The sequence below is a fragment of the Sphingopyxis sp. NFH-91 genome (genome assembly GCF_021401285.1).
GTDB lineage: Bacteria > Pseudomonadota > Alphaproteobacteria > Sphingomonadales > Sphingomonadaceae > Sphingopyxis > Sphingopyxis terrae_A.
The window spans coordinates 108,916-164,843 of record NZ_JACBGA010000007.1 but is presented as its reverse complement, the minus strand read 5'-3'; the positions used below and the strand labels follow the sequence as shown (position 1 = coordinate 164,843).

Sequence of the window (55,928 nt, the reverse complement as noted above, 5' to 3'; positions counted from 1 at the left end):
CCTATGGCGTTCCGATGCTGTCGACCGGCCACATCGCCGCGCCGGGTCAGGCCATCGCCTGGCGCGGCCCGATGGCGGGCCGCGCGCTCGAACAGCTGATCGACGCAAGTTGGGGCGATATCGATACGCTCGTCGTCGACCTGCCCCCCGGCACCGGCGACGTCCAGCTCACGATGATCCAGAAGCACAAGCCCACCGGCGCGGTCGTCGTCTCGACGCCGCAGGATCTGGCGCTGATGGACGCAGCGCGCGCCGTGTCGCTGTTCGAGCAGGCCGAAGTGCCGATCATCGGCGTCGTCGAGAATATGGCCGGCTATGCCTGCCCGCATTGCGGTGAGGTCAGCGACCCGTTCGGAAGCGGCGGTGCCGAGACCGCGGCGAAGGAAATGGAGCTCGATTTTCTCGGCCGCGTGCCGCTGTCGATGGGCATCCGCCTCGCGAGCGACGGCGGCGTCCCGCCCGCGGCCGGAACCGATCCGCTGGGCGAGCCGTTCCACGCGATAGCCGCAAAGGTCGCGGCGTGGCTCGCGGCGCGAAAGGGCATATGATGGCGATCAACGACGAGGCTGAAATTCGCGCCCTGCTCGCAAGGCCGCGCCGCATCGCCATCGTCGGCGCCTCGCCTAATCCCGCACGCCCCTCGAACGGCGTGCTCGCCTTCCTGGCCGCGCAGGGCCACGATGTGATCGCGGTCAATCCCGGCCATGCCGGCAAGACGATCCACGGCGCGCCGGTGGTCGCGACGCTCGCCGATGTCGAGCCGGCGGCGGAGATCGTCGATATCTTCCGCAACAGCGCCGACGCGGGCGCTGCCGTCGACGATGCGATCGTCCACGGGGCGAAAGCGGTGTGGATGCAACTCGGCGTCATCGACGAAGCCGCCGCGCGGCGCGCCGACAAGGCCGGCCTGGTCGTCGTCATGGACCGCTGCCCCAAGATCGAGATTCCGCGGCTGGGCTTGCTGCGCTAGCCCCTACGAAAGGCTTTGCGTCGCCGACTCGCCGCGATTATCAGCAGCGGGGATGACCGGCATTCGGGACAAAGTGGGGACAAAGAAATCGCGCCTGCCGCATGTCAGCCGCCGGTCGCTGCTCGTCGGCGCCACCGCTGCGGGCGGCCTTGCGCTGGCCTGGTCACTCTGGCCGCGTCATTATGCGCCCAATCTGACCGCTGCGCCCGACGAACATATCTTCAACGCCTTTCTGAAGATCGGCGACGACGGGCATATCGCCGTCGTCGTGCCGCAATGCGAAATGGGGCAGGGCGTCACCACGCTGCTGCCGCAGATCATTGCCGACGAGCTCGGCGCCGACTGGCGCACCATCGCCGTCGAAACCGCGCCGATCAACCCGCTCTATACCAACACACTGCTCGTCGACGAGGATAGCGCCACCTTCATGCCGCGCGCGCTGGTGCCCGATGTCGTCGCCGATGTGCGCAGCTGGGTCCGACGCGAATGGGCGGTGCGCCATGCGGTGATGCTGACCGCCAACAGCTCGTCGATCCGCATGTTCGAGGGGCCGTGTCGCGACGCCGCGGCGCAGGCCCGCACGCTGCTGATGATGGCGGCAGCGAAGCGGTGGGACGCCGACTGGCAGGATTGCGACACGCAGGATGGCTTCGTCACCTGGAAGAACCGCAAGCTGCGCTTCGGCGACGTCGCGGCGGTGGCCGCAACGCTCGATCCTCCGGCCGAACCCGTCTATCGCGCCAACAACAATGACCCGCTCTACGGCAAGGAACTGACGCGGCTCGACCTGCCGGCAAAGGTTGACGGGTCGGCCAATTTCGCCGGCGACATCCGCCTTCCCGACATGGTTTTCGCCGCGATCCGCCAGGGACCGTTCGGCGCCACCCGGCTCAAGAGCATCAACCGCAAGGCGGGGATGGCGTCGCCCGGCCTGCTCGACATCGTGCTCCACGACCGCTGGATTGCAACCGTCGCGCGCAACTGGTGGGCCGCGAATCGCGCGCTCGACCGCTTCGCACCGCAGTTCGAAACCACCGGGCCGCCGATTTCGAGCGCCGGCATCGACCAGGCGCTGAAGGCCGCGCTCAAGGCTGATGGCTATCGCATCGCCAAAAAAGGCGACGTCGCCGAGGCGATGGAGGGACGCACCAAGGTTGCGGCGCATTACGCCGTCGCGCCCGCGCTTCATGCACCGATCGAGACGCGCACCGCAACCGCCGCTCCCGACGGCGACCGGCTGCGCCTGTGGGTTGCGACACAGGCGCCCGCCCAGTGCCGCGACGCGGTCGCGCGGGCAGTCGGATTGCCGCCGGGCAAGGTGACACTGTTCCCGATGATGGCGGGCGGATCGTTCGACGCCTGTCTCGATCACAGCGTCGCGGTGCAGGCGGCGATCATCGCGACGCAGATCAAGCGCCCGGTGCAGCTCGCCTGGTCGCGCGCCGAAGAAATCATGCGTGACATTCCGCGCGCGCCGGCACGCGCCAAAATCTATGCGACGCTCGACGCCGCTGGCGGGATCGACGCGCTCGTCGCGCGGATCGCGGTGCCATCGACGAACCATGAATTCCGCGCGCGGCTGTTCGACGGAACCCCGGCTGACGTCGCGCAGCGCGAGGCGGCGGGAACGCCCGACGCCGCAGCGGTCGAGGGCGCGGGCGGATCCTATAATTTCCGCCATTTCGCGGTCGATCATTGCCCCGCCGACATAGGCCTGCCGACCGCGCGCTGGCGCGGCAACGCCGACAGCTACACCGCCTTCTTCACCGAATGTTTCATCGACGAAATGGCGGCACGCGCCGGATCGGACGCACTTTCGTACCGGATGGCGATGCTTGGACAGGCGCCGCTCCTCGCCCGCTGCCTGCTCACTGCGACCAGCCTCGCCGGATGGGAAGGCGGGCTTTCGGGCACGGCGCAGGGCCTTGCCTGCCATTCGATGCGCGGCAGCCACATCGCGCTCGTCGCCACCGCCCGGCCCAGCGACCGGGGGCTGCAGGTCGAACAGCTCGTCGCCGTCGTTGACGCCGGGCGGCTCGTCAATCCGGCGATCGCACGCCAGCAGATCGAGGGCGGGCTCGTCTTCGGTCTCGCCGCCGCGGTCGGCGCGACGACCGATTATGACGGCGGCATCGCGACCGCCCGCAAGCTCGGCCAGCTTGGCCTGCCCCGCCTGTCGCAAGTGCCGCAGATCGTCGTCGAATTCATCGACAGCGACCGCGATCCCGGCGGCGTCGGCGAAATCGGCGTGCCCGTCGTCGCGCCGGCGATCGCCAATGCAATGTTCGCCGCAACCGGTCGCCGAATCCGCCGCCTTCCGCTATCGCCCGATCCGCTATGATCGAACGCCCCCTTTCCCATCTCGCGGTACCCGCGCCGCGCATCGGCGTGCTGCTCGTCAACCTCGGCACCCCCGACGCTCCCGAACCAGGTCCGGTACGCCGCTATCTGCGCGAGTTCCTGTCCGACCCGCGCGTCGTCGAAATCCCGCCGCTGCTGTGGCAGCCGATCCTGCGCGGCATCATCCTCAACACGCGCCCGAAAAAGTCGGCCCACGCCTACGCGCAGGTGTGGACCGACGAAGGCTCGCCGCTCGCCGCGATCACCCGGCGCCAGGCCGGAGCGTTACAGGCGGCGCTGGGCGACGATGTCCGCGTATCCTGGGCGATGCGCTATGGCGCTCCGGCAATCGGCGGCGCGATCGACGAACTTGTCGGCGAAGGGTGCCGCCGCATCCTGATTGCCCCGCTCTATCCACAATATTGCGCCGCGACGACGGCGACGGTTGTCGATGCGGTCGGTGCGCATCTTGCGCGCCTGCGCTGGCAACCCACGCTGCGTTTCCTGCCGCCCTATCACGACGATTCCGCCTATATCGCGGCACTTGCCGCGTCGGTCGAGGCGGGGATCGCCGCGCTCGATTTCGCGCCCGATACGCTCGTTGCCAGTTTTCACGGCATGCCCGAACGGACGCTGCATCTGGGCGACCCCTATCATTGCCAGTGCGTGAAGAGCGCGCGGTTGCTGTCCGAAGCGATCGGGCGGCCGGTCGAGATTGCCTTCCAGTCGCGTTTCGGACGCGCCAAGTGGCTCGAACCCGCAACCGACGCGCTGCTCGAACGGCTCGGCCGCGAGGGGCGCCGTGTGGCGATTTTCGCACCGGGTTTTTCGGCCGATTGCCTCGAGACGCTCGAAGAGCTCGCGATCCGCGGCAAGGAGCAGTTCGAGGCGGCGGGCGGGCGCGACTTCGCCTATCTGACCTGCCTCAACGACACCCCGCCAGGAATGGCTATGCTTGAGGTGCTGGTGCGGCGTGAACTCGCCGGATGGCATTGAAATAGCGGGCGCTTACCTCCTGTTTAACTCTGCGTCTTAAGCTGTGTATCCAGCGGCTTCCGGTATATTGCGCCGGCACCCGCGCGGAGACATGCGATGAGCGAACTCGACCGGGCAGCCATGACGCTCGCCGGCCTGACCCTGGCCTTTTTGATCGCGGTCGCCATCGTCTGGTGGATACGCCGCCCCCGCCCGCAGGTTACGCTGCCCAAGGCCCCCAGAATGCCGCGCGAAATCCGCATGCCGCGGCTGCCGCGCCGCGCCGAGCCTGAAATCGAGCCCGTCGAAATCGCGCCCGCGCGCCTCGCGCGGCTGCGCGCCCAACCGGTCTATGACCCGTTGCCCGAAGACGAACCGCCGACCGAGGTCGCTCCAATAGCCGCCGAAACCGACACGCCCTCAGACGCCTTGCCGCCCGAACCGATCGAAGAGATGCTGGCGGCGCAGGTTCAGGCCGTCGAGGCGCAGGCGCACGGCGCATCCGAGCCATTGCCCATCATGGACAGTCCCGCAGCTGGTCACGCCGTGCCTGCCAGCCAGGCGCGACTGGTCGCGCAAATCCCGCCGCGCGACGCGATTCTGACGCACAACTGGGTCGGCGGGCGCCCGCGTCTGCCAGGCGCGATGCCGTGGCCGCGGATCGAGGGCACCGATGCCGACTTTATCGCCCAGATCGCCTGTGCCGATTTGCCTGCCGGACTCTGGGACGGGTTGGGCCCGCGCACCGGCGCACTCGCCTTTTTCGTCCATCCCGAAACGGGCGCGGCGACGGCGCTCCATCTGCCCGAGGTGGGACCGCCACGCGCGGCACCCAAGCCAGTCGGCCGCGCCTATTTCCGTCCCGCCGGGCTCGAAGACGAGGCGCTGCACCGGCTCGCGGTGCGGGCCTTTCCCGAATGGGCGGTCGACGTCCGCGGCGCCGATGCGCCCGGCACGCTGGCCGGGGCGGACGCCGCCGAAGCCTTTTTCGCGGCCACTGGCTATGATCTTGCCGATCCTGCCTTTCATCCGTTCGACTGGCCGACGATGACCGGGCTGGCGGCGCTGCTCGCCGCGCGCCTGCCCACCCTTGAAACCGGCACTGCGCCGCCGCCCGACGCGAGCGACGAGCTGACCGAGGCGCTGGCCGATGCCGCCGCAACCAACCGCGACGCGGCCGAGCGCGCGCGCGAGATATTGGCGATCATCGACGAAAGCGCGGGGCAGGCCGGCTTCTCGGCCTCGGACGCGTCCGCAGTGATGACCGCGCTGCACGCGATCCACTGGTCGCGGGTGGTGATCGAAAGCGATGCCGAAAGCGGCGAGGACCGCACCGAATCGATCACTTTGCCGCTGACGCGCCACCATCCGGATGCCGAGCTGTGGGTCAGCGACTATCGCGCGCTGCTTTTCGATCATGCGCGCCATCGCTGGTGCGCCGACCCCGATTCGCTTTCGGCCCCGGCCCGGGCGCTCTTCGAACCCGTCTGGGCCGCACTCGCCGCCGCCGAGGCGCCTCTCGTAGGCGGGCAGCCGCGCCACTATGCACCCGGCTTCGACGAGGAGCGCGACGCGATGCTCGTCGAATTGCCCGCAAGCGCCTTGACCGGCATCGCGCCCGCGCAGGGCGCCAGCCTGATCCTCGCGATCCGCAAGGCCGATCTTGCCGTCGGAAATTTTGCGGCGCTGAAGGCACTGACCGGAAACTGAAAAACTTTCCCCGCAAAGCCGCGCGATTGACGTTCCGGTCAACTTGCGGCCGCTTCGCGCGCGCCCTAATCAACAACGAAGCAAGATTGTGTGGGAGAGCGAATTCATGACACGCGTAGCAATCGTCACCGGCGGCAGCCGCGGCATCGGCGAGGCCATTTCGCTGGCGCTGAAGGATATGGGCGTGCGCGTCGCCGCCAATTATGCAGGCAATGACGAAAAAGCGCGCGCCTTCACCGAGCGCACCGGCATCCCCGCCTATCGCTGGGACGTCGGCGACCATCAGGCCTGCCTCGACGGCTGCGCGCAGGTTGCCGCCGACCTCGGCCCGATCGACATCGTCGTCAACAACGCCGGGATCACCCGCGACGGCACGCTGGCGCGCATGACCTTCGACGACTGGAACGACGTCATGCGCATCAATCTGGGCGGCTGTTTCAACATGGCCAAGGCGACCTTTGGCGGCATGGTCGAACGCGGCTGGGGCCGCATCGTAAACATCGGGTCGATCAACGGCCAGGCGGGCCAATATGGCCAGGTCAACTATGCCGCCGCCAAATCGGGCATCCACGGCTTTACCAAGGCGCTGGCGCAGGAAGGCGCCAAGAAGGGGGTGACCGTCAACGCGATCGCGCCCGGCTATATCGACACCGATATGGTCGCCGCCGTCCCCGCCCCGGTCCTTGAAAAGATCGTCGCGAAAATTCCTGTGGGGCGTCTCGGCCACGCCGAAGAAATCGCCCGCGGGGTTGCCTTTCTGTGCAGCGAGGACGCAGGCTTCGTCACCGGATCGACGATGTCGATCAACGGCGGACAGCATATGTATTGAGCGCGCGCGCCCTGGCTCAAGACCCTCCCCCCTTTTCATGGGGAGAGGGCCTTGTTCCTCGCTTCAGTCCACCGTTACGCCGACGACCCGCCACGTATCGCCTTCGCGCACCAGCGAAAGCGTTTCGATCACGCCCGCCCTGTTCGTATAATCGGTACGGAATTTGACCATGCGATAGCCTTCGGGCGGCGCGGGGACATATTCGTCGCCAATCAGGACGCGCGATCTTGCGGCCCCGAGCGGCCCCTGCACCTGCCGTCCCGCATTGGCCCAGGCTTCGACGGTGTTGAGCGCCTTGAACGACTGTCCGGTCGCCTCCCAGCTTGCCTTCCAGTCGCCCTTCTCAACCAGCACAAGCCAGGCGCGCGCCGCGTCGGCGGCCGCGCTTTCGGTCGGCGCAGCAGGCGGCGCCGCGGCGGGCGGACCGCCGGTTCCGGTCACCGAGGAAAAGGCGAGTAAAGCAAGGGCAAGCGACATGAGAATAGCTCCAGCTACCAGGCCGAGCAGCCGCACCGAGCGGCGCTTTCCGGCATGTGGAGCACCATCTCTCACGCCGGCCGCTGCTGGGGCTTCCCCCAAAGGCTTGTCCGCAAATTTTTCGGGGGGGCGATGTTCTATCGCGCGCAGCTTGCGCGCCGCCTCGCGGCTGCTCGACACCGCCATCTTGCGGCGGGCATCGCGCAGCCGTTCGTTGATCGTATGCACCGAAAGCCCCAGTTGCCGCGCCATCGATTTTGCATCGTGCCCATCGACAAGCAGGCGCAGCGTCTCCTTTTCCTTTTCGGTGAGCGTCTGAATGGGTGCTGTCATGGGCCTGCCTGCCGTTGCGCCGGAACCGCGCGGCATTTTACGAATGGCCCGCCGGCGATCTACCCCAAATAATTCGTATCCGCATTTGCCGCGCCGGTTGTAAACCAGCGCGATGACCGCCTCCTATCACCCCCCCGTCAAACGCTCGGTTACGATTGCAGGGCACCCGACGTCGATCAGCCTCGAGCCCGTCTTCTGGGACGCGCTGGAAGTCTCGGCGGTGCAGCGCGGCCTGCCGGTCAATGCGCTCGTCGCGCGGATCGACGTCGAACGGATGGAGGCCCCCGATCCGCCGAACCTGACCTCGGCAATCCGCCAATGGCTGTGGCATGCACTCCTTGGCGATCAGACGGCGGCGTAAACCGCCTGCCCGAAGGCCGCGCCCTTGTCGCCGGCATGATGCAGGAACAGCGATGGCTCGATCAGCTCGAGTTCCATGATGTGCAGCACGCCCGCCGCATCGCCGACCATGTCGACGCGCGCATAGACGGGCGGCGCGGGCGCGGCGGCAAGCGCCGCGGCGGCGAGCAGGCGCGCCGCCTCGCTCGCTTCCCATCCCGTCTCGCGCCCGCCGAACTGTTCCTGGACGCGGAAATCGCCCGACGCGGGGCGCTTGACGATGGCATGGCTGAAGGCGCCGCCGAAAAAGAAGAGCGAATACTCCCCGTCGGCGAGGATGCCGGGCATCAGCGGCTGAACAAGGCGGCGGCGTCCCAGCCCATCGGCGGGGATCGGGGCGCCGGGCGCGATACGGTGCGTCCCGTCGGCACCGCCCGAAATCGCGGGCTTCACTACCACCTCTTCCACGCCGAGCGCCGCGCGCGCCTGCGCCAGCGATACGTCGTCCAGCGCCGCGACCTCGACCGTCGGCACCACCGCAACGCCCTTCGCGCCAAGCTCGGCAAGATAGGCCTTGTCGCTGTTCCAGCGCAGCACCGGCACCGGATTGACGACGGGCAATCCCGCGAGCCGGTCGAGCAGCGCATACCAGACGGCAACGTCGCGCTGGTAACCCCAGGCGAACAGCGGCAGGATCAGGTCGAACCTGGTCAGGTCGCCGGGATCGGTCCAGACGCGCTGCTCGACCGCCAACCCGGCCGCCGCCAGCGCCGCCGCCTTGCGCGCGAAGGCGGGCCGCCAATTTTCCTCATAATCGGGTGCCGGGACGAGGATCGCGACGCGCGGTTGGAACGGCATAGAGCCTCCTGAAGCCCTCCCCCTAAGGGGAGGGTCAGACCTGTTACCGGCCGAGCAGCCCGCGCGCCTGCCCCGCAATGTGCGACAGCATCGCGCCATTGGGATTGGGGATGGTGCGCGCGCGGTCGACCGTCGTGCGGAATTGCGCGACGCGCGGTCCGTTCGCTTCCAGCCATTTGCTGACCCCGGCATCGAGATCGCCCTTGGGCAACCCCGCGAGGAAGCTCAGCCGCATCTGCTGGAAATCGCGCGCCAGGCTGTTGACGAGCAGGCGTTCCCACGGGTCGGCAGGACTCATGTGCGCCGCCAGCGTCTGCGCCCAGTCGAGCCCGAGCGCGTCGCCCAGATGGGTGAAGGCCCGCGTCACCCCGACCTCATCGTCGCCGCGCCGTTCGGCAAGGTCGACGATTCCGATCGCGCCGTCGGTCTTGAACAGGCGGACGACCGCCGCGGTCAGCGCCTCGGGCGCGCCGGCGTCGAGCAGCTGCTGCGCCAGCGCGTCCCACTGACGCCGCACCGACGCGCTGAGCAGCGTGTCGACTGTCGCGGTCAGGCGATCGACGCCGGGTTCGAGCCGCGCAACGAGCGCGCCCGGCTGCGCCAGGCCGGGGCTGACGCGCAGCAGGTCGGCCATCTGCGATGCCATCGCCGAGGCGGCCTGGCTGAACAGCGACAAGCGGATGGATTCGTTTATCCCCGCGCTGTCGAGCGACGCCCACAGCCCCTTCATGTCGAGCAAGCGTTCGACGGCGACGAACGCCGCCGCGACCTCACCCAGCGAGCAGCCCTCTTCTTCGACCAGTTCGAGCGGGTGGACGATGCCCATGCGGTTGACGATGCGGTTCGCAAGCTTGGTCGCAATGATCTCGCGGCGCAGCTGGTGATCGGCGATCGCCCCCGCGAAATCGCGCTGCATCTCGGCAGGGAAGGCCGCAGCAAGGTCGCTCGCCAGCGCGGGATCGTCGGGCAAGGCGCTCGCTTCGATCGCGTCTTGCAGCGCCAGCTTCGCAGTCGATAGCAGCACGGCGAGTTCGGGCCGCGTCAGCCCGCTCCCTTCGGCCGAGCGGCGCAGCAGCTCGTCGTTCGCCGCCAGCCCTTCGACCTTGCGGTCGAGCCGGCCCGATGCTTCGAACGTCTCCATGATCCGCACCAGCGACGGCACCGCGGCAGCGCCACCCTTTTCGGCGATCGACAGCGCGAGCGCCTGCAGTCGGTTGTCCTCGAGCACCAGCGCCGCGACATCGTCGGTCATGCGGACGAGCAGCGCGTCGCGATCATCCTGGCTCAGCCGGCCTTCGGCCATCTCGCGGTTGAGCGCGATCTTGATGTTGACCTCATTATCCGAACAGTCGACGCCGGCGCTGTTGTCGATGAAGTCGGTGTTGATACGCCCGCCCTTCGCCGCAAAGGCGATACGCGCGGCCTGCGTGACGCCCAAATTGGCGCCCTCACCCACCGCGCGGACGCGCAGATCCTCGGCATCGACGCGCAGCGCGTCGTTGGCGGGATCGCCGACCTCGGCATTATTCTGGCCCGCCGCCTTCACATAGGTGCCGATGCCGCCGAACCACAGCAGATCGGCGGGCGCGCGCAGAATGGCGGAGATCAGTCCGGCGGGGTCGATTTCAGCAACCGAAAGACCCAGCAGCGCCTGCACCTCGGGGGTCAGCGGGATGCTCTTCTGGCTGCGCGCGAAAACGCCGCCGCCCTTCGAGATCAGCTTCTTGTCATAATCGTCCCAGCTCGACCGGGGCAGTTTGAACATGCGGTCGCGTTCTTTCCAGCTCTTGGCCGGATCAGGATCGGGATCGAGGAAAATGTGACGATGGTCGAAGGCCGCGCACAGCTTGATCGCCTTCGAGAGCAGCATGCCGTTGCCGAACACATCGCCCGACATGTCGCCGCAACCGACGACACGGATCGTGTCGGTCTGCACGTCGATGCCCATTTCGGCGAAGTGACGCTGGACCGAAACCCACGCGCCCTTGGCGGTGATGCCCATCGCCTTGTGGTCATAGCCTTTCGACCCGCCGCTCGCGAACGCATCGCCGAGCCAGAAGTCACGCTCCATCGCAAGTCCGTTGGCGACGTCGGAGAAGGTCGCGGTACCCTTGTCGGCGGCGACGACGAAATAGGGGTCTTCGCCATCGCGGATCACGACGCCCTTGGGGTGCACCACCTTGCCGCCGACGATATTGTCGGTGATCGACAGCAGTGACCGGATGAAGATGCGATAGCATTCGGTGCCTTCGGCGAACCAGGCGTCGCGATCCTCGGCCGGGCTCGGCAACTGCTTGGGATAGAAGCCGCCTTTCGCGCCGGTCGGGACGATGACGGCGTTCTTGACGCGCTGCGCCTTCATCAGCCCCAGAATTTCGGTACGGAAGTCGTCGCGCCGGTCGGACCAACGCAGGCCACCGCGCGCGACCGGGCCGGCGCGCAGATGGATGCCCTCGACGCGCGGGCTGTACACCCACACCTCGCGCCACGGCAGCGGCTTGGGCAGCCCCGGAACCAGGCTCGAATCGATCTTGAACGCCAGCGCCTCGGCCGCCGCGGGCGCAAAGGCGTTGGTGCGCAGCGTCGCGCCGATCACCGCATGGAACAGGCGCAGGATTCGGTCGTCGTCGATCGACTGGATCGCTGCAAAGCCGGTCTGGATTTCGGCGGCGAGCTCTTCGGCGCGCGCCGCATCCTTTGCCTGGGGGTCATGGAGCGCACGGAAGCGATCGACGAGCGCGGCGGTCAGCGCCGGGGCGCCGCGCAGCGCCGCCACCACCGTATCCATGCCATAGCTCGATCCGCCCTGGCGCATGTAGCGGAACCAGGCGCGCAGCCACACGATCGCCTGTGGATCGGTCTGCGTCACCAGCACGAGCTGGTTGAACGCGTCGTTTTCGGCCTTGCCATCGAGCACCGCGGCAATCGCGCCCTCGATCGTCTCCACATGCGGCATCAGGGCGGTTTCGTCGACATTGGCGGGCAAGCGCAGCGAAAAATCGTGGATGAAGGTTGCCTCGGCATCGCCCTCACCGCCGCCATGGACGTGCAATTCGGTCGGGATTTCCTCGAGCACCTCGAACCCGAAATGTTCGAGCGCCGGAACCACGTCCGACAGCGCGAGCGGTCCGGCCGCACTATAGACCTTCAGCCGCAGCCGGTCGTCGCCGTCGAGGCTCTTTTTCGCCAGCCGCACATTGCGCGGGCGGTCGGCATCGAGGTCGCGCAGACGCAGGATGTCGCGCGCCGCCTCTTCGGGATTATAGAGATTGCGGTAATTGGCGGGGAACAGCGGGGCGAAGCGCGCCGCAAGCGCCGCCGCGCGGCCCGGATCGCCGCGGCGCGCCAGCGCGCCTTCGACTTCGGGCTGCCAGCCGCGCACCATCTGTTCGAGCTGAGCGTTCAGCGCTTCGGTATCGGGCACGATGCCGCCGCCGCGCAGGTCGAGCGTGTAGCGCAGCAAGGCAGCGCCGCCATCTTCGAGCGCCATCGTCCAGCCTATGACCCCCGCCTTGGCCTCGCGCACCAGCAGCGACTCGATCGCCAGCCGGCGACCCGTCGACACCTCGTCGCGCGGCAACCAGACAAAGGTGAAGAGATGGCGGCCGAGCGGACTGCGTATCATCACCAACTTCGGGCGCGGGCGATCGGTAATCGACATCGAGGTGAGCACCAACTCTTCGAGCGATTCGGCGTCGAACGCGATCAGCAAGTCGTGGGGCAGCGCGGTCAAAGCGTGCGCGAGCGCCTTGCCCGCGTGGCCGCCGGGGTCGAAGCCGAATTTGGCCATAAGCGCCTCGAGCTGCGCGCGCAGCACGGGCACCTTGGCGGGCGGCGTCGACAGCGCGGCGCTGGTCCAAAGACCCGCATGGATCGACAGGCGCTCGACCGTCTTGCCCTTCATCTCGGGAACGACGACCAGATCGAGCAGCACGCGGCGATGCACCGACGACAGGCGGTTCGACTTGATGAGGAGCGGCGCCGTGCGGCCCTTTTCAAACCAGGCAAAGGCCGCTTCGAGTGCGGTTTCGGACAGGATTTCGCTCGTCCCCGCGGCACAGATGCCCAGCGGGTCGTGGCGCTTGCCGTCGCGCGTGCGCCATTCATGGCCGAGCTGCGTCATCGCGCCGCTTTCGAACCAGCGCAGCAGCTCGGCGCCATCGCCGTCGGCGCGCATCGTCGAATCGGCGAGCATCGCGGCGCGCATCGCCTTCCAGTCGGCGACCGCAGCGCGCACATCGGCGAGCGAGGCTTCGAGCGCATCGAGCAGACGGCGCCGGGCGCGGGCGTCGCCGCGTTCGAGCTCCATATAGATGACCGACTCGCGCGCACCGTCCTTGCCGGCGTCGACCGCGGTCAGATGATTTTTCGCGTCGCGCTCGACCGAAACCACCGGGTGGAGGATGCGGTGCACGGCAAGACCCTGCGCGCCCGCGATCTGCGAGGTCGAATCGACGAGGAAGGGCATGTCGTCGTTGACGACGACCAGGCGCATCCGGCGGTCAGTGCCGTCAGCCGCCACCGGCTCAAGCAGGAACGACGGTTGGCCCGGCGCCCGGTCGAGCGACGCGCGGGCGGCGAATTCGCCCGCTTCAGCCAGCGCCTTGGCATCGAGGTCGTCGCTCTCGCCGGGCAGCGCGCTGCCCTGCAAGGCGGCCTGATAGGCCTTGGCGAATTTCGCAGGAACTTGCGCCGCCGGCGACGTGCTGGCTGCGGTGTCTTCAGTCGATTTTTCAGGCATAGGGTTGCAGCATCCCGGACCAAGTTGAAGCGAGCATCCGCCGGGGGGACGGCGGCGCCTTGCGCTACGGCTCCCTATGCGCCCGCGCCGCGAAAGGCTCAAGACCCCCCGCGCATGCCGCGCAAAATTATTTCAACTTTTGGATTGTCTGTTACGCTACTCGGGTCAATCGGCCGGGCTGATCGCGATTGCCTTCTTCGCCAGCTTCGCAACCAGCGCCGGATCGTCGGCCGCCTTGGCGACGATGCCGATGTGTCCGCCGGGCATCGCGCGCGCAATCAGCACCACGAATTCGGCATCGCCCGCATCATGCTCCAGGATCAGCGCCGGGTGCGCGGTGCGCAGCGCCGCCAGTTGCTCGTCAACCTTCGCCGCTGCATCGCCCGCGGGCTTGCGGCGCGCGCGCGTATCCTTGACCAGACCCTTGAGCCCGCCCGGATAGCGGTCGAGATAGGCGGGAAGCGACCCGCGCTCCAACCCCGCGTCCTTCGCATGGCCGAGCACGCAGGCATATTCGGCGAGGCGCGTCTTGTCGTAGGAGGCGCCGAACACCAGCTTGACGACTGGCGTCATTGGCGCACGCTCCTGCGCCTGCAGCCCCGCATCCTCGAGCAATTCGGCGAAGGCGTCGGGCTTCGCTTCGGCGGCGAGCGCGAAATCCCACGCCTTGCCAACCGCCTGATAGAGCGCGCTGCGGCTGCGGCTGTCGGCCGCCATCGCGCGTTCTGCGGTCTCGCGCGCCAGCGCCAGCCAGTCGGCCAGCTCGGCATCTTCACCCGGTCCGGCCGCGCCATCTTCGACAGTCTCGTTGGCGGCATCATCACCCTTGGCAGCCGGTACTACAGGATCGTCGAAGCGCTCGGTCAGCAGCATCACATCGCCAAAGGCAACCGCTTCGGGCAGGACGTCGCCGAGCGCGGCGAAGCCCGGCGCCGCTTCGTCGTCGATCTGCTCCGAATCGGGGCCGTCGGCCCACACTGGCACGGGTGCGGTCAGCGGCGCAGCGCTGCGCAGCGCCTGCTCGACCGACAGTTGCAGCTCTTCAGCCTGCTCTGCGGCAACCGCTTCCTTCCAGTTGATGACGCCCATGATAAAATCGATGGTGTCGTCGTCGGACGAAAAGGGCAGCAGGATGCCGCGGTACATGATTGTCATGCCGCGATCGTTGACGAACTCGGCCTCGAAGCCGATCGGCGCGCGGTTGGCGATGATCTGGAGATAATGGTCGGTCAGCCGCGACAGCAGCGACCGCCCCGGAATCTGGCTGATATAATGGACATCCTCGTCGATCTGCGATTCTTCACGCAGCCGGTCGCCGAGATAGGAGATGCCCGGATTTTCGATACCCGCGGTAAAATCGAGCAGCACCGCATTGGGCCCGAAGTCGGCGCCGTCGAGGTCGAGATCCTCGACCGACGGATAGGCGCGGTCGGCAAGCAGCGATGCCCAATGATTATAGGCGCGCACCTGCATCCGCCGTTCGTCGACACCGACAGCCGGCGGCGCATCGATCGCGCCATCGTCCTGATCGTGGCTGCCCGAAAGCAGTCCGCGCATGCTGTCCATCATTTGTCCCCAGTCGCAAACATCGGGGATGTCATGCACCGACAGTGGTAAAAGTGGCGTAAACGATGCGCTCCGCAGGCACCGCGCGCCGCGCCGTCAGGCGAGCGTGGTGGCGATCGGCAGCCCGGCCTTCAGCGTCAGCGTGACCGGCGTGCGCTCGGCAATGTCGGCCATGCGCGCGCGCTGTTCGTCGTCGAGCCCGACGATCGCCAGCGTGCGGTCGATCCGCTTCTCCTCGCGCCCCGACAGGCGCAGGCCGACCTCGACCGATTCGAGCGGCCAGCCCTTGCGGTCGGCATACATACGCAGCGTGATCGCGGTGCACGCGCCCAGGCTCGCGAGCAGCAGATCATAGGGCGCCGGGCCCACCGCGCCGCCGCCGAGCGCGGGCGGCTCGTCGGCGATCAGCGCATGGCCGCCGACATCGATCTCGGTGCGATAGCGGTCCTTGCCGATTCGCGCGCTGCCTTGCGCCATGCCATCCTCCTGCATCCTGCGTCGCGCGCAGCCTATCAGATGCACCGCTCGTTGCCAGCCACCGTGCGCAGCTGGCATAGACGGCCCCGCAGGGGAGGCGAGGATGCAGACAAGAATGGGAGCAGGACCGCTGCTCGACGCGCGCGGGCAGCTCGCCGAACGCGGCTGGGCGACCGCCGAGGTGCGCCGCTACGACCGTGCGCGGATCGCGGCGGGCAAGCTGCGGATCAAGGAGTGGGACTATTATTGCATCCTCACCGACGCCTTCGGGATCGCGCTGACCGTCGCTGACAATGGCTATCTGGGCTTCCTCGGCGTGTCGTGGATGGATCTGGCGGCTCGAACCGCGATCAACGACGGTGCGGTGATCCCCTGGCCGATGGGCCGCATGCGGCTGCCCGAAAGCGCCGATGCGGGCGATATCGAACAGCGCCGCGGCGGCATGCTGCTGCGCTTCCGGCATGAACCGGGCGGCCGGCGGCTGACGGTCGAGGCCCCGAATTTCGGCGGCGGACAGGGTCTCGCGGGCGAATTATGGCTCGCGCAGCCGCCCATGGACCGCATTGTGATCGCCACGCCTTTCTCGGGGGCGCCAAGGGCCTTCTATTATAATCAGAAAATCAATTGCCTCGCCGCCGAGGGCGAGATTCGCGTGGGGAACACCCTCCATAGCTTCAGCCCCGACCGCGCCTCCGGCGTGCTCGACTGGGGGCGCGGCGTCTGGACCTACGACAATGTCTGGTATTGGGGGTCGGCCTCGGGAATGACGGACGGACGCCGCATCGGCTTCAACATCGGTTACGGCTTCGGCGACACGGCGGCGGCATCGGAGAATATGGTCTTCGTCGACGGCACCGCGCACAAGCTCGACCGCATCGCCTTTCATATGCCGGCGGGCGGACCCGACACAGGGCCGTGGCGCTTCACGAGCAACGACGGACGGTTCGAAATGACGATGGACCCGATCGTCAATCGCCACCACAGCACCAACCTCGGCCTGTTCAGGACGGTGCAGGATCAGGTTTTCGGCCGCTTTTCAGGGCGCATCATCCTCGACGACGGCAGCGCGCTCGACATTGCCGGGCTCACGGGCTTTGCCGAAGAAGTGCGCAACCGCTGGTAGTCGGTGCTGTGCGCCTGCGCACAGCAATCCACACCCTTGCGCCCTATCCCCGAATGCGAGACTATCGCGGTCCATCGGGGGAGACATCCGGGGTCGCGGTTCAGCCATTGGGTGGAGACCGACTATGACAGGGAATGACCAGCAGCCGCGCTCGATCGTCGATCGCGTGAAGAATATCTTGCTCCAGCCCGCGCGCGAGTGGGAAGTGATCGACGGCGAAGCCGAAACGATCGGCGGCCTTTATCGCCGCTATATCATCCCGCTGGCGGCGATTCCCGCTGTGGCGGGGCTGATCGGCATGCTCGCCTTCGGCTTTTCGGTAATGGGCTTCACCTATCGCCCCTCGGTCGGCTCGGCCGTCGCCTCGGCCGTCGTGCAATATGCAACGACCTTGATCGGGGTCTTCATCCTCGCGCTCATCATCGACGCGCTCGCCCCCAGCTTCGGTGCGACACAGAACCGCGTCCAGGCGTTCAAGGTCGCGGCCTATTCGGGCACCGCGAGCTGGGTCGCGGGCATCTTCGCGATCCTGCCCGCACTTTCCTGGCTGTCGCTGCTCGGCCTCTACGGCCTCTATCTCCTTTACCTCGGCCTGCCCCGCCTGATGCGCGCGCCGCAGGAAAAGGCGATGACCTACACGATCCTGATCGTCGTCGCGGCGATCGTCGTCGCACTCGTCATCGGCGCGATTACTGCCCCGATCACCGCGACCTTCATGCGGGGGTTCTAGGCAAGAAGGCGGACCGGCGAGGGCGGGGGCGGTGCGATCGCCGTCTCCCGCCGTCAGTCCGCCAGTTGCTCGAGCGCCCATCGCGCGGCGTCGGCGACCATCGGCGATGTGTCGCTTGCCAGCGCCACCAGGCGCGGCCGCAAACTGCGATCGCCGCTGTTGCCCGCCGCAATCGCGGCGTTGCGTACCATGCGGCCCCGCCCGATCCGCTTGATCGGCGAGCCTGAAAAGACCTGCCGGAACCCCGTATCGTCGAGCGCGAGCAGATCGGCGAGCGCGGGCGCCGCCAGTTCGCCGCGCGGCAGAAACGCCTGGTGCCGCGCCGCGGTGTCGGCAAACTTGTTCCACGGACACACCGCCAGACAATCGTCGCAGCCATAAACGCGGTTGCCGATTGCGCGCCGGAATTCGGTCGGGATCGGTCCATCATGCTCGATCGTCAGATAGGAGATGCAGCGGCGGGCATCGACGCGATAGGGCGCGGGAAAGGCCGCGGTCGGGCATGCCTGCTGACAGGCGGTGCAACTGCCGCACCGGTCGCGTCCGGGAACCGAAGGCACGAGATCGAGCGTGGTGTAGATCGCGCCCAGAAACAGCCAGCTGCCATGCTCGCGGCTGACCATATTGCTGTGCTTGCCCTGCCAGCCGAGCCCGGCAGCGGCGGCGAGCGGCTTTTCCATCACCGGCGCGGTGTCGACAAAGACCTTCACCTCGGCGCCCGGCGCCTCGGCGACGAGCCAGCGCGCGACATGCTTCAGCGCCTTTTTGACGACGTCATGATAGTCGGCTCCCTGCGCATAGACCGAGATGCGGCCGCGGTCGGATGCCCCAGCGAGCGCCAGCGGATCGGTGCCGGGGGCATAGCTCATGCCGAGCGCGATCACCGACCGCACCTCGGGCCACAGCCCTTGCGGCGATCCGCGCTGTTCGGCGCGGCTTTCCATCCAGATCATGTCGCCGTGGCATCCGTCGGCGAGCCATTGCGCCAGCCGCGCCGCGGTTTGCGGCGCCGCGTCGGCGCGCGCGATGCCGAACGCCGCGAAGCCATGCGCGCGCGCGGTGGCCGCGAGCCGCTCTTCGATCGGGGGCAAGGCATTGGAAAGCATTGCGCCCCTATACGACAGGCGGCGGGCCGTGCCATAGAGCGATGATACAGTGATGATATGCAGGCCGATTCAGCGAGCGGGGACCAGCGTTTGACCGATTATTGCGTGGAGGCGCGCGGCCTCACCAAATATTTCGACGAATTCAAGGCAGTCGACCATGTCGACCTCGAGGTACCGGTCGGCAGCATCTATGGCGTTCTCGGTCCCAATGGCGCCGGCAAGACCACCAGCCTGCGCATGACGCTGGGCATCATCGATCCCGACGAGGGGACGAGCCGCCTCTTTGGCAGCCACAAGCCGCAATCGGTGCGCCACCGCATCGGCTATCTGCCCGAAGAACGCGGCCTCTATCCCGGTATGAAGGCGCGCGAGGCGATCGCCTTCATGGGGGCGCTGCGCGGGCTCGACTGGGGCGAAGGTCGCCGCCGCGCCGCGACCTTCATGGCCGAACTCGGGCTCGAACGCGTCATCGACGAAAAGATCCGCAAGATGTCGAAGGGCATGGCCCAGATGGTTCAGCTCATCGGCTCGATCGTCCATGCTCCCGACCTGATCGTGCTCGACGAACCCTTTTCGGGACTCGACCCGGTCAATCAGGAGCGGCTTGAAACGCTCGTGCGGCGCGAACGCGATCGCGGCGCGACGATCCTTTTCTCCACCCATGTGATGGCGCATGCCGAGCGACTATGCGACCGGCTCGCGATCATCGCGCGGTCGCAGCGCCGCTTCGAGGGCACGGTCGACGAGGCGCGCGCGCTGCTGCCGATGCAGGTGCGCTACGCACCGCGCACCGGCGCCGACGATGGCGTGATCGCGGCGCTGCTGCCCGCCGATGCGCAGCGGCGCGGCGACGCTTGGCATTTTGCGATCGACGACGCGGGGGTTGAACCGCTGCTCGCGCGGATCACCGCCAGCGGGCATGGCGTCGCCGGCCTGTCGATCGCCCGCCCCGGCTTGCACGATGCCTTCGTCCATATCGTGCGCCAGGTCGACGCGGGCTTCGCCGCCGACGCCGCCGAAGAAGCCGCTGCGGAGGCAAGCGCATGACTCCCTTTCTGAAAAATATGGCTGTCGTCGCGCGCCGCGACTTTCTTGCGATCGTGGCGACGCCGACCTTTCTCCTCTTCCTGCTCGCACCGCTGTTCATGCTCGGCATGAGCCTGGTCGGCGGCCTCGGTGCATCGCAGCTCGCCGACAGCGCGCGCGGCGCAGGGCGGATCGTCGTTGTCGCCGACGCCGGCGATGTCGCGGCGCTGCGCAGCGCCGACACGCGCTTGCGCGACGCGCTGGGCGGCCGCGGTCCCGCGACGCTCGACGTGCGGATCGCCTCGCCGAAGGGCGATGATCCGCTGGTCATCGCGCAGGAAAAGGGCGCCGACACCTATGCGGTGATGGTCGGCCCGCTCGCCGCGCCGCGCATCGTCGAACGCGAGGAGGGTAGCCGCTCGGGCCGCTATCTCGCGCTGCTCGCGGAAGAGGTGTTGCGCGACCGCGCCGCCGGCGCGGTGCCGCCGGTCGCACCGCATTTCGAATCGGTCCGCAGCGGCGGGACGAGCATCGCCGTGCAGCAGTCGATGGGCTTCGGCGCGGTCTTTGCGATCTTCCTGATGACGCTGCTGCTCGCGGGGCAGACCGTCAGTTCGCTGGCAGAGGAAAAGGGCAACAAGGTCATCGAAATCCTCGCCGCCGCGGTGCCGCTCGAAAGCGTCTTTCTCGGCAAGTTGCTCGGCATGCTCGGCGTCGCGGTGCTGTTTATCGCCTTCTGGCTTGCGATTGCGGCAGGAGGCGGGTTGATCGCGGCAACCCAGATCGACCCGGCCACGCTCTCGGCGGCAGGCGCGGGCAAGCCGGTCGCGGCGATGCTCGCGGTGCCGGCTACCGGCTGGGGCTTTTTCGTCGGCATCTGCTTCGTCTATTTCATCATGGCTTTCCTGCTGCTCGGCGCGGTGTTCCTCGGTGTCGGCGCGCAGGCAGGAACGGTGCGCGAAATCCAGATGCTCAGCCTGCCGATCACCATCTTTCAGGTCGGCATGTTCAGCCTCTCTTCGGCCGCCGCGAGCGCGCCGGGCAGCCCGCTCGCGCGCTTCGCCGAAATCTTTCCCTTTTCGTCGCCCTTCGCGATGGCGGCGCGCGCCGCGACCGACGATGCGAAGGCGGTCCATCTGCTTGCGCTCGGCTGGCAGCTGCTCTGGGTCGCGCTCGTCATCTTCCTCTCGGTCCGGATGTTCCGCGCCGGGGTGCTGAGCGGCAAGGCGGGCTGGAAATTCTGGAAACGGCGGCAACGCGCGTGACCTCGGGCGACCGTTGCCATTTCTAGGGTGATCGCCCCAAAGCCTCATTGACAAAACTGTAAATAGTGGCATTCTGCAACCCAATCGGCCGCGCCCGACGGCCTTGAGAGGAGCTGCCCCCAATGGCCACCCAGATTCGCGTCGAACCCGAAACCGTCAATCCGCTCGACGTCAGCCGCGCCGACATGTGGCGCGAGGATCGCTGGCAGCAGCCGATGGCGCAGCTGCGCGCCGAATCGCCGATCTATTATTGCGACGATTCGAAATTCGGTCCCTATTGGTCGGTGACGACCTACAAGCCGATCCAGCATATCGAGGCGCTGCCCAAGATATTCTCCTCCTCGTGGGAATATGGCGGCATCACCGTCGCAGGCGACGGCATCGAACATCTGCAGGAGGGCGAAATCCCGATGCCGATGTTCATCGCGATGGACCCGCCGCAGCACACGGCGCAGCGCCGCACCGTCGCCCCGGCCTTCGGCCCCTCCGAAATCGAACGGATGCGCGCCGACACGCTGCGCCGGACAAGCGAAGTGCTCGATTCGCTGCCGATCGGCGAAACATTCGACTGGGTCGAAAAACTGTCGATCGAACTGACGACGCAGATGCTCGCCATCCTGTTCGACTTTCCCTTTGAAGAACGCCACAAGCTGACTGCCTGGTCCGACGCGCTCGGCGACATCGAAAGTTTCAATACCCTCGAAGAACGCCAGGCCCGTCTCGCGATCGCATTCGAAATGGGCGCCGCGTTCAAGGAATTGTGGGACCGCAAGGCGCAGAATCCCGGTACGCACGACCTGATTTCGATCATGCTCCAGTCGGATGCGATGAGCCACATGAGCCATGAAGAATTCATGGGCAACCTCATCCTGCTGATCGTCGGAGGCAATGACACGACGCGCAATTCGATGTCGGCCTACGCCTACGGCCTCCATCTTTTCCCCGAGGAGCGCGCGAAGCTGGAGGCAAATCACGATCCCGAACTCGCGGTCAACGCGATGCACGAGATCATCCGCTGGCAGACCCCGCTGGCCCACATGCGCCGCACCGCGACCGAAGACACCGAATTGTTCGGGCACCAGATCAAGAAGCGCGACAAGATCGCGCTGTGGTACGCGTCGGCGAACCGTGACGAGAGCATCTTCCCCGACGGCGACCGGATCATCGTCGACCGCGAAAATGCGCGGCGCCACCTCGCCTTCGGTTACGGCATCCACCGCTGCGTCGGCGCACGCGTCGCTGAGCTTCAGCTTACCGCGCTGATCTCCGAAATGCAGCGGCGGCGGCTGCGCGTGAATGTGGTCGGGGAACCCGACCGGGTGAACGCCTGCTTCGTCCACGGCTATCGCCACCTGCCCGTGGTGCTCGAGAAATATTGACGCGGCGTTGAAACCGGGAGCAGACCGGCATCGTATCTAGAAGGCAGAGGAGCCTGCCATGATCGAACGTCGTTATCTGCTTTCCGGTCTCGCCTTGGGCGGCGCGATGATTGCCGCGCCGATGCTCTTCGCCAAGCCCGGCAAGCGCCCGCTGGCACAGCCGGGCTGGCGCCTCACCGATGCCGAGTGGAAAAAGCGCCTCTCCGCGACGCAATATGCGGTGCTGCGGGAGGCCGCGACCGAGCGCCCCTACACCAGCCCGCTCAACAAGGAGCATCGCGCCGGCACCTTTGCCTGCGCGGGCTGCGCGCTGCCGCTGTATTCGAGCAAGACCAAATATGACAGCGGCACCGGCTGGCCGAGTTTCTGGGCGCCGCTGCCGGGCGCGATCGCAACGTCGGTCGATCATGAGCTCGGCTATCCGCGGACCGAGGTGCATTGCCGGCGCTGCGGCGGCCACCTGGGTCATGTCTTCGACGACGGGCCGAAGCCGACCGGCAAGCGCTATTGCATGAACGGCGCCGCGCTCCGCTTCATTCCCGCCTGACCACGCGCCGATTGGTGCACGCTCCAAACGAAAAGGCCCGGCGGATCGCTCCGCCGGGCCTTTGCCGTTCCGATGCGCCGCCGCTTAGTCGCGGCTGCCCATCAGGTTGAGCAGGAAGGTGAACATGTTCACGAAGTCGAGGTAGAGCGTCAGCGCGCCCATCACCACCGACTTGCCGACGAAGTCGGTACCGCGGACATAGAAATACATGCTCTTGATCTTCTGCGTGTCATAGGCGGTGAGGCCGGCGAACAGCAGCACGCCAATCACGCTGATCGCGAGGTTGAGCGCGGTCGACTGCACGAAGAGGTTGATCAACATCGCAACGAGGATGCCGACGACGCCCATGATCAGGAAAGTGCCGAAACCCGACAGATCCTTCTTGGTCGTGTAGCCATAGAGGCTGAGACCGAGAAAAGCCGCTGCGGTCGCGAAGAAGGTCGTCGCGATCGAGGTCTGGGTGAAGGCGAGGAAGATCGTCGACATCGACAGACCCATGATCGCCGCATAGCCCCAGAACAGCGCCTGCGCCGCGCCGGTCGACAGCTTGTTGATCCCGAAGCTGAGCACCATCACGAAAGCGAGCGGTGCGAGCATGACAACCCACATCAGCGGGCTGCCGATCAGCGACAGGGTGAAACCCGTCGAATAGGCGAGCATCGCGACGATGCCGGTAAGCAGCACGCCCGAGCCCATATAGTTATAGACCGACAGCATGTACGACCGCAGGCCGGCATCGACGGCCTGATCCATCGCGCTCGCGCTGCCAGGAAAGCCGGACGCCGCCATATTGGGGTCGTTCCAATTAGCCATTTTCAAATCTCCATCACCGGCCAGCCCATACCGGCCGTACTCCCAATATCAGTATTTTCGCCCTCCGTTTCAAGCGAAACCGGTCCGGGCGCCTTCGGCGCTGTCGCGCGCGGTGCAAAAGCCCTATGACGGGGCGCACCATGTCCACGCACCGCCTGTTCGTCGCCCTGCGCCCGCCGCGGCCGATTCGCGCCCGGCTGATCGCAGCAATGCATGGCATTTCGGGCGCACGCTGGCAGGATGACGATCAGCTTCACCTGACCTTGCGCTTCATCGGTGAAGTCGATCACCACCGGGCCGAGGATGTCGCCGCGGCGCTCGGCGCGTTGCACGCCCCCGCCATCGCCGCACGCATCGCGGGGGTCAGCCTGTTCGAGCGTCATGGGCGGCCGCACATGGTGTGGGCAGGGGTTGAGCCCGCCGAACCGGTCGCGGCGCTGCACCGCAAGGTCGACCAATTGCTGACGCGCATCGGGATCGAGAAGGAGACGCGCGCCTTTCTGCCGCATGTCACGCTGGCGCGGCTCAATCGCGGATCGGGGCCCGTCGCACCCTTTCTTGCCCTGAACGGCGATCTGGCGACGCCCGACTTCGTCTTCGGTCATGTCACCCTTTATGAGAGCGAGCTTGGCCATGGCGGGTCGCGCTATCATCCGATCGCGCGCTATCCGCTCGACGACCCGGTCGCGGCAACCAGCGCGGCGGCAACCGCGCTGACATCGGCCCAGGTTTCGGCAAAGCCATCGTCGGCGCCATAATAGGGATCGGTCACGCTCTCGCCCGCCCGTCCGGGTACGAGATCGAGCATCAGCATCAGCCGCGCCGTCGCGTCCGCCGGGGCGAGCGCACGCGCGGTCCGCAGATTGTCGGCGTCGGCAGCCAGGATCAGATCGAAGCGGTGAAAGTCGCCGCGCACGAGCTGGCGCGCGCGCAGATCGCCGATATCGACGTCATGCCGCCGCGCCTCCGCCTGCGCGCGGGCGTCGGGCGGGTGACCGAGATGCCAGTCGCCAGTCCCCGCAGAATCGAGCCGCATCGCGATTCCGGCGTCGGCAAAGGCGGCGCGCGCCGCGCCCTCCGCCAGCGGCGAGCGACAGATATTGCCAAGGCAGAGAAAAAGGATGGCTGGCGCATCGCCCCAGTCGTCGGTCATGTCATGTCCTTCTTCACAAAGTTGAACCGGTTTTCAACTTGCGCTGCCCGGCGGCTCTGCTAGCCATGGCGGCCAACGATAATGACTGAGGGAGCGCGGTGCCAGATGGCTGAGACGAGCAACGATCCGGGGACAGGCTTCGAAAGTGCGGAGACCGAACCGCGCGCGACGGGATACAGCTGGTATGTCCTCGGCGTCCTCGTCGTCGTCTATATCCTCAACTTCATCGACCGCCAGATCGTCAGCATCCTTGCGGTCGACATCAAGGCCGACCTCGGCCTGACCGACGCCGACATGGGCTTCCTCGGCGGTGCCGCCTTCGCGGTCTTCTATGCGCTGTTCGGCATCCCACTCGGACGCCTCGCCGACAATTGGAACCGCGTGAAGCTGCTGTCGATCGGCCTCGCACTTTGGTCGACGATGACCGCCCTGTCGGGGTTCGCACGCAATCAGGTAACGCTGACCTTTGCCCGCATGGGCGTCGGCGTCGGCGAAGCGACCGCCAGCCCGACCGCCTATTCGCTGATCTCCGACTATTTCCCCAAGCGGCAGAAGGCGACCGCGCTCGCCATCTATTCGTCGGGGCTTTACCTTGGCGGCGGCGTGTCGCTGTTCATCGGCGCCTCGATCGTCGAGGCGTGGAACCGCACCTGGCCGAACGGCGGGCCGATGGGGCTGGTCGGCTGGCACGGCGCATTTCTGGCCGTCGGCATTCCCGGCCTGCTCGTCGCGCTGTGGGTCGCAACGCTGCGCGAACCCGCGCGCGGCGCGATGGACGGAGTCGCGAGCCACAGTTCACCCCATCCTTTCCGCGAATTCTTTCGCGACCTGTCAACGATCGTTCCGCCCTTCACCCTTTTCGGCGCCGCACAGCGCGGCCCGACCGCACTGGCGGTAAACATCGGCTTCGCCGCCGCGATCGCCGCCTTTGCGTGGTGGATGATTCGCCTGACGGGCAATTTCCCGCAATGGTCGGCGGTCGGGCTTGGCTATTACGCCGTCTTTTCATGGGCCTCGACGCTGCGCGCGCGCGATCCTGCGACCTTCCGTCTGATCTGGGGCACGCCAGCCTTCATCTGCACGACGCTGGGTTACGGGCTGGTGAGCCTTGCCGCCTATGCTCTCGCCTTCTGGTCACCGCCCTATGCCGAGCTTGTGCTGAAGCTGCCCAAGCAGGAACTGGCATTCATTCTCGGCGCCAATGGTGCGCTTGCAGGGTTCGTCGGGGTAATTCTGGGGGGCCGCATCGCCGACGCGCTGCGCGCGCGCAATCCTGCGGGCCGCATTCTGACGATCATATTCGGCGTTGTCGCGCCGATCATCCCGATCTGGATCGGCTACACGACCGAAAGCAGCTTCATCTTCTATGCGATGAACTTCCTTGCCGGCATGTTCGGTGCCGCAGCGCTGGGCGCGGCCGCCGCAACCACGCAGGATCTGGTATTGCCGCGCATGCGCGGGACGGCGACTGCCGCCTTCTTCCTCGGCACGACACTCGTCGGCCTGTCGTTTGGTCCCTACATGGTCGGGCAGATTTCGGACCTCGCCGGCACGATAGTCGATGGCAAGCCCGTGGGTGACCTGCGGACCGGCATATTGTCGCTGATCGGCGTCGCGCCGATCGCGCTGGCGCTGCTGATCTATGCTTATCGCACGGTGCCGCAGGCCGAAGCGACGATTGCCGAGCGCGCGGCGAACGCGGCCGCCTGACCGCGCCCGCGCAACGCCGATATGCCGCTGCTTATCCGGCCGTGATCACGCCGCAGGCCACGCGGCCGCCGCTGTTACCGCTCGGATCCGTCTTGTAATCATCGGGACCGGCGTGGATGACGAACGCCGCGCCGTCGGCATCGAGCAGCCCGCCCTCGCCGGTCAGGCGCGAGCCGACGACCTGCAGCGTCGCTCGGCCGATCGTTCCCGATTCGACGACGAGGTTGGGCAGATCGCCGTGATGGGCGCCCATCGGGTTGTCGCGTCCATGCTGGGCATGGGTCGGGTTCCAGTGCGGGCCGGCGCTGGTGAAATCGGGCGGGGTGCATTGGCCGACGGCGTGCAGATGCATGCCATATGTGCCAGGTGCAAAGCCGCGCGCGACCAGTTCGATGCGCAGGCCCGTTCCGTCCTTGTAGATATCGACGCGCCCACGGTCGGCGCCCGAGGCGTCGTAAAGCTGGGCATGGGCGTCGGATGGGGGCATCGTCGTCGTCGGCCCCTTTGATCCGCTGGCGCAGCCGCCAAGGGCGAGCAGCGAGGCTACGCACAGCGCGGCGGTCATCGTCGGGCGAAAAGTGGCGGCAGGCTTCATGGATCGGCTCCCCATCATTGGCGCGGTGCGGCGCTTGCGAAAATCCTACGCCGCAGCGCGGCGTTCGTTCCCAGGCCCGCAGGATGCCCCGTCGAAGCTGCCGCGCCAAGCGCTTTCACGCCGGGCAAAGCAAAAGGGCCGCGGATCGCTCCGCGGCCCTTCAATGGCGCATCGCTGATCTAGCGATCAGAAAACGCGCCCATATTGTTCGTTACCGACGAAGCCGAGCTTGCCGACGCCGCTACGCTTTACGACCGCCATGACGCGATCGACCACGATATAGCGGGCGTAGGGGTCCGGCTGGATCTGCAGTTCGGGTTCAACCGGCAGCGCCTTCGTCTGCTCGAGATAATCCGAAAGCTGCGCCAGATCGACCGGAACGCCGTTCCACGTGACCGTCCCCGCGGGGTCGATCATGATCTTGTTCTTTTCCGGGTCGACATTGTTCTTCGAATCGGTCGGAACCGGCAGGTCGATCTTCACCGCGTGGGTTTGGACCGGAATGGTGATGATGAACATGATGAGCAAAACGAGCATGACGTCGATCAGCGGCGTCGTGTTCATTTCCATCATCGGTTCATTATCGTCCCGATCCCCAACAGCCATAGCCATGAGACTATTCCTTCATTCCTTCGCGGACCGCCTTAGAGGCGGCCCAGCGTAGCCGAACCAGGGGCAGGTTCCGAAATGAACCCGATCTTCTGGAAACCGGCATATTGCATCGTGTAGATCACACCGCCGATGCACTGGTACGGCGTATTGATGTCGCCGCGGATATGCACTTCGGGGAAGTTCTCTTCGGTGATATTCTGGGGCCCGCCGATATCGTTGAGAAGCTTTTCAAGCTTGTCTTGACCGCGCTTGAGCAATTCGCGCGAATCGACCGGAGACTGGCCCCAATATACTTCGCAGCTACCGGGGGTTGCGCCCGCTCGAACCGAGATGTTCACATTCTCGGGCTTCGTCGTCGTCGGCTCAAAAGCGACGTCGGGCAGCTTGAGCTCCACCGTCTCCAACACCACGGGAACCGTGATGAGGAAGATGATGAGAAGCACAAGCATGATATCCACGAGCGGCGTCGTGTTGATGTCGGACATCGGGGCATCTTCGCCCTTTGCGCCTGCACTCATCGCCATAGGATTAGCATCCTGTCACAAAATTACTGTCATGGACCTGCGAAAAGCCTGCCGAAGCGCGCCTGTCGCTGTCCAGCGGCCCCGCCGATCGCCTGAGCGGCCGACGGGGCGCGAGAGTCTTAGGCCTTCTTCGGCGCAGCGGCGGGAGCAGCCTTGGCGGGCGCAGCGGCAACCGCCGGCTTCACCTGGCCGCCCGACATGATCGAGCCGAGCACGTCGTTCGAGAAGGTCGACAGACGGCGAGCAATCGCCTTGTTGCGGCTCTGGAGCCAGTTGAAGGCGAGAACCGCGGGAACCGCGACGATCAGACCGATGGCGGTCATGATGAGCGCTTCACCGACCGGGCCGGCGACGGTGTCGATCGAGGCCTGGCCCGATGCACCGATCTTCACGAGGGCGCGAAGAATACCGATAACCGTACCGAACAGACCGACGAACGGCGCGGTCGAACCGACGGTCGCGAGGAAGGCGAGGCCGCCGTTGAGCTTCGAGTTGATGTGGTTCTGCGAACGCTCGAGCGTGCCGTGCATCCAGTCATGCGCTTCGACCGGGTCGGTCAGCTTGTTATGCTCTTCGTTGGCGCGCAGACCGTCTTCGACGACCTGACGATAGGCGCTGTTCTTTTCGAGCTTGTTCATACCTTCAGCGAGGGTCGGCGCACGCCAGAAGTTCGCGTCGACTGCCTTGCCCTGGTTGATCACCTTATTCTGTTCGAACAGCTTGGTGAACAGGATGTACAGCGTGCCGATGAACATGATCAGCAGGACGAGGAAGGTGATCTGCGACACGATACCGCCTTCGCACAGCGCCGGGACGAGACCATAGGGGTTCTCGCCCTCTTTCTTGACGCACATCGACGCGGGCATGAGGCTCATCCCGACATCATGGGCACCAGCCGCAGCAGCGGCGTTCGCAATCAGATTGAACATTTCGATATTCCCTCTCAAAAAATCTAAACCGGGGGTCGGCATTGCTGCCGGAAAATTCAGGAAAAACGGCGCTTAGCGGTCGATCTTCCAGGTAAAGCGGCTCGACCAGCTACCCGTCGTGGGATTGCCGTTCCGATCGACGGCCGGAGCGAATTTCGCGCGGCGCATCAGCAGCTTGCACGCTGCATCGTCGAGGTCGGAGTGACCGCTGGACGAAGTGACCGAACAGCCGGTGGGCTTGCCGTCAGTGCCAATGGTCAGACGGAAACCCGTCGTCCCTTCGCGTTCCTGACGCTGCGCGCTCGGCGGATAGTCGTCGTTCGTCACCCAGCGGCCCGGAGACCCCTTCGGCGACGCTCCCTTCGACATGTCGGGGGTCGGCGGCGGAGCCGGCGGCGCGGGCGGCGTATAGACCTGCGGCGGCGGCGCCGGCGGCGGCGTCGGAACCGACTGGATCTGGTTCGCGGTGCTCGGCGGCGGGATCGGCGACGGAGGCGTCACGACCGGCGGCGGCGGCGGCAGCTTGTTATCCGGCGGCGGCGGCGGCGGCGGCTCCTCCGGCGGCGGCGGCTCTTCGACGTCCACCACGTCCAATTTTTCGGCAATTTTCTTGACGATGCTGATATTCAGGCCGTTCACCAGGCCGTAGCCCAGCACTGCCGTCAGCAAGCCCACCAAGACAATTGCCACTACCCTGTTTTTAGGGTCGACATTATCACCATAAGCCATTCAGGGACGACGCTCCTTGCTAGATCATCCTGACACCAAATCCGCACCATCGGGTTCGGTTGCCAATTGCCCGGATATTTTCCGATGCGCTCCGCAGACCCGATGGCTTAGCAACCGGCTTGTTCTGTTTGTGCCGGACGCTTCACCGCTCGTCCTATCGCGGTGGCGAGAAGTTCGCAAACCCTTTATCAGCGGTTAATGTGCACTTGTCCATGATGGGCAATTGGCCGCCTTTCGAGGCAGGATAGAACAGAAGGTGGATTGAATATGCGCGCCCTCGCCCTGGCTGCCGTGGCCGGCATTGCTTTGTTTACTAATTGTTTTTCAAATGCTTACGCCCAAACTCCGACACCCGCCGCGGGTACCGAAAGCCCCTGGAGCTATGCCGATCTCGCCGATCTGGCGACAGTTGCCCCGATGGTGATCGAAGCGCGTGTCTACAGCACGGCGCTGCTTAAGGCCGAACGCGCACCGGGGCTCGCGGCGGGCTTTGCGCGATTCTATGTCGAGGCCGATGTGGTCAGCCTGATTCGCGGATCGGGGCCGTTGGCGGCGCGGATCAGCTATCTTGTCGACCTTCCGCTCGACGCAAAAGGCAAGCCGCAGAAGCTCAAAAAGAAGCAGCCCGTGCTGCTTTTTGCCCGCCCGGTGGCGGGCGCGGCAGCGGGGAGCAGCAGCACCGGCAGCGTCCAGCTGATCGCGCCCGACGCCCAATTGCCTTGGGACGCTGCGACCGAATCGCAGCTGCGCGCGATCCTGACCGAGCTGGTCAAGCCCGGCGCCCCGCCCGCGATTACCGGAATCGCCAACGGTTTCCACGTCCCCGGCACACTGCCCGGCGAGGGCGAGACGCAGCTGTTCCTCGACACCAAGACCGGCGAGCCGGTGTCGATCACCGTCCTGACCGCCGCCGACGGGTCGCGCCGCTGGTCGGCCGCCTTCGGCGAGATCGTCGACGAAAGCGCGCCGATTCCGCGCCAGAACACGCTCGGCTGGTATCGCCTGGCCTGCGGCTTGCCGCGAAGCCTGCCGCTCAGCAAACTCGGCGGCACCGCTCCCGAAGACCGCAAGAAAGCGGCCGCCGATTATGCCGTCGTCCTTGGCGCGCTCGGTCAATGCACGCGCACCCGCACACCGCCGCCAGGCCTCTGACCCGGCCAAACTGCCGGGCCTGCGGCAACGCGGGGCCTTGTTTCCGGGCGAAAAGCCGATAGGGGCGCAGGCGAATGCGGGCTCCGGCCCGCCCTGCCAAGGAGTGCCTGCATGTCGCCTCAGCCCGCCCCCGCCACCCCGCGCCCGCCGCTGCGTGTCGCGCTCGCCGGTATCGGCGTCGTCGGCGGCGGTGTCGTCCGGTTGCTCGAGGCGAATCGCGCCCTGATCGCACGCCGCGCCGGCCGCGCGGTCGAGATCGTCGCCGTCTCCGCGCGCGACCGCCAGAAGGATCGCGGCGTCGATCTGTCGCCCTATCGCTGGGAAGACGATATGGCGGCGCTGGTCGAATCCGACGATGTCGACGTCGTGGTCGAGATGGTCGGCGGCGCCGACGGCCCTGCGCTGACGCTCGCCCGCCAGGCGCTGGGCGCGGGCAAGGCGCTCGTCACCGCGAACAAGGCGATGATCGCGCATCATGGGCTCGATCTCGCGCAGATCGCCGAGGCGCAGGACACGCCGCTCAAATATGAAGCCGCCGTCGCGGGCGGCATCCCGGTCATCAAGGCGATCCGCGAAGGCGCCTCGGCGAACCAGATCGCCCGCGTCTATGGCATCCTAAACGGCACCTGCAATTATATCCTGACGCTGATGGAGCGCGAGGGCGCGAGCTTCGCCGACGCCCTCGCCGCGGCCCAGGCCGAAGGCTATGCCGAGGCCGACCCGACCTTCGACGTCGACGGGATCGACGCCGCACACAAATTGTCGATCCTCGCCGCGCTCTGCTTCGGCACCCGGCTCGACATCGACACGGTGACCGCCGAGGGCATCCGCGGCCTGATCGCCGCCGACATTCGCGAGGCCGCCGCGCTCGGCCACCGCGTCCGCCTGATCGGTATGGCCGAACGCGACGAAGGCGGTCTCTATCAACATGTCCAGCCGTGCCTCGTCCCCGCCGACCATCCGCTCGCCTATGTCCCCGGCGCGCTCAATGCCGTCGTCGCCGAGGGCAATTTCGTCGGCCGACTCTTTTTCGAAGGCGCGGGCGCGGGCGCGGGGCCGACGGCATCGGCGATCGTCGCCGACATCATCGACATCGCGCGCGACGAATATGGCCCCGCCTTCGCGATGCCGGTCGATGCGCTTGATGCCGCCCCCGCCGCCGATGCGGGCGCGCGCGTCGGCAAACATTATGTCCGCCTGATCGTCGAGGACCGGATCGGCGTCCTTGCCGAGATCGCGACCGCTATGCGCGACGCCGGCGTTTCGATCGAAAGCTTCATCCAGCGCGGCGACGATGCCGAGGGCGGCGTGCTGATCGCGCTCGTCACGCACGAAGGTCCGGGCCGCGCCGTCGCCGCGGCGCTCGCGGCGCTTGCAGCATCGGATCATGTCATCGGTACGCCAATGCATATGCCGATCCTGGCGCTCTGACCCCGCTTGCATTCGCAAATCCCCCTGTTAGCTCTCGCTGAGGGGAATGGGGGGACAGACATGGACTTAGCGATCCGGGAGGGCTTGGCCGAAGCACGCGCGCTGGCCCGGCAGTATTGGCAAGCGCTGCTGACCTATGTCGGGCTCGGCGTCGTGCTGCCCTTTCTGCTGCTGTCGAGCGAGCCGATCTTCGATCTGCGCACCCTCGTCGCCATCGCTGCCGATCCCTGGACCTATCGCGTCAGCGGATCGATCACCGGGCCGCTCTATCTTCTGGGCATCGTCAGCCTGATCGTAAGCGGCGCGCTGCTCGCGGCATGGAATGCGCTGCTCGCCGAGATCCGCGAGGGCTATATTTCGGAGATCATGTACGGGCTCGTCGCCGGCGCGGCCTATCTGGTGGTCAATATCATCCTCTATTTCGGCGTCGGAATCATCCTGTCGCTACCGATCCTGCTGCTCGCGGCATTTCAGTCTGTTCAGAGCTATGGAATCGCCCTTGTGATCTTCCGCTATATCGTTTCGGCGCTGCTCGGCTCGTGGATTTATGCGCGATTCTGTCTCGTCGGACCGGTGATGGCGGCGGGCGGGCGGCTCGAGCCGGTATCGGCCTTTGCCGAATCCTGGCGCCGCACGCGAACGGCATGGCCGCGTCTCCTCGGGCTCTATCTTGCCATCTACGTCCTGTCCGGCCTGCTGACGCTGGCGCTGCTCGCACCGCATCTTTTCATTCTGTTCAACAGCGCGCCCGGCAGTTTCGCCGAAACGGCGATGAGTATGGGGTGGCTGCTGTTCTGGGCGGCCTATTTCCTGATGCTGCTGCTCGTTCCCGCAGGTCTCTACCGCGCCTCCGAAGATCGCACCACGGTCGAGGTGTTTGCCTAGGGCTCCTCGGGCAGCGCGGGGATTCCCGCTTCGGGATCGGTCGCGCGCTTCGCCATCTCGTAAAGCGGGTTATATTCGGGGCCGGGCTTGTACCGCCCGCCGATCGGCATCCAGTTATAGGGCAGCTTGTCGAGGCTCATCGCCTTCGCCTCGGCCCGCGGGATTTGCGGCGATGCATCCTGACCCACCCCGGCGATGGCGCGCAGTTCGGGCGACAGGCGATTGCGGTCGGTATCGGAGCCGCACACCAGAATCTCGCCAGCCTTGATCGGACCGCAGCGGCGCACGGGGTCGGGCAGCACCCGGCTGCGCGCGATCGCACCCTCGGCGTCCTGCGCGGGCGGCGGCGACGCATCCTGAGCGGCGAGCGGCGGCGCTGTCATGCCAATGACGCACGTCAGCGCAATCACGCCCCCGAATCGGGCGAAGCGATCTCGACAAGCGGGGCGCACGACCATATGGCGCCCAGCATGCCGATGGGGCGGAGCAAGTAAAGACGGAGATGTGAGCCGATGGCAAAAAGTGACGGTAGCAACCTCGACCGGGTCCTGGTGCTCGAAATGGTGCGCGTCACCGAAGCCGCGGCGATCGCTGCCGCCAAGCTGATCGGCCGCGGCGACGAAAAGGCGGCCGATGCCGCCGCCGTAGAGGCGATGCGCAACGCTTTCAACACGCTCTATATGGACGGCACGATCGTGATCGGCGAAGGCGAACGCGACGAAGCACCGATGCTCTTTATCGGCGAAAAGGTCGGCAATGCGCCTGGCAAGGGCCCGAAGATCGACATTGCGGTCGACCCGCTCGAAGGCACCACGATCACCGCCAAGGCCGGCCCCAACGCGCTCGCAGTGCTCGCGATCGCCGAAGAAGGCTGCCTGCTCAACGCCCCCGACGTCTATATGGACAAGCTTGCGGTCGGTCCCGGCTATTCGCCCGGGATCGTTAATTTCGACAATAGCGTGCGCGAAAATGTCGAAGCGGTGGCCCGCGAAAAAGGGTGCGCGCCGGCCGACATCATCGTCTGCGTCCTCGACCGCCCCCGCCATGAAGCGATCATCGCCGAACTGCGCGCGATCGGCTGCGGCGTCGCGCTGATCCCGGACGGCGACGTCGCGGGCGTGATCGCTACGACCAATCCCGAAACCAATGTCGATATCTATATGGGATCGGGCGGCGCGCCCGAAGGTGTGCTCGCCGCGGCGGCGCTGCGCTGCGTCGGTGGCCAGTTCAAGGGCCGCCTGCTTTTCCGCAACGACGACGAGCGGCTGCGCGCGAAAAAATGGGGAATCGAAGATCTCGACCGCGTCTACGACCTCGAAGATCTGGCCAAGGGCGATGTAATCTTCGCCGCAACCGGCGTCACCGACGGCTCGCTTCTGCGCGGCGTCAAGCATCGCCGCGGCGGCATCTTGACCACTGAAACCGTGGTGATGCGCGCATCGTCGGGCACCGTGCGCTGGGTGAAGGGCGAACATCGCCTCGGCTGAGGACGCCCCGTCACCCCCAAAGCAGGATCAGGACTTTAGCCGCCGCTTGCTTTCGCGTCGTCGGGCGGTGCCCGCGCGCCGCCCTGTCCCCCGCCGGCGGCGTCCCCGCCCGCCAGCGCGCGCGCCAGCGGCTTCAGCGCCAGCGTTCCGAGCCGAACGCGCGGCGTCTGCTTGCCCGGGACCGCGGATAGCGCAAATGCGGCATCGAGCCGCAGAGCGGCCGCCGATGCTTTCGCTATCCGCACCGTGTAGCGTCCGTAAGCCACGCTTTCAAAAAGGAAATATCCGTCGAACTCGGTCAGAGTGGTTGCGCGCACCCGTCCTTCTGCATCGACCAGCTCGAGCTGCAATCCCTCGATCGCATTGCCGCCGTCGCGCATCGCGACGCCTTCGATTTCGCCGGCCGCGGTCAGCGGCAGCGCAACATGCGTCGCGACGCCGGGCCGCGGCGTGACGACCACACCGGGCAGTGCGGGCTGGATATAGGGGTCGGGCAGGCTTCCGGCATCGATGCCGATCATCACCGGACGAAAGGGTTCGAGACCGTCGATCGTGGCACGGCCATCCTTCGCGGTTGCGCTATCGACATAGCCATTACCCGCGGTCAGCGGGACGTCGGCGACCGCCGCTTCGCCCGGCTGGCGGATACCGTCGCCATTATCGTCCATCCACACTTCGGCGAGCACCTGGCCGCGGCTTGCGAGCTTTTCGCTCGACACGCGCCAGCCCCCGCCGCCGCCATCGGCCCGGCTGCGCGGCCCGAAGCTGAAGGCAAGCGACAGCGACGCCGCGACCGATCCGTCGCTCGCCACTTCGCCGAAGCCCGAAAGCTGAAACTTGTCGAAACGCCGCGTGTAGCCAATCCCGGCGCGCGCGCGGTCGAGCCCCTTGTCATAGCCCAGTTCGGCGCGCCATTCGGCGTCGCGCTTGCCCGACCATTCGGCAATCGCGGTCAGGCGCGAATCGGCGTTCGATCCCGCCAGCGCAAAGCGCGCCTCACCGCGCAGACGGACGCGCCCGATGCGCGCATTGGCGAGCAGCGTGGCGGTCAGATTGTCAGGCGGGTCGGGGCCATAGGGCACATCCGATCGCGACCAGTCGATCTGCCCGGTCAGCGTCATGGTGCGGAAACTCGCCGAGGCGCGTCCCGAGGCCTCGATGCTCGAAACGCCCGAGGTCCGGTCGATCTTCGCCACATCGACGTGCAACGGCAGCACCGCCTGTCCCAATTTTACCGACTGGTCGATCGACACCGAATAGAGGCCGTTGATATTGTTGATGAAACGGTCCGAAACAAAACCGCCCCAACCGCGCATCGCGTCGGCACGGATATAGGTTTCGCCAAAGCCGGCGAGCCAGCTTGCCCGCAGCGCGTGGCCGCCGTCGTCGGCATAGGCAACGCCAAACTCGAGCAAGGTCGGGCCGATCGAACGGCGCAGCGCCGCCTCGCCATAGTTGCGGCGGACATTCTCGATCAGCAGACTGTGGAAATAGGCGGCGATCGAGGTGCGCGTATCGAGGCCGCGCTCGATCCCCGCCGAACCGCGCCAGCCGCGCCGGAAGGCGCCGCCGCGCGGCCCGCCGAACTCGATCAGGTCGGTATCGTCCTGGGCAATCCCGGCCCAATACCAGGTCTTTTGCGGCGGGATCGAATCCAGCCCGACCTGCAATTGCCGGATTTCGCGGCGCACTTGCCCCTGCGGGCCATAAAGGACGATCTCGAACCGGTTCGATCCATATTGCAGTGGGACGCCCAGAAATTCGTAGCGGCCGTCGCCATTGGGGCTGGTAAAGGCCAGCAACTGACCGTTGCGATAGAGTTCGGCGTCCCATCCGGCGGGTAGATCGCCGCGGAAATCGGTCTTGTCGAACGCGTCGGGGCGTTCGACGGGGCGATTGGTCAGCACCGCGCCACGGCCCGGCACCGACTGGGCGACGATTCCCGTCGACAGCAGGCTGACATCGCCGACCGCATAATGCGTCGCGTGGAGCGGGCCGAGAAGCTGGCCGGTGGGATCGGTGCGATAGAGCCGCAGGCGCAGGCTGTCGGGGACGCCCTTGTCGTCGGACGAGAGGCGCGCATCGAAGCTCTGCTTGAGCAATTCGCCGGCAGCGAAGATTTCGTAACGCGCCTGCGTCGAAGAGCCGCCCTGCTTGTCGGACACCACGCCTGCCGAAGCGACAACGTCGAGCGACGGCGTGCTCCACATTCGGTAGGGTCGCGGCGCTTGCGGCAGGCTGGCGAGGTCGAAGCGCGTCTGCGGACGAATCGTCGCAGCGCGCGCGCGGCGCTCGGCGGCGAGCTGGAACGGCAGCTTTTCCTTCGAATCGATGCGCAGAACAGCATTCGACAGGTCGGCGCTGATCGGCACCCCGATCCATTTCGACAGACTGGCAAGGTCGACGCACCACCCCGCCGCCGTGTCGCGGATCATATTCGCGCCGATCCGGAAGCGCTCGCTGCCCGCGCGCACTTCGCCCGCGTCGCGGTCGATCAGGAAGGTGCGGCGCTCGTCGAGCACCCAGCCGGTTGCGCGGCGCAACTTGCGGTCGACGCGCACCGCGAGATCGAGTGCGAGCACGACATCGGCAAGATCGACGCACAGCCCCTGCGGCGTCTGATAACCCCGCACGCCGTCGCCGAGCCGATATTGGCCCGAGCGCAGGTCGAACAGCCATCGATCGTCTTCGTTCGGTTTCCAGCTGTCACTAGTAGTTTGATATATATCTGTTTTTTCAGCGGCGTGGGCGCCGGAGGGCAGCAAGCCCACCAGCGCCATCCCGGCGGCGAGCGCCGGCAGCAGGCGTTTCAGGAAGGCGCCGAGCATCGCCGCCTCCGTCCGGTTCCGCGCGCCGTCCGGCTATTTCACCACCCGGTCGGCCTGATCGATCGTCGCACCGCCGACTTCGCGATCCTCCGAATAGCGGATCTGCACCGGCCCCTTCAGCTTCGCCGCGACCTCGGCCGGCACGCGCAGCGAAACGGTGCGATCGCCGACCTCTGGATAAACGGCGATGCCGCGCGCCAGCAGCAGCGGCTCAGCCACACCCGGCCGCGTCACCGCGATATCGCCATAGACCGACCGGTTGCCGGTGCGCGTGAGGTGGAAATTGAAGGCGGGTCCGTCGCGCGTATCCCCAACCCAAGCCTCCCCGATCTTTGCGGTCGCGGCGAGTTCGCCGACGCGCACGATGATCGGGATAGTGATGCCATAGATGGGGGTGAGCGCGATCGACACACCGTCGCCCGTCGGCTTGGCAGGATCGGCGACGGCCGGTGCCGCATCGGGAACCGCGCGGAAAAGCATATGCGCGCGATATTCACCCGGCGCGAGGCCTTCGGGGATACGCACGCCGATGCGGATCACCTGCGGCTGGTTCGGCGGCAGCGTCACGCGGCGCGGGCTGAAGGCGATCATGTCGAGCGCGGCGCGTTCGGCAGCGTTCGCGTTCGCCTCGTCAATCTCGTCGAGCCCGCCCTCGGCGGTCATCCGCTTGATCTCCAGGCTAACGCGGTAGGTTGCGGGTTCGGCCCCGATATTGTTGAGCACCACCTCGGTGCCGCGCGAACCGTCGAGAATCACGCGCGTCGGTGCCACGAGCAGATCGCCCGCGGCGTGCGCGGACGGCGCAGTGCTGCTGCACGCAGCCGCCGCGAGCAGGCAAAAGCCCTTGAAAAAGCGAAACATAGATACGATCCCCACAATCGTTCGGGGACCGCGGTCGCCGCCCCCAGGTTGGTCGCCTCCCTGTTGCGCCATCATGGTTGATATTTCGCTAACCATAGCTGGGCACGCACGCATCGCCCTGCGCCGCGCATACGAAAAAGGGCCGCCGGAGCTGGTATCCGGCGACCCCTTTCGATGGCCGGCACGCCCACAGGCGCGCCGATCCCCCCACCTGATAATCAGGGTTTACTGGTAGTTGGCAGTGACGTTGAACGTGCCGCTGTAATCGCCAGCCGTCTGGTTGGCGCCAACGCTGAGCGTGCCGCCGACCTGAAAGCTGCCGCCGGTCGCACCGAGCGTAACGTTCGTCGCCGAATAGCTGAGCGTCGAGTTCATCGTGCCGCCAAGCGATCCGTTGAGCGTGACATTCGCGTCGCCACCGACCACGACAACCGCACCATTGGTGCCGGTGATGTCGAAATTGGCCGCCGTCGTGGTGCCGGTGCAGGTCAGTCCCGTGCCGCAGGTCACGCCGCCCGCGGTCGACACCGCGACCGTCGAGGCGGTCGCGCCGCTGATGACGGTCGCGAACTGCAGATCGCTGGTGTTGGAGAGCGTGATCTGGCGAAGGATCTTCGCCTTCGCCGTACCCGTGGCCGTCGCCGCATGCGCCGCCGGGGCGTTCATGGCGAGAGCAGCAATTGCGGCGCCGATGAGGGCGCGCTTCATTCCAATGGTGCGCATAAGTTGGTCCCTTGAACAGTCGATAATCGAATGGAAATCCCACCCCATTCGCCGACCCCTTTAGCGGGCGACCGGTTCAGCTTTTGCCCAACAAGCATGGTTAACAGCGCATATAGAATTGGCCCGCCTTGCAGGATGCAAGCGAGCAAAAACAAGGCATTAAGCCAGTTTTCGGCCAATCGTGGGGATTGCCGTCACCCCTTTAACGGCCCGCAGCGGGACAGATTAAGCGCATCGGACAGAAAAATATCAGCGGCGAATCGCCATGGCCCGGCGCGCGCCGATCAGATCGATTCGCCCGACAGCCGCTGGCAGATCATGTCGAGCTGGTCGAGCGACGCGAATTTCAGGGTCAACGCGCCCTTGCCGCCGCCCGCATAGTGAATCGCAACGCCAATTCCGAGCAGCTCAGACAGATGCCGTTCGACCGCGACGATGTCGGGATCGCGCCCGCCGCCAGCCACGGTCGGGCTTTCGGCGGGCGCCTTGCGGCCGCCTCCCTTCGCCTCGCGCACCAGCGCCTCGACCATACGCACCGACAAGCCTTCCTGGACGACCCTGCGCGCGATCGCCTCGGCGCCGTCGGCCCCGATCAGCGCGCGCGCATGACCCATCGACAGCGATCCGTCACCGACCAGATCCTGCACTTCGAGAGGAAGGTCGAGCAGGCGCATAAGATTCGCAACATGGCTGCGCGACTTGCCGACCAGCTTTGCCAGCGCTTCCTGGTTGTGACCGAAATCCTCGATCAGCTTGCGATAGGCGCTCGCCTCTTCGATCGCGTTCAGATCCTGGCGCTGGATATTCTCGACCAGCGCAATCTCATAGGTCGCAGCGTCGTCGAGTTCGCGCACCAGCGCCGGAATCTGGTGCAGCCCCGCGCGCTGCGCTGCGCGCCAGCGGCGTTCGCCGGCGACCAACTGGTACCCCTCGCCTCCCGGCGCGCGTCGGACGATGATCGGCTGCAACAGGCCGCGCGTCCCGATAGAATCGGCAAGCTCGGCAATCGCATTTTCATCGAAGTGGCGGCGCGGCTGGCCGGGAAGCGGGCGAATCGCGCCCACCGCGATATGCTGCACCGAATCGCCAGCAGGTGCCGTCGTCGCCGGGCGGGCGGCACCGGGACTCGCGAGTACCGGAGCTTCAGCCGCCACGTCGCCGAACAGCGCGTTCAGCCCGCGGCCGAGTCCCGACGGGCGTTTGCGCGGCGCAGATGGTCCAGTTTCGTCTTTATTATCAGCCATTTATGCAGCCTTGCGAACATTGGGCAGGCGGTCGATCAATTCGCGCGCGAGCGCGATATACGCGGCCGATCCAGCGCAGCGATGGTCATAGATCAGCGCCGGAAGACCGTGGCTCGGCGCTTCCGACAGTCGCACGTTGCGCGGAATGACGGTCTGAAAGACCACCGGCCCCAGCACTTCGCGGACATCGTCCGAAACCTGGTCTGTCAGCCGGTTGCGGCGATCGAACATCGTCAGCGCGACGCCGAGAATCGACAATTTCTGGTTGAAGCGACCGCGCACGCGCTCGACCGTAGTGAGCAGCTGGCTCAAACCCTCGAGCGCAAAAAATTCGCACTGCAACGGCACGATCAGCGATTCGGCGGCAATCAGCGCGTTGAGCGTCAGCATGCCGAGCGACGGCGGACAATCGATCAGGCAGATATCCCACTGCCCCGCTTCGGCACTCGTCAACGCCTGCTCAAGGCGATGGAGCCGATCGGAAAATTCGATCAGTTCGATCTCGGCGCCCGACAGATCGACCGTCGCCGGGACAATATCAAGCCGCGGCACTGCCGTCGGGACGGCACAATCGGCCAGCTGCGCATCGCCGCGCAGCAATTCATAACTCGAAAATTCGCGCTGCGACTGCGCAATTCCAAGCCCCGTCGAAGCGTTGCCCTGCGGGTCGAGGTCGATGATCAGCGTGCGCCAGCCCGTCGCCGCAAGCGCGGTCGCCAGATTGATCGCGGTCGTCGTCTTGCCGACCCCGCCCTTCTGGTTCGCCACGGCGATACGAATCATCGCTTTCCTCGCTGCTTTCCACCGATCGTCCCCATGCCAACCAATATCTGGCTGTCGGCGTCCGTCCGGCTCTGTTCCACGTGAAACATTCTCTGCCATGGCTCCGGCAGAGATGCCAGTTCCTTAACTGCGTTTCGCCCCTTTGGCAGCAGCCACCGCGTCGATTCGGTCGAAAAACGCGTGGATAAGTTGATTAGCTTGTCGAGCGGCGCAAAGGCCCGCGCGCTGATCGTAGCCACAGGGCGCGTCGCGATGCGTTCTAGCGGCGCTTCCACAACCTCGACATGTGCAAGATTAAGTTCGCCCGTGACCGCACGCAAAAAATCGCAGCGCCGCCGCCGCGATTCGACAAGCAGCATCGGCCGTGACGACAGGATTGCGACGACCAGCCCGGGCAACCCTGGTCCGCTGCCGAGATCGATCCAGAGCCCTTCGCCCTCATCGTCGAGCGCCAGCAACTGCGCGCTGTCGGCGATATGCCGCACCCACAAGGTCGGGATTGTCGATGCAGCAATCAGATTCTGCTGGGCGTTCTCCTCCACCAGCATCGCGGCAAAGCGATCGAGCTGCGCCCATTGTTGTTCGGTTGGCGCGAAGGCCGCCCCGATCCAACTGCGTGCTTCCGCTTCGCTTGTCAGCAATTCAACCGTCATGCGTAAATTGTCCTATCGATCAATGGCCCTCGACCTCACCCCGCCCTGGTGCCTTGCGAGCGGCATTCGAGTCCCGCGGCGGGGGCGCGAGGCCCTTCACACGGACCTGCTTCATTGCCAGCCAGCTGGGGGAAGCGCCGAGAAGCATCCGTCACCTGACCGATCAACCCTGGGAGAATTGTCGGCCACGCCCACCTCACGCCGCCCGTCGCCGACTATGCACCATGATCGCAGTCAGTGCAGCGGGGGTCACGCCGTCGATGCGACCCGCCTGGCCCAGCGTTTCCGGCCGCGCTTTGGTAAGCCGCTCGACCATTTCGCGCGACAAGCCGCCGATAGCAGCATAGTCGAGCGCGGGGTCAAGCAGGATGGCTTCATTCGCCGCGAGCGCACGCAGTTCAGCCTCTTGCCGCGCAATATAGGGCGCATAGTGGGCGTCCTCAGCCAGTTCGGCGAGTAGGGTCGGGTCGATGTCGGCAAGCTCCGGCGCGAGCACCGCAAGGTCGCTGATCGCGACACCCGAATAGCGCAACAGGTCAATTCGCGTCCGCGGCGCCCCGTCGCCCGGCAATCCCAGGCCGATAGCGGCATAATTGGAGCTCGTTACCGGCGCTGACAACAGCTCCGTTGCTCTCGCGCGTTCCGCCATGCGCGCTTCGAACTGCACCGCCGTCGCGGGTCGCACCAGCCCCAACGCGATTCCCTTCGGCGTCAACCGCGTCGCGGCGTTGTCGGCCCGCAGCCGGAGACGATATTCGGCGCGCGCGGTGAGCATGCGATAGGGCTCGGTGACACCCTGCAAAACCAGATCGTCGACCATCACACCGATATAGGATTCGGACCGATCGAGGATGAGCGGCTCGCGGCCCTGCGCCGCAAGCGCGGCATTCGCACCCGCAACCAGACCCTGTGCCGCCGCTTCCTCATATCCGGTGGTGCCGTTCATCTGGCCCGCGCACCACAGACCGGCAATTGCACGCACCTGCAGACTGCGATCGAGCGCCCGCGGATCGATATGGTCATATTCGACCGCATAGCCGGGCACCGTCATCTCGACGCGTTCCAGACCCTCCATCGTGCGCAGCATCGCGAGCTGGACGTCGGCAGGTAGCGAGGTCGAAATGCCGTTCGGATAGACGAGCGGCGAATCGAGCCCCTCGGGTTCGAGAAACACCTGATGCCCCTCGCGGTCGGCGAAGCGGTGGATCTTGTCCTCGATCGACGGACAGTAACGCGGCCCAGCCGCCCCGATCGCACCGGTGAACAGCGGCGAGCGGTGGAGATTGTCGGCGATGATGCGGTGCGATTCGGCATTGGTGCGCGTAATCGCGCAGAAAATCTGCGACACTGTCCGCTCGCTGTTCCACGTGGAACAGGTCCAACGCGCGCCTTCAGCGCTGTCCGAGGGTTGCTCCTCGAGCCGCGCCCAATCAATCGTGCGCCCGTCGAGCCGCGGCGGGGTTCCGGTCTTGAGCCGCGCCATCGGCAAAGCCGCGGCACGCAATTGCTCGGCGAGCCGATGTGCGCCGGCTTCGCCGACCCGCCCGCCCACCATGCGCTCCTCGCCCCGAAACAGGCGTCCGCCGAGGAAGGTGCCCGTCGCGAGCACCACAGCCGGCGCGACGAGCCGCGTCCCATCGCCCAGTTCAATGCCTTCGACGCGGGCACCGCCTTCGCGAAGCACCAGCGCCGCGGCTTCGCCGGCCACGACGCAAATCGCCTCCTCCGCTGCAAGCAACGCCTGGATCGCATCGCGATAGAGTTTCCGGTCGGCCTGGATACGCGGGCCTTGCACCGCAGCGCCCTTCGACGCATTGAGCATCCGATAGTGAATCGCGGCGGAATCGGCGGCGCGCGCCATCCAGCCATCGAGCGCGTCCACCTCGCGCATCAGATGGCCCTTGCCGAGACCGCCGATCGCCGGGTTGCACGACATTGTCCCGATCAGCGCCGGGTCGAAACTGACGAGCGCAACGCGCGCGCCGAGCCGTGCAGCGGCGCCCGCGGCTTCGGTCCCGGCGTGTCCCCCGCCGACGACAATCACGTCGAAAATCTTGCTGCTGTCCATGATTGCCGCGCCTTTAGCCGATTCGGCGGGGTCGGTCTACGGCGCCCGCACGCACGCCGGCTGCACGAACTGTTCCACGTGGAACATCATTTGCCGATGCAGAAGCGTCCGAACAACGCATCGAGCATATCCTCGACGCCAGCACGCCCGGTGATCCGGTCGAGCGCACCTGCGGCAAGCCGCAGGCGCTCGGCAATAAGGATGAGGTCGCCCGCCTCGCGCGACCCCGCGTCGATGCCAAGCCATTGTTTCGCGTCGGCGAGTGCAGCGCGTTGACGCTGGCGTAGCGCCGCTTCGCCTTCGCGGGGCAGCAGCGTTCGCGCCATGTCGACGATCATGCCATGCAACGCCTCCATGCCTTCGCCCGTCGCCGCCGACAGGATCAGGTCGCAGCGCGCCGCATCGGCTTCGGCAGCGGCGTCGCCGCGCCACCGGTCGGCTTGCGCCGCGATCAGGATACAGCGGGGATGGTCGGGGGCGTCACGCGGCGGGCCGAGCCACAGGACGATGTCTGCGGCCTCCACCGCAGCGCGTGCGCGATTGATACCGATCGCTTCGACGACATCGGCGCCTTCGCCGCGCAATCCCGCGGTGTCCGAAAAGCGCATCGCAATGCCATCGAGCGCCAGCGGGGTTTCGATGACGTCGCGGGTCGTCCCAGCGACGGGAGATACGATTGCCAACTCACGCTGCGCCAATGCGTTGATAAGTGTAGACTTTCCGGCGTTCGGCGGCCCGGCGATCACCACCGAGAGCCCGTCTGCAATCACTTCGGCCGCCGGTTGCGCCAGCCACTCGCCCAACTCGGCCGCCAGCGCCGCCATTCCCGCAACCAACCGTGCGGCAGCGCCTTCGTAAACATCGACGTCATCTTCGTCGGCAAAGTTCAGCTCTGCCTCGGCCGCCGCCATCAACGCCAGCAAGCGTTCCTGCCACGCGGCCACCGCGCGCGACACATGGCCGCTGGCTAGCCCGAGCGCCTGCACCCGCTGGCTTTCGGTTTCGGCGGCAAGCAAATCGGCAAGCCCCTCGGCCTCGGCGAGATCGATCCGGTCATTCAGAAAAGCGCGCCGGGTGAATTCGCCCGCCTCGGCGCGGCGCAGCCCAGGAAGCGCTGTCAGCGCCGATTCGACCGCTGCGACGACTGCGCGGCCGCCATGCAGATGAAACTCGGCCAGATCTTCGCCCGTCGCCGTATTCGGTCCCGGAAACCAGAGCATGAGCGCCCGATCGAGCGGCGCTCCCGTTGCATCCTTGAGATCGGCAAGCGACGCATGCCGCGGCGGCGGCAGACGCCCCGCTAACGCCCGCACGGCATCGGCGGCGTGCACACCGCTGACCCGCACAACCGCGATCGCGGCCGGCGGCATCCCACTCGACAGGGCAAAAATTGTTTCGCTTGCCGGCGTGTTGATCAGCGCTTGCTTCCCCGCGCCGGCTTGTCCTCGTCATCCTTGGCCGCGGGCTTCGCCGCCCCCCCCATCAGCCCGCCACCGAATTGACCGAGCAGCGACTGAACCAGGTTCAATCCACTCTCGCCCATGGGGACCCAGCTCTTGACCATCGACTGGACCATGTCGGGCGTGATCCCCTTCGCCATCAGTTCCTTGACGCGGCTGAGGTAGATGTCGTGCAGCGGCTCGAGGTCGGGAAGTCCGAACAAGCGCCGCGCCTCTTCGGGCGTGCAATCGACCTCGATGTTGAACTTCATTGTTTTCCGCCCTTTCCGCGCTTGAGCGTCGCCCTGTCGGCGGCTAGCTTCGCGCTTTCACAGCCAATAAGCAAGAGTCAGGAGAGCCCCTCATGTCGCCAACCAACAGCGAAATCGCCGCACTCGACGGAGAAGGCCGGATTCCCGCCTATGTCGCGCGGCCCGATGCCGACACTACGCGCGCCATCATCGTAATCCCGGAGATCTTCGGCGTGAACGAAGGCATCCGCAAAAAGGCCGACGACTGGGCGGCGCTCGGTTATCTGGCGATCGCCCCCGACATTTTCTGGCGGTTCGCGCCCGGTGTCGAACTCAGCCCCGATATCGAGGCCGAATTTCAGGAAGCGCTTGGCTATTTCGGGCAATATGATGCCGACCTGGGCGTCAAGGATATCGAGGCCGCGATCCGCTGGCTGCACAGCCAGGGCGCGACCAAGGTCGGCTGCGTCGGCTTCTGCCTTGGCGGACGGCTGGCCTATATGGCGGCGACGCGAACCGATATCGACGCTTCGGTCGGCTATTATGGCGTCATGATCGACACGATGCTGAACGAGGCGCATGCGATTGCCAAGCCGCTGATGCTCCACATTCCGACCGAGGATCATTTCGTCGATCATGCCGCGCAGGCAAAGATCCACGAAGCGCTCGATCCCAATCCCAAAGTTACGCTCCACGATTATCCCGGCCTCGACCATGGCTTCGCAGCAACGATGGGCAATCGCCGCAACGACGATGGCGCGCAGCTTGCCGACAGCCGGACGCGCGATTTCTTCGCCGAGGCTCTTGCATGAGCGCCGGGTCCGGCGTCCATCCCGGACTTGCCGCCTGGCACGCCTATATGGCGGCGGGCGGCGATCCGGAAGCATTGCGCGCGATGCTGGCCGACGACGCGGTATTTCATTCTCCCGTCGTTCACTCGCCGCAAGAAGGCCGCGACAAGGTGTTCGCCTATCTGCACGCCGCGAGCCATGTGCTCGGCGGTGAAAATTTTCGCTATCTGCGTGAAATCGCCGACGGCAACCAGGCTTGCCTCGAATTTTCAACCGAACTTGAGGGAATCCACATCAACGGCGTCGATATAATTCGCTGGAACGACGACGGAAAGATACAGGATTTCAAGGTTATGGTTCGCCCGCTCAAGGCGATCAACAAGGTTTGGGAGAAAATGGCGGCGATGCTTGCAGCGCAGGCGGGCTGACCGCGTTTCCCTGTCATGCGCCGATGGATCGTCATTCCCGGCCTGATCGCTGCGATTGCGCTGGCGCTATGGTGGGCGCCCGCGCGCTGGAGCTTGCTGATCTGGACGCCGTTGCTGCTCGTGGCGCTTTACGACGTCATGCAGTCGCATCATTCGCTGCGCCGCAACTATCCGCTGATCGCGCGCATCCGCTGGCTGTTCGAGGCATTGCGGCCCTTTCTTTACGCTTATGTCGTCGAAAGCCCGCTCGACGGCCGTCCCTTCGCGCGCAACGAACGCGATCTGGTCTATGCCCGCGCCAAGGGGCAGCTCGACAGCCATCCCTTCGGAACCGAACTCGACGTCTATTCGGACGAATATGAATGGATGAGCCACAGCATTGCGCCCGCCGAAGCGCATGACCGGACGCGGCGGGTCCGCGTCGGAACCGCACAATGCGCACGGCCTTATGATGCGGCGCTCCTCAATATTTCGGCCATGAGCTTTGGGTCGCTCGGCGCCAAGGCGATCGAGGCGCTCAATCTTGGCGCCAAGGCAGGCGATTTCTACCACGATACCGGCGAAGGCGGCTTCAGCCCCTATCACCGTGTCCACGGCGGCGACATCGTCTGGGAGCTGGGCAGCGGCTATTTTGGTTGCCGCGATGATGAAGGTCGTTTCGACCCCGATCGCTTTCGCGATGCCGCGCAACATGATCAGGTCAAGATGATCGAAATCAAGCTCAGCCAAGGCGCGAAGCCGGGGCATGGCGGCGTCTTGCCAGGCCCGAAGGTGAGCGCCGAGATCGCTGCGACGCGCGGAGTTCCCGAAGGCAAGGATTGCGTGTCGCCGGCCGCGCATTCCGCTTTCTCGACGCCGATAGAAATGGTCGAATGGGCGGCGAAGCTACGCGATCTCACCGGCGGAAAGCCGGTCGGGATCAAGCTCTGCGTCGGCCAGCCGCACGAAATCTATGCCGTCATGAAGGCCATGCTCGAGACGGGAATCCGCCTCGACTATATCGTCGTCGACGGCGCCGAAGGCGGCACCGGCGCCGCTCCGGTTGAATTTTCGAACCGCGTCGGCATGCCGCTTCGCGAAGGCTTGATCTTCGTCCGCAACGCGCTTGTCGGCTGCGGGCTCAAGGAAGAAATCCGTCTAGCCGCCTCGGGCAAGGTGCATTCGGGCGCCGGGCTCGCGGTCAATTGCGCCCTCGGCGCCGACTGGTCCAACGCGGCGCGCGCTTTCATGTTCAGTCTCGGCTGCGTCCAGTCGCTCAAATGCCACACCGACGAATGTCCGACGGGCGTGGCAACGCAGGATGCCGGACGCCAACGCGGTCTGGTCGTCGAGGACAAGGCCGAACGGGTCCGCCGGTTCCAGGCGTCCACCGTGTCGGCGCTATGGGATATCAGCTGCGCAATGGGGCTCGACGATCCATGGCAGATAAGGCCGCACCATCTCCACGAGCGGCTGAATTCGGCACGCTCGGATTCGATCGACCGCATCTACAGCTTCTACCCGCGCTCCATTTTGCTCGACGATCCGGGATCGGTCGCCAGCGCGCGCTATTGGGCCATGGCGCGTGCCGACAGCTTTCGCGCCGCCATCGAAGGCACGCCCGGTGAGCGCTAGATCAGGCTGATCGCCGCCAATTCGCGATAGAGCTCGGGCGGCAGATCGCCGATTCCGCTCGCGCCATCCGCAGTCTTGGGCGCATCGGCCTCGCTCAGATAACGCCAGCCCTGGTGCGCACGCTTGGGCTGCGGATGAACGGGTTCGAGCCTGGCCGCACACACAATATCGACCCGCCCATCATCCCGATCGTCAAAAGCCAGGATTTCGACGCGCCCGACGATCATGTGACGAATGATGAAATGCAATCTGCCGCCGAGCAGTTCGTCGGCACGTTTCGGCTTGAACCGCGTCGTGAACCGCACTTCGCCCTGCTCTGCGCGTGCGGCAATCCGCGCATCCAGCGACGGATAGTCGGGACAACCCACAGCAACACGGGTGAGATGGAGCTTTGCCATATCCGCCAAATGGGGATTCCGCCGCTAAAAGAAAAGCCGGCCTCTCACGAGACCGGCTTTTGTTCAGCCGAACAATGTTCCCAGCCCGACCGCGGGGTCGATCCAGCCTTCGTGGATCATCTTGACCGCGACATAGAGGATGACGGCAAGGCCGACATAGGCGATCCAGCGATAGCGCTCGATATATTTGGCGATGATATTCGCCGCGATACCCATCAGTGCGACCGCGAAGATCAGCCCGACGATCAGGATGCCCGGATGCTCGCGCGCCGCGCCGGCAACCGCAAGCACATTGTCGAGACTCATGCTGACGTCGGCGATCGCGACCGCCCAGGCGGCGGCGGCAAAGCTTTTGGCAGGCTTCAACCCCGAATGTTCGTCGCCCTCAATCTCGGGTGATCCGGCCGAATGCGCGCCTTCGCGCAGTTCGCGCCACATCTTCCAGGCGACCCAGATCAGCAGCAGACCGCCGACGAAGATCAGACCGACGATCTGCATCAACTGCGTGACGACAAGGGCAAAGGCAATGCGCAGGACGAGCGCCGCCAGAACGCCGATCAGGATCACCTTCTTGCGCTGATCGGCGGGCAGTCCTGCGGCGAGCGCGCCGACGACGATGGCATTGTCGCCGGCCAGCACGATGTCGATCATCAGCACCTGCACGAAGGCAGCGAGCGCGGCGGGTTCAGTGATGTTCGAAAAATCGGCGACGATGTGCGACCAGATTTCGCCGAACCCACCGGGCCCGGCAGTGGCCGCCGCCTGCGTCAACATGTCCAAAATCACACAGCGTCTCCGAAATAGCTCACCCCCGGCACGGGGTCGTAAAAGCGATGCAGCAGCGCCCGCCACCGTTCATAGCGGTCGGATCGACGAAAACCATCGCGATGATCCGCGACCGTTCGCCATTCTGCCAACAACAGATAGGGCTGTCCGGTTCCCAACGGCCGACGAAGGGTCAGCGAAATGAAGCCGGGCGAGGCTTCGATCAGCGGCCGCGCTTTGGCGATGGCCGCTTCGAATTCCACTTCCATTCCAGGCCGGACCGGCAGCAAGGCATGCTCGATCACGGCCATCGCGGCTTACTGGTTCATGCTGTCGAAGAAATCTTCGTTGGTCTTGGAATCCTTGATCTTGTCGAGCAGGAATTCCATCGCATCGACCGTGCCCATCTGCATGAGGATGCGGCGCAGCACCCACATTTTGCTGAGCTTGTCCTTCTCGACGAGCAGTTCTTCCTTTCGGGTGCCCGACTTGCCGACGTCGAGCGACGGGAAAATGCGCTTGTCGGCGACCTTGCGGTCGAGGACGATTTCGCTGTTACCCGTGCCCTTGAATTCTTCGAAGATGACTTCGTCCATGCGGCTGCCGGTATCGATCAGCGCGGTCGCGATGATCGACAGCGATCCGCCTTCCTCGATATTGCGCGCAGCACCGAAGAAGCGCTTGGGACGCTGAAGCGCGTTCGCATCGACACCGCCGGTCAGAACCTTGCCCGAGCTCGGCACTACGGTGTTGTATGCGCGGCCGAGGCGGGTGATCGAGTCGAGCAGGATGACGACATCCTTTTTGTGCTCGACTAGCCGCTTCGCCTTTTCGATCACCATTTCGGCGACCTGGACGTGGCGCGTCGCGGGCTCGTCGAAGGTCGAGGAGACGACCTCGCCATTGACGCTGCGCTGCATGTCGGTGACTTCCTCGGGCCGCTCGTCGATCAGCAGGACGATCAGATAGACCTCGGGGTGATTGTCGGTGATCGCCTTCGCGATATTTTGCAGCAGCACCGTCTTACCCGTGCGCGGCGGCGCGACGATCAGCGCGCGCTGGCCCTTGCCCTGCGGGCTGACGAGATCGATCACGCGCGCCGACTTGTCCTTGACGGTCGGATCGATCGTATCGAGCTTGAGCTTTTGGTTCGGATAGAGCGGCGTCAGATTGTCGAAATTGACGCGGTGGCGCACGACCTCAGGATTGTCGAAATTGACGCTGATCAGCTTGGTCAGCGCGAAATAGCGTTCGCCGTCCTTCGGCGCGCGAATTTCGCCCTCGACGGTGTCGCCGGTGCGCAGACCATATTTGCGGACCTGATTGGGCGACACATAGATGTCGTCGGGACCGGCAAGATAATTGGCTTCGGGACTACGCAGAAAACCGAAGCTGTCGGGCAGAACCTCGATCGTTCCCGATCCGATGATTTCCTCGCCCTCTTCGGCGAGCTCCTTGAGGATCGAGAACATCAGATCCTGCTTGCGCAGCGTCGAGGCGCCCTCGACGCCCAGCTCTTCAGCCATTTCGACGAGCTGCGCGGGCGATTTTGTCTTGAGTTCTTTAAGATGCATGGATGGATTCCAGGTAACAGAAATATAGGAAAATTCGTTCGATACGGCGCACCAGGCGGTGCCTATCCGGCCGGGGGACGACCGTTCACGATAGCTTCGGCGCCAAGATCGCGCCGCCGACGGAAAGCCGGGTTGATCGGCCCCTAAGCCGCCGATTTCGTCAAGTCAATCGGCTGTCGCCGAGACGAGAGGTCAAAAGGGCCGGACGACCGCCAGAATGACGATGATCGCCGCGGCTACGCCCGGTACCTCGTTGAGCATCCGCAGGCGCTTTTCGGACAGAGGTCGTTCGCCGCGCTTCAGCTTCTTGAAATAGCCGATCGTCCAGCCGTGATAGCCCGACAGAAGCAGGACAAGCAGGAGCTTGGCGTGAAACCAGCCCTGCGACCAATAGCCACCATTGAAAGCGAGCATCAGACCCAGGATCCAGACGAGGACGAGCGAGGGATTGAGGATGATCTTGCGCAGGCGATCTTCGCGCTCGATCCATTTCCTGTCCTCGTCCGACCCCACCGCACATTGGTGATGATAGACGAAAAAGCGCGGCATCATGAAAAGACCCGCCATCAGGAAGATGACGAAAATCACATGCGCCGCTTTCACCCACAACATCGTGACCCCCAGAAATCCAGTCCAGTCTGCCATCCCGCTACTCGCCTCGCACGCGCCTGATCAGATGTTCGACATGGGCTATGGGCGTGTCGGGCACGATACCATGGCCGAGATTGAAGATATGGGGCCGTTCGGGGAAAGCTGCAAGGATGCGATCGATCGCAGCGTCAAGAGCCGGGCCGCCGGCGACCAGCGCGAGCGGATCAAGATTGCCCTGCACCGGTAGATGATCGGGAAGATCATCATTGGCCCAAGCGGGATCGACCGTTTCGTCAAGACCGATCGCATCGGCGCCGACCCCGCGGGCATATGCCGCCAGCTTGCCGCCCGCGCCCTTCGGGAAACCGATGATCGGCGTGTGGGGATGGAGCGCCTTCAGTTGCCGGACGATTTCGGCATTGGGGGCGATCACCCAGCGTTCGAACTCGGCAGGGGACAGGCTTCCTGCCCAGCTGTCGAACAACTGGACCGCCTCGACCCCCTGTTCGATCTGCCCCGACAAATAGGTCACGCTGAGGTCGACGATCGCATCGATGATCGCGCCGAATGCCACCGGATCAGAGAGCGCCATGCGCCGGGCGGCGGCCTGGTCCTTCGATCCCTGGCCGGCGACCATATAGGTGGCGACCGTCCAGGGACTGCCGGCAAATCCCAGAAAGGTCGTCTGGGGCGGCAAGGCAGCTGCCACGCGCGCTACGGTAGCATAGACCGCGTCGAGCCGCTCAGGCGCCGCCTCAAGCGACGCCAGAGCGCTATCGACGAGTGCCGGGGCCAGCCGCGGCCCCTCACCCGTCTCGAACCACAGCCGCTGCCCCAGCGCATGCGGCACGACCAGAATGTCCGAAAAGAGAATGGCACCGTCGAATCCGAAGCGGCGGATCGGCTGCAATGTTACTTCGGCCGCAGCTTCTGGATCATAGCATAGTTCCAGAAAGCCGCCCTTCGTCGCCCGCAACGCACGATATTCGGGAAGATAGCGACCGGCCTGGCGCATCAGCCACAGGGCGGGCCGTTCCTGCCGCACCCCACGCAGCGTTGCCAGCAAGCTCTTCGATGACGCCTTCACGCGGCCCCTCTTTCTCTCTTCATAATATATATAAATGATTGTGGTGGATTGTTGGCGGGCGGATAAGCGCGCTTTAGGCGCAGCCGCCCTTTTTGCCAACAGCTTGACTCCGGCTGGTCCGCCAAACGCCACGGAGTCGTTGGCTCTCATCCCCGCTATTCACAGCCTGTGGATAAGACTTGTCCCTTGTGGATAAGCGGTGGGACGGAATCGACGCGGCCGGGGATGGAATCGCCCTGCCGATTTCATCCCGGGGCTTGTCCGCGAACTTATCCACAGCCTCGGAATTTCGCTTCACGGCTTGCCTTTTCGGATCGCAAGGCGGCAAGAGAGGTGATGGACCGCCTCCACCTTCACCTGATATCCGATTCCACCGGCGAAACGCTCGAAAATATCGCCAAGGCGGCGATCGCACAGTTCGACGACGTCGAAGTCGTACGCCATTTCTGGCCGATGGTGCGCTCGGAATCGCATCTCGACCGGATCATGGCGGAGGTCCAGGCGAGCCCCGGCATGATCCTCTTCACCCTCGTCAACGGTGAGTTACGCGCCAGTCTCGAGCGCCGCGCCGAGGCCCAGGGCCTGCCGCTTGTTCCCGCGCTCGACGCCGTAACCGATGCCTTGTCGCGCATGCTCGGGCAGGAAGCCAAGGCGCGGCCGGGCCGTCAGCATGCGCTCGATGCCGCCTATTTCGCGCGCGTCGAGGCGATCCAGTTCACCGTCGCGCATGACGATGGGATCGGCTGGGAAAATTGGGAACAGGCCGACATTCTGCTCGCTGGCGTCTCGCGAACCTCCAAAACGCCGACGAGCATCTATCTGGCGAACCGGGGGTACAAGACGGCCAATATTCCGATCGTTCCTGAATCGCCGCCGCCCGACGCCCTCTATCATCTGAAGCGTCCGCTCGTCGTCGGGCTGACGACCAGCCTCGACCGCCTCGTCCAGGTGCGCCGCAACCGTCTGCTCTCGCTCAATCAGGCGCCCGAAACCGCCTATGTGGACGATGAACGCGTGAAAGCCGAAATCGCTTATGCCCGCCGCATGTTCGCCGACAATGACTGGCCGGTGATCGACGTGACGCGCCGTTCGATCGAGGAAACGGCGGCTGCGGTGATCAAGCTGGTCGAGGATCGCGGGGGCCGGACGGCGTGATGCAGATCGTCCTTGCATCGCAGAGCAGCGGCCGCGCAGCGATGCTGCGCGCTGCCGGCATCGCGTTCGAAGCGACCGCGGCGCATGTCGATGAAGAAGCGCTGACGGCCGGTCTCGTTGCCGCCGGCCAGACGGCGCGCAACATTGCCGATGCGCTGGCGGAGGCCAAGGCGATCAAGATTTCTTCTCGGCTGCCTGGCGTTACCGTAATCGGTGCCGATTCGACGCTCGCGCTTGCCGATGGAACAATGCTCGCCAAGCCCGCGAGCCCCGATGAGGCGGCAGACCATCTGCGCCGCATGGCGGGGACGCGGCACAAATTGTTCAGCGCGGTCGTTGCAGCGCGCGACGGCGCGCCGGTCTGGCGCGCGATCGGCGAGGCGCGGCTGTGGATGCGGCCCTTGTCGGACGCCTTCATCGCCGACTATGTGGCGCAGCATTGGGACAGCATCCGCTGGACCGTCGGCTGTTACGAAATCGAGGGGGCGGGCGTGCAATTGTTCGATCGGGTCGAAGGCGATCCCTGGACGATCATCGGCATGCCGATGCTGCCGTTGATGGCATGGCTGCGCGCCACCGGACTGGCGCCGCAATGACCGCTGCCGAGCCCGCGCCTTATGCCGAGGTGATCGGCGATCCGATTGCCCAGTCGAAATCGCCGCTGATTCATCGCTTCTGGCTCGATGCGCTGGGAATGAAGGGCGACTATCGGCCCGCGCATGTGAAACCTGACGATCTGGCCGCCTATATCGCCCAGCGCCGGACCGATCCCGCCTGGCGCGGATGCAATGTAACCATCCCGCACAAGATCGCGGTGATGGATCTGGTCGATGATCCGGGCGACATTCGCGGCACGATCGGTGCGATGAACACGATCGTGCGGCAACGCGACGGATCGCTTATCGGGACCAACACCGACGCCGCGGGCTTTTATTCCCCGCTCGCCGAACTCGATCTCGAAGGCGCGCCGGTCGCGCTAATCGGCGCCGGGGGCGCGGCGCGAGCGGTGCTTTTTGCGCTCGCGCGCGCGAACGTGGGGCATGTCACCATCCTCAACCGTTCGCCGCTGAAGGCGATGGGCCTGCTTGCCACATTTGGCCTCAAGGGCGATGTCGTCGCGCTCGATGCCCCGCTTCCGCCGGCCGCGTTGCTCGTGAATTCGAGCAGTCTTGGCATGACGGGGCAGCCGCCGCTCGATCTCGATCTGTCACCGTTGCCCGACGATGCGATCGTATACGATCTTGTTTACGCGCCGCTGATGACAGGGCTGCTCCGCGCTGCGGACGCGCGCGGGCTGGACATCGTCGATGGGCTCGACATGCTGATCGGTCAGGCGGCCTTAGCGTTCGAGCTGTTTTTCGGCGCGCCGCCGCCCGAAGGTCGCGACGAGGAATTGCGCGCGATTCTCACCGCATGACGCATTACAAGCGCCCCGGATCGCGGCTTCGCCGACCGTTCATTCTCGGCCTGACGGGTTCGATCGGCATGGGGAAGTCGACCGCGGCAACGATGTTCGAACGCGAAGGGGTGCCGGTGTTCGACGCCGATGCCGAAGTTCACCGCCTGCAAGGTCCCGGCGGTGCCTTGGTCGCCGCGATCGAGGCGCGCTTTCCCGGCACCACCGGTCCGCGCGGCGTCGATCGCCAGGAACTCGGCCGCCGCGTGCTCGGCAACCGCCACGAGCTTGTCGCACTCGAAGCGATCGTCCATCCCGCAGTCGGCCGCGCGCAGAAGAAATTCCTTGCCCGTCACCGCGCGCGCGATGTCGTCGTGCTCGACATTCCGCTCCTGTTCGAAAAAGGGGGCTGGCACCGCGTCGGCGCAGTCGCCGTCGTCACCGCACCGATGTGGATCCAGCGCAAAC

At 65.7% G+C, this 55,928-nt stretch carries 55 protein-coding genes (2 of these 55 only partly in view); 26 read left to right on the top strand and 29 right to left on the bottom strand.

The genetic code is table 11. The features are described 5' to 3' along the window. From L0963_RS15795 to phbB, 6 genes are all read left to right on the top strand, one after another. Positions 1-548: the 3' portion of an Mrp/NBP35 family ATP-binding protein gene (locus tag L0963_RS15795; RefSeq protein WP_062901441.1), read on the top strand. Its footprint begins 430 nt before the window's first position; only the last 548 of its 978 coding nucleotides appear in the window; the start codon falls outside the window, past its left edge; the stop codon is at positions 546-548. After that, positions 548-970 (top strand): CoA-binding protein, encoded by a 423-nt coding sequence (locus tag L0963_RS15790; protein WP_062901440.1) that lies wholly within the window; start codon positions 548-550, stop codon positions 968-970. The genes L0963_RS15795 and L0963_RS15790 overlap by 1 nt, the downstream gene beginning before the upstream one ends. A gap of 52 nt (positions 971-1,022) precedes the next feature. Further along, complete coding sequence (locus tag L0963_RS15785; RefSeq protein WP_217372892.1) at positions 1,023-3,311, top strand: xanthine dehydrogenase family protein molybdopterin-binding subunit; 2,289 nt, start codon at positions 1,023-1,025, stop codon at positions 3,309-3,311. Next, the gene (hemH, locus tag L0963_RS15780) at positions 3,308-4,306 is read left to right on the top strand and encodes a ferrochelatase (RefSeq protein WP_186401481.1); all 999 of its coding nucleotides are present in this window, start codon (positions 3,308-3,310) and stop codon (positions 4,304-4,306) included. Before L0963_RS15785 ends, hemH begins: the two co-directional genes overlap by 4 nt. Before the next feature lie 96 nt (positions 4,307-4,402). Then, entirely contained in the window at positions 4,403-5,995 is a 1,593-nt protein-coding gene (locus tag L0963_RS15775) for a DUF1963 domain-containing protein (RefSeq protein WP_234180476.1), read from the top strand. 106 nt (positions 5,996-6,101) lie between these two features. Beyond that, entirely contained in the window at positions 6,102-6,824 is a 723-nt protein-coding gene (gene phbB / locus L0963_RS15770; RefSeq protein WP_086457969.1) for an acetoacetyl-CoA reductase, read from the top strand. 63 nt (positions 6,825-6,887) lie between these two features. On the opposite strand, the gene L0963_RS15765 is transcribed toward phbB, so the two are convergent. After that, on the bottom strand, positions 6,888-7,634 hold the full coding sequence (locus L0963_RS15765) for a helix-turn-helix domain-containing protein (RefSeq protein WP_217372894.1): 747 nt from the start codon (positions 7,632-7,634) through the stop codon (positions 6,888-6,890). Between the two features lie 112 nt (positions 7,635-7,746). Here L0963_RS15765 and L0963_RS15760 point away from each other — a divergent pair, with 112 nt between their 5' ends. Next, on the top strand, positions 7,747-7,995 hold the full coding sequence (locus tag L0963_RS15760; RefSeq protein WP_062901435.1) for a ribbon-helix-helix domain-containing protein: 249 nt from the start codon (positions 7,747-7,749) through the stop codon (positions 7,993-7,995). Here the strand turns inward: L0963_RS15760 and L0963_RS15755 are convergent. The 4 genes from L0963_RS15755 to L0963_RS15740 all read right to left on the bottom strand — a co-directional run bounded on the left by L0963_RS15755 (position 7,980) and on the right by L0963_RS15740 (position 15,615). Continuing rightward, positions 7,980-8,831, bottom strand: coding sequence for an ATP-grasp domain-containing protein (locus tag L0963_RS15755; protein WP_186401478.1), 852 nt, complete (start codon positions 8,829-8,831; stop codon positions 7,980-7,982). The two genes, L0963_RS15760 and L0963_RS15755, sit on opposite strands and share 16 nt — an antisense overlap. Positions 8,832-8,874: 43 nt before the next feature. After that, positions 8,875-13,572, bottom strand: coding sequence for an NAD-glutamate dehydrogenase (locus L0963_RS15750; RefSeq protein ID WP_234180474.1), 4,698 nt, complete (start codon positions 13,570-13,572; stop codon positions 8,875-8,877). Between the two features lie 165 nt (positions 13,573-13,737). Further along, positions 13,738-15,138, bottom strand: coding sequence for a hypothetical protein (locus tag L0963_RS15745; RefSeq protein WP_234180472.1), 1,401 nt, complete (start codon positions 15,136-15,138; stop codon positions 13,738-13,740). 96 nt (positions 15,139-15,234) lie between these two features. Continuing rightward, positions 15,235-15,615: an OsmC family protein gene (locus L0963_RS15740; protein WP_062901432.1), complete on the bottom strand. Its 381-nt coding sequence runs from the start codon at positions 15,613-15,615 to the stop codon at positions 15,235-15,237. 103 nt (positions 15,616-15,718) lie between these two features. Between L0963_RS15740 and L0963_RS15735 the strand changes: the two genes are divergently transcribed. Together L0963_RS15735 and L0963_RS15730 are read left to right on the top strand one after the other, a co-directional pair. Beyond that, the gene (locus L0963_RS15735) at positions 15,719-16,738 is read left to right on the top strand and encodes a DUF2804 domain-containing protein (protein WP_186401476.1); all 1,020 of its coding nucleotides are present in this window, start codon (positions 15,719-15,721) and stop codon (positions 16,736-16,738) included. A gap of 124 nt (positions 16,739-16,862) precedes the next feature. Then, a complete protein-coding gene (locus L0963_RS15730) occupies positions 16,863-17,468 on the top strand; it encodes a Yip1 family protein (RefSeq protein WP_062901430.1) in 606 nt (201 codons plus the stop codon). Between the two features lie 53 nt (positions 17,469-17,521). On the opposite strand, the gene queG is transcribed toward L0963_RS15730, so the two are convergent. Further along, the gene (gene queG / locus L0963_RS15725) at positions 17,522-18,574 is read right to left on the bottom strand and encodes a tRNA epoxyqueuosine(34) reductase QueG (RefSeq protein ID WP_062901429.1); all 1,053 of its coding nucleotides are present in this window, start codon (positions 18,572-18,574) and stop codon (positions 17,522-17,524) included. 57 nt (positions 18,575-18,631) lie between these two features. Here queG and L0963_RS15720 point away from each other — a divergent pair, with 57 nt between their 5' ends. The 4 genes from L0963_RS15720 to msrB all read left to right on the top strand — a co-directional run bounded on the left by L0963_RS15720 (position 18,632) and on the right by msrB (position 22,791). Further along, positions 18,632-19,621 carry an ABC transporter ATP-binding protein gene (locus tag L0963_RS15720; RefSeq protein ID WP_062901428.1) on the top strand — a complete coding sequence of 330 codons (990 nt, stop codon included), beginning with the start codon at positions 18,632-18,634 and terminating at the stop codon, positions 19,619-19,621. Next, a complete protein-coding gene (locus L0963_RS15715) occupies positions 19,618-20,865 on the top strand; it encodes an ABC transporter permease (protein ID WP_234180470.1) in 1,248 nt (415 codons plus the stop codon). The genes L0963_RS15720 and L0963_RS15715 overlap by 4 nt, the downstream gene beginning before the upstream one ends. A gap of 122 nt (positions 20,866-20,987) precedes the next feature. Further along, entirely contained in the window at positions 20,988-22,244 is a 1,257-nt protein-coding gene (locus L0963_RS15710) for a cytochrome P450 (RefSeq protein ID WP_003042048.1), read from the top strand. A 58-nt stretch (positions 22,245-22,302) separates the two neighbouring features. After that, a complete protein-coding gene (msrB, locus tag L0963_RS15705) occupies positions 22,303-22,791 on the top strand; it encodes a peptide-methionine (R)-S-oxide reductase MsrB (protein ID WP_186401475.1) in 489 nt (162 codons plus the stop codon). Between the two features lie 84 nt (positions 22,792-22,875). Here the strand turns inward: msrB and L0963_RS15700 are convergent, their stop codons facing one another. Next, entirely contained in the window at positions 22,876-23,604 is a 729-nt protein-coding gene (locus L0963_RS15700) for a Bax inhibitor-1/YccA family protein (protein ID WP_003042056.1), read from the bottom strand. A 140-nt stretch (positions 23,605-23,744) separates the two neighbouring features. Between L0963_RS15700 and thpR the strand changes: the two genes are divergently transcribed. After that, positions 23,745-24,362, top strand: coding sequence for an RNA 2',3'-cyclic phosphodiesterase (thpR, locus tag L0963_RS15695; protein ID WP_062903071.1), 618 nt, complete (start codon positions 23,745-23,747; stop codon positions 24,360-24,362). Here thpR and L0963_RS15690 read toward each other — a convergent pair. Beyond that, positions 24,269-24,757 carry a low molecular weight protein-tyrosine-phosphatase gene (locus L0963_RS15690; RefSeq protein WP_217372897.1) on the bottom strand — a complete coding sequence of 163 codons (489 nt, stop codon included), beginning with the start codon at positions 24,755-24,757 and terminating at the stop codon, positions 24,269-24,271. The two genes, thpR and L0963_RS15690, sit on opposite strands and share 94 nt — an antisense overlap. Positions 24,758-24,862: 105 nt before the next feature. On the opposite strand from L0963_RS15690, the gene L0963_RS15685 reads away from it, so the two are divergent. After that, on the top strand, positions 24,863-26,467 hold the full coding sequence (locus L0963_RS15685; protein WP_217372898.1) for a spinster family MFS transporter: 1,605 nt from the start codon (positions 24,863-24,865) through the stop codon (positions 26,465-26,467). 31 nt (positions 26,468-26,498) lie between these two features. Here L0963_RS15685 and L0963_RS15680 read toward each other — a convergent pair whose 3' ends face one another. The 5 genes from L0963_RS15680 to L0963_RS15660 form a co-directional block, all read right to left on the bottom strand. Then, positions 26,499-27,062 carry a superoxide dismutase family protein gene (locus L0963_RS15680; RefSeq protein WP_062903070.1) on the bottom strand — a complete coding sequence of 188 codons (564 nt, stop codon included), beginning with the start codon at positions 27,060-27,062 and terminating at the stop codon, positions 26,499-26,501. A gap of 186 nt (positions 27,063-27,248) precedes the next feature. Further along, positions 27,249-27,674: an ExbD/TolR family protein gene (locus tag L0963_RS15675; RefSeq protein WP_062901424.1), complete on the bottom strand. Its 426-nt coding sequence runs from the start codon at positions 27,672-27,674 to the stop codon at positions 27,249-27,251. A gap of 32 nt (positions 27,675-27,706) precedes the next feature. Beyond that, on the bottom strand, positions 27,707-28,198 hold the full coding sequence (locus L0963_RS15670) for an ExbD/TolR family protein (protein ID WP_062901423.1): 492 nt from the start codon (positions 28,196-28,198) through the stop codon (positions 27,707-27,709). Between the two features lie 119 nt (positions 28,199-28,317). After that, complete coding sequence (locus L0963_RS15665; RefSeq protein WP_051066368.1) at positions 28,318-29,073, bottom strand: MotA/TolQ/ExbB proton channel family protein; 756 nt, start codon at positions 29,071-29,073, stop codon at positions 28,318-28,320. 126 nt (positions 29,074-29,199) lie between these two features. Next, positions 29,200-29,856, bottom strand: a complete 657-nt coding sequence (locus L0963_RS15660; RefSeq protein WP_062901422.1) for an energy transducer TonB — start codon at positions 29,854-29,856, stop codon at positions 29,200-29,202. 417 nt (positions 29,857-30,273) lie between these two features. On the opposite strand from L0963_RS15660, the gene L0963_RS15655 reads away from it, so the two are divergent. From L0963_RS15655 to L0963_RS15645, 3 genes are all read left to right on the top strand, one after another. Continuing rightward, the gene (locus L0963_RS15655; protein ID WP_234180468.1) at positions 30,274-31,008 is read left to right on the top strand and encodes a hypothetical protein; all 735 of its coding nucleotides are present in this window, start codon (positions 30,274-30,276) and stop codon (positions 31,006-31,008) included. Between the two features lie 111 nt (positions 31,009-31,119). Further along, positions 31,120-32,439 carry a homoserine dehydrogenase gene (locus L0963_RS15650; protein ID WP_062901420.1) on the top strand — a complete coding sequence of 440 codons (1,320 nt, stop codon included), beginning with the start codon at positions 31,120-31,122 and terminating at the stop codon, positions 32,437-32,439. A 60-nt stretch (positions 32,440-32,499) separates the two neighbouring features. Next, positions 32,500-33,324: a hypothetical protein gene (locus L0963_RS15645; protein ID WP_234180466.1), complete on the top strand. Its 825-nt coding sequence runs from the start codon at positions 32,500-32,502 to the stop codon at positions 33,322-33,324. Here the strand turns inward: L0963_RS15645 and L0963_RS15640 are convergent. Further along, positions 33,321-33,707 (bottom strand): hypothetical protein, encoded by a 387-nt coding sequence (locus tag L0963_RS15640; protein WP_234180464.1) that lies wholly within the window; start codon positions 33,705-33,707, stop codon positions 33,321-33,323. The genes L0963_RS15645 and L0963_RS15640 overlap by 4 nt on opposite strands. Before the next feature lie 129 nt (positions 33,708-33,836). Here L0963_RS15640 and glpX point away from each other — a divergent pair, with 129 nt between their 5' ends. Then, a complete protein-coding gene (gene glpX / locus L0963_RS15635) occupies positions 33,837-34,811 on the top strand; it encodes a class II fructose-bisphosphatase (RefSeq protein ID WP_062901417.1) in 975 nt (324 codons plus the stop codon). A gap of 35 nt (positions 34,812-34,846) precedes the next feature. On the opposite strand, the gene L0963_RS15630 is transcribed toward glpX, so the two are convergent. The 9 genes from L0963_RS15630 to L0963_RS15590 form a co-directional block, all read right to left on the bottom strand. Then, on the bottom strand, positions 34,847-37,639 hold the full coding sequence (locus tag L0963_RS15630) for a carboxypeptidase regulatory-like domain-containing protein (RefSeq protein WP_186401468.1): 2,793 nt from the start codon (positions 37,637-37,639) through the stop codon (positions 34,847-34,849). 33 nt (positions 37,640-37,672) lie between these two features. Continuing rightward, positions 37,673-38,500 (bottom strand): fimbrial biogenesis chaperone, encoded by an 828-nt coding sequence (locus L0963_RS15625; RefSeq protein WP_062901415.1) that lies wholly within the window; start codon positions 38,498-38,500, stop codon positions 37,673-37,675. Positions 38,501-38,725: 225 nt separating this feature from the next. Next, positions 38,726-39,223, bottom strand: a complete 498-nt coding sequence (locus L0963_RS15620; RefSeq protein WP_058810817.1) for a DUF4402 domain-containing protein — start codon at positions 39,221-39,223, stop codon at positions 38,726-38,728. Between the two features lie 284 nt (positions 39,224-39,507). After that, positions 39,508-40,467 carry a ParB/RepB/Spo0J family partition protein gene (locus tag L0963_RS15615; RefSeq protein ID WP_062901414.1) on the bottom strand — a complete coding sequence of 320 codons (960 nt, stop codon included), beginning with the start codon at positions 40,465-40,467 and terminating at the stop codon, positions 39,508-39,510. Then, on the bottom strand, positions 40,468-41,250 hold the full coding sequence (locus L0963_RS15610; RefSeq protein WP_062901413.1) for a ParA family protein: 783 nt from the start codon (positions 41,248-41,250) through the stop codon (positions 40,468-40,470). Then, the gene (gene rsmG / locus L0963_RS15605) at positions 41,247-41,903 is read right to left on the bottom strand and encodes a 16S rRNA (guanine(527)-N(7))-methyltransferase RsmG (RefSeq protein WP_234180463.1); all 657 of its coding nucleotides are present in this window, start codon (positions 41,901-41,903) and stop codon (positions 41,247-41,249) included. The genes L0963_RS15610 and rsmG overlap by 4 nt, the downstream gene beginning before the upstream one ends. 196 nt (positions 41,904-42,099) lie before the next feature. After that, positions 42,100-43,971, bottom strand: a complete 1,872-nt coding sequence (gene mnmG / locus L0963_RS15600; protein ID WP_234180461.1) for a tRNA uridine-5-carboxymethylaminomethyl(34) synthesis enzyme MnmG — start codon at positions 43,969-43,971, stop codon at positions 42,100-42,102. 86 nt (positions 43,972-44,057) lie between these two features. Continuing rightward, positions 44,058-45,362, bottom strand: coding sequence for a tRNA uridine-5-carboxymethylaminomethyl(34) synthesis GTPase MnmE (gene mnmE / locus L0963_RS15595; protein ID WP_260833917.1), 1,305 nt, complete (start codon positions 45,360-45,362; stop codon positions 44,058-44,060). Positions 45,363-45,385: 23 nt separating this feature from the next. Then, complete coding sequence (locus L0963_RS15590) at positions 45,386-45,682, bottom strand: DUF6489 family protein (RefSeq protein WP_062901409.1); 297 nt, start codon at positions 45,680-45,682, stop codon at positions 45,386-45,388. 92 nt (positions 45,683-45,774) lie between these two features. On the opposite strand from L0963_RS15590, the gene L0963_RS15585 reads away from it, so the two are divergent. Genes L0963_RS15585 through L0963_RS15575 form a run of 3 tightly spaced genes read left to right on the top strand, consistent with a single transcriptional unit; the run spans position 45,775 to position 48,494 of the window. After that, positions 45,775-46,473, top strand: a complete 699-nt coding sequence (locus L0963_RS15585) for a dienelactone hydrolase family protein (RefSeq protein ID WP_186401464.1) — start codon at positions 45,775-45,777, stop codon at positions 46,471-46,473. Continuing rightward, positions 46,470-46,880, top strand: a complete 411-nt coding sequence (locus L0963_RS15580) for a nuclear transport factor 2 family protein (protein WP_062901407.1) — start codon at positions 46,470-46,472, stop codon at positions 46,878-46,880. The genes L0963_RS15585 and L0963_RS15580 overlap by 4 nt, the downstream gene beginning before the upstream one ends. 15 nt (positions 46,881-46,895) lie before the next feature. Further along, positions 46,896-48,494 (top strand): FMN-binding glutamate synthase family protein, encoded by a 1,599-nt coding sequence (locus L0963_RS15575; protein WP_062901406.1) that lies wholly within the window; start codon positions 46,896-46,898, stop codon positions 48,492-48,494. Here the strand turns inward: L0963_RS15575 and L0963_RS15570 are convergent. The 6 genes from L0963_RS15570 to hemE all read right to left on the bottom strand — a co-directional run bounded on the left by L0963_RS15570 (position 48,491) and on the right by hemE (position 52,909). Beyond that, positions 48,491-48,892: a DUF1489 family protein gene (locus L0963_RS15570; RefSeq protein WP_234180459.1), complete on the bottom strand. Its 402-nt coding sequence runs from the start codon at positions 48,890-48,892 to the stop codon at positions 48,491-48,493. The genes L0963_RS15575 and L0963_RS15570 overlap by 4 nt on opposite strands. 63 nt (positions 48,893-48,955) lie before the next feature. Continuing rightward, complete coding sequence (locus L0963_RS15565; protein ID WP_062901404.1) at positions 48,956-49,666, bottom strand: TerC family protein; 711 nt, start codon at positions 49,664-49,666, stop codon at positions 48,956-48,958. Positions 49,667-49,674: 8 nt separating this feature from the next. After that, positions 49,675-49,968, bottom strand: a complete 294-nt coding sequence (locus L0963_RS15560) for an antibiotic biosynthesis monooxygenase family protein (RefSeq protein ID WP_062901403.1) — start codon at positions 49,966-49,968, stop codon at positions 49,675-49,677. 6 nt (positions 49,969-49,974) lie between these two features. Beyond that, the gene (gene rho / locus L0963_RS15555) at positions 49,975-51,231 is read right to left on the bottom strand and encodes a transcription termination factor Rho (protein WP_003042126.1); all 1,257 of its coding nucleotides are present in this window, start codon (positions 51,229-51,231) and stop codon (positions 49,975-49,977) included. 192 nt (positions 51,232-51,423) lie between these two features. Next, positions 51,424-51,876 carry a CopD family protein gene (locus tag L0963_RS15550; RefSeq protein WP_062901402.1) on the bottom strand — a complete coding sequence of 151 codons (453 nt, stop codon included), beginning with the start codon at positions 51,874-51,876 and terminating at the stop codon, positions 51,424-51,426. Positions 51,877-51,880: 4 nt separating this feature from the next. After that, positions 51,881-52,909, bottom strand: coding sequence for a uroporphyrinogen decarboxylase (gene hemE, locus L0963_RS15545; protein ID WP_062901401.1), 1,029 nt, complete (start codon positions 52,907-52,909; stop codon positions 51,881-51,883). Positions 52,910-53,245: 336 nt separating this feature from the next. On the opposite strand from hemE, the gene L0963_RS15540 reads away from it, so the two are divergent. The 4 genes in view from L0963_RS15540 to coaE are tightly spaced (each overlapping or abutting the next) and all read left to right on the top strand, a layout consistent with a single transcriptional unit that may run on beyond the window. Beyond that, positions 53,246-54,064, top strand: a complete 819-nt coding sequence (locus L0963_RS15540) for a pyruvate, water dikinase regulatory protein (protein WP_062901400.1) — start codon at positions 53,246-53,248, stop codon at positions 54,062-54,064. Next, the gene (locus tag L0963_RS15535) at positions 54,064-54,660 is read left to right on the top strand and encodes a Maf family protein (RefSeq protein ID WP_082819859.1); all 597 of its coding nucleotides are present in this window, start codon (positions 54,064-54,066) and stop codon (positions 54,658-54,660) included. Before L0963_RS15540 ends, L0963_RS15535 begins: the two co-directional genes overlap by 1 nt. Further along, positions 54,657-55,481 (top strand): shikimate dehydrogenase, encoded by an 825-nt coding sequence (gene aroE / locus L0963_RS15530; protein WP_062901399.1) that lies wholly within the window; start codon positions 54,657-54,659, stop codon positions 55,479-55,481. Before L0963_RS15535 ends, aroE begins: the two co-directional genes overlap by 4 nt. Then, positions 55,478-55,928: the 5' portion of a dephospho-CoA kinase gene (gene coaE, locus L0963_RS15525; RefSeq protein ID WP_062901398.1), read on the top strand. 173 nt of this gene lie beyond the right edge of the window; 451 of the gene's 624 nt are visible here — the first part of the coding sequence; its start codon is at positions 55,478-55,480; its stop codon lies beyond the right edge, outside the window. Before aroE ends, coaE begins: the two co-directional genes overlap by 4 nt.

Bases quoted from the DNA above. Each gene is read 5' to 3' on its own strand.
- L0963_RS15585 (WP_186401464.1), top strand. From the start codon at position 45,775: ATGTCGCCAACCAACAGCGAAATCGCCGCACTCGACGGAGAAGGCCGG.
- L0963_RS15615 (WP_062901414.1), bottom strand. From the start codon at position 40,467: ATGGCTGATAATAAAGACGAAACTGGACCATCTGCGCCGCGCAAACGC.
- L0963_RS15730 (WP_062901430.1), top strand. From the start codon at position 16,863: ATGACAGGGAATGACCAGCAGCCGCGCTCGATCGTCGATCGCGTGAAG.
- L0963_RS15665 (WP_051066368.1), bottom strand. From the start codon at position 29,073: ATGAGCCTCATGCCCGCGTCGATGTGCGTCAAGAAAGAGGGCGAGAAC.
- L0963_RS15630 (WP_186401468.1), bottom strand. From the start codon at position 37,639: ATGCTCGGCGCCTTCCTGAAACGCCTGCTGCCGGCGCTCGCCGCCGGG.
- L0963_RS15785 (WP_217372892.1), top strand. From the start codon at position 1,023: ATGACCGGCATTCGGGACAAAGTGGGGACAAAGAAATCGCGCCTGCCG.
- L0963_RS15650 (WP_062901420.1), top strand. From the start codon at position 31,120: ATGTCGCCTCAGCCCGCCCCCGCCACCCCGCGCCCGCCGCTGCGTGTC.
- L0963_RS15575 (WP_062901406.1), top strand. From the start codon at position 46,896: ATGCGCCGATGGATCGTCATTCCCGGCCTGATCGCTGCGATTGCGCTG.
- L0963_RS15735 (WP_186401476.1), top strand. From the start codon at position 15,719: ATGCAGACAAGAATGGGAGCAGGACCGCTGCTCGACGCGCGCGGGCAG.
- L0963_RS15590 (WP_062901409.1), bottom strand. From the start codon at position 45,682: ATGAAGTTCAACATCGAGGTCGATTGCACGCCCGAAGAGGCGCGGCGC.
- L0963_RS15660 (WP_062901422.1), bottom strand. From the start codon at position 29,856: ATGGCTTATGGTGATAATGTCGACCCTAAAAACAGGGTAGTGGCAATT.
- rho (WP_003042126.1), bottom strand. From the start codon at position 51,231: ATGCATCTTAAAGAACTCAAGACAAAATCGCCCGCGCAGCTCGTCGAA.
- L0963_RS15675 (WP_062901424.1), bottom strand. From the start codon at position 27,674: ATGGCTATGGCTGTTGGGGATCGGGACGATAATGAACCGATGATGGAA.
- glpX (WP_062901417.1), top strand. From the start codon at position 33,837: ATGGCAAAAAGTGACGGTAGCAACCTCGACCGGGTCCTGGTGCTCGAA.
- L0963_RS15570 (WP_234180459.1), bottom strand. From the start codon at position 48,892: ATGGCAAAGCTCCATCTCACCCGTGTTGCTGTGGGTTGTCCCGACTAT.
- L0963_RS15580 (WP_062901407.1), top strand. From the start codon at position 46,470: ATGAGCGCCGGGTCCGGCGTCCATCCCGGACTTGCCGCCTGGCACGCC.
- L0963_RS15690 (WP_217372897.1), bottom strand. From the start codon at position 24,757: ATGACCGACGACTGGGGCGATGCGCCAGCCATCCTTTTTCTCTGCCTT.
- L0963_RS15765 (WP_217372894.1), bottom strand. From the start codon at position 7,634: ATGACAGCACCCATTCAGACGCTCACCGAAAAGGAAAAGGAGACGCTG.
- L0963_RS15645 (WP_234180466.1), top strand. From the start codon at position 32,500: ATGGACTTAGCGATCCGGGAGGGCTTGGCCGAAGCACGCGCGCTGGCC.
- L0963_RS15755 (WP_186401478.1), bottom strand. From the start codon at position 8,831: ATGCCGTTCCAACCGCGCGTCGCGATCCTCGTCCCGGCACCCGATTAT.
- L0963_RS15610 (WP_062901413.1), bottom strand. From the start codon at position 41,250: ATGATTCGTATCGCCGTGGCGAACCAGAAGGGCGGGGTCGGCAAGACG.
- L0963_RS15715 (WP_234180470.1), top strand. From the start codon at position 19,618: ATGACTCCCTTTCTGAAAAATATGGCTGTCGTCGCGCGCCGCGACTTT.
- L0963_RS15550 (WP_062901402.1), bottom strand. From the start codon at position 51,876: ATGGCAGACTGGACTGGATTTCTGGGGGTCACGATGTTGTGGGTGAAA.
- L0963_RS15775 (WP_234180476.1), top strand. From the start codon at position 4,403: ATGAGCGAACTCGACCGGGCAGCCATGACGCTCGCCGGCCTGACCCTG.
- L0963_RS15560 (WP_062901403.1), bottom strand. From the start codon at position 49,968: ATGGCCGTGATCGAGCATGCCTTGCTGCCGGTCCGGCCTGGAATGGAA.
- L0963_RS15720 (WP_062901428.1), top strand. From the start codon at position 18,632: ATGCAGGCCGATTCAGCGAGCGGGGACCAGCGTTTGACCGATTATTGC.
- L0963_RS15700 (WP_003042056.1), bottom strand. From the start codon at position 23,604: ATGGCTAATTGGAACGACCCCAATATGGCGGCGTCCGGCTTTCCTGGC.
- L0963_RS15745 (WP_234180472.1), bottom strand. From the start codon at position 15,138: ATGGACAGCATGCGCGGACTGCTTTCGGGCAGCCACGATCAGGACGAT.
- queG (WP_062901429.1), bottom strand. From the start codon at position 18,574: ATGCTTTCCAATGCCTTGCCCCCGATCGAAGAGCGGCTCGCGGCCACC.
- L0963_RS15640 (WP_234180464.1), bottom strand. From the start codon at position 33,707: ATGACAGCGCCGCCGCTCGCCGCTCAGGATGCGTCGCCGCCGCCCGCG.
- L0963_RS15625 (WP_062901415.1), bottom strand. From the start codon at position 38,500: ATGTTTCGCTTTTTCAAGGGCTTTTGCCTGCTCGCGGCGGCTGCGTGC.
- L0963_RS15535 (WP_082819859.1), top strand. From the start codon at position 54,064: ATGCAGATCGTCCTTGCATCGCAGAGCAGCGGCCGCGCAGCGATGCTG.
- mnmG (WP_234180461.1), bottom strand. From the start codon at position 43,971: ATGGACAGCAGCAAGATTTTCGACGTGATTGTCGTCGGCGGGGGACAC.
- L0963_RS15760 (WP_062901435.1), top strand. From the start codon at position 7,747: ATGACCGCCTCCTATCACCCCCCCGTCAAACGCTCGGTTACGATTGCA.
- aroE (WP_062901399.1), top strand. From the start codon at position 54,657: ATGACCGCTGCCGAGCCCGCGCCTTATGCCGAGGTGATCGGCGATCCG.
- L0963_RS15540 (WP_062901400.1), top strand. From the start codon at position 53,246: ATGGACCGCCTCCACCTTCACCTGATATCCGATTCCACCGGCGAAACG.
- L0963_RS15670 (WP_062901423.1), bottom strand. From the start codon at position 28,198: ATGGCGATGAGTGCAGGCGCAAAGGGCGAAGATGCCCCGATGTCCGAC.
- thpR (WP_062903071.1), top strand. From the start codon at position 23,745: ATGTCCACGCACCGCCTGTTCGTCGCCCTGCGCCCGCCGCGGCCGATT.
- L0963_RS15680 (WP_062903070.1), bottom strand. From the start codon at position 27,062: ATGAAGCCTGCCGCCACTTTTCGCCCGACGATGACCGCCGCGCTGTGC.
- msrB (WP_186401475.1), top strand. From the start codon at position 22,303: ATGATCGAACGTCGTTATCTGCTTTCCGGTCTCGCCTTGGGCGGCGCG.
- phbB (WP_086457969.1), top strand. From the start codon at position 6,102: ATGACACGCGTAGCAATCGTCACCGGCGGCAGCCGCGGCATCGGCGAG.
- L0963_RS15710 (WP_003042048.1), top strand. From the start codon at position 20,988: ATGGCCACCCAGATTCGCGTCGAACCCGAAACCGTCAATCCGCTCGAC.
- L0963_RS15565 (WP_062901404.1), bottom strand. From the start codon at position 49,666: ATGTTGACGCAGGCGGCGGCCACTGCCGGGCCCGGTGGGTTCGGCGAA.
- L0963_RS15655 (WP_234180468.1), top strand. From the start codon at position 30,274: ATGGTGATCGAAGCGCGTGTCTACAGCACGGCGCTGCTTAAGGCCGAA.
- hemH (WP_186401481.1), top strand. From the start codon at position 3,308: ATGATCGAACGCCCCCTTTCCCATCTCGCGGTACCCGCGCCGCGCATC.
- L0963_RS15740 (WP_062901432.1), bottom strand. From the start codon at position 15,615: ATGGCGCAAGGCAGCGCGCGAATCGGCAAGGACCGCTATCGCACCGAG.
- L0963_RS15790 (WP_062901440.1), top strand. From the start codon at position 548: ATGGCGATCAACGACGAGGCTGAAATTCGCGCCCTGCTCGCAAGGCCG.
- L0963_RS15620 (WP_058810817.1), bottom strand. From the start codon at position 39,223: ATGCGCACCATTGGAATGAAGCGCGCCCTCATCGGCGCCGCAATTGCT.
- L0963_RS15750 (WP_234180474.1), bottom strand. From the start codon at position 13,572: ATGCCTGAAAAATCGACTGAAGACACCGCAGCCAGCACGTCGCCGGCG.
- rsmG (WP_234180463.1), bottom strand. From the start codon at position 41,903: ATGACGGTTGAATTGCTGACAAGCGAAGCGGAAGCACGCAGTTGGATC.
- L0963_RS15685 (WP_217372898.1), top strand. From the start codon at position 24,863: ATGGCTGAGACGAGCAACGATCCGGGGACAGGCTTCGAAAGTGCGGAG.